The organism is Acinetobacter sp. ANC 4218, assembly GCF_002135245.1.
Taxonomy (GTDB): Bacteria; Pseudomonadota; Gammaproteobacteria; order Pseudomonadales; family Moraxellaceae; genus Acinetobacter.
Window position 1 is genome coordinate 1 of the sequence record NZ_NEGD01000017.1, and the last position, 57,671, is coordinate 57,671.

Annotated in this window: 50 protein-coding genes, 4 tRNA genes and 1 riboswitch (1 of these 55 running past the window's edge); of the genes, 23 read left to right on the top strand and 31 right to left on the bottom strand. The window is 41.0% G+C overall.

Features of this window, described 5'->3' with window-relative positions:
- Positions 1-684 precede the first annotated feature (684 nt).
- The 8 genes from B9T38_RS14590 to secA form a co-directional block, all read right to left on the bottom strand.
- Positions 685-761: transfer RNA gene (locus B9T38_RS14590), tRNA-Pro, on the bottom strand.
- 4 nt (positions 762-765) lie between these two features.
- Positions 766-841, bottom strand: a tRNA-His gene (locus B9T38_RS14595).
- A 38-nt stretch (positions 842-879) separates the two neighbouring features.
- Positions 880-956, bottom strand: a tRNA-Arg gene (locus B9T38_RS14600).
- Positions 957-1,000: 44 nt separating this feature from the next.
- Positions 1,001-1,077: transfer RNA gene (locus tag B9T38_RS14605), tRNA-Pro, on the bottom strand.
- Between the two features lie 152 nt (positions 1,078-1,229).
- The gene (gene nadA, locus B9T38_RS14610; RefSeq protein WP_086197493.1) at positions 1,230-2,297 is read right to left on the bottom strand and encodes a quinolinate synthase NadA; all 1,068 of its coding nucleotides are present in this window, start codon (positions 2,295-2,297) and stop codon (positions 1,230-1,232) included.
- A 152-nt stretch (positions 2,298-2,449) separates the two neighbouring features.
- Positions 2,450-3,670 carry a bifunctional glutamate N-acetyltransferase/amino-acid acetyltransferase ArgJ gene (argJ, locus tag B9T38_RS14615; RefSeq protein WP_086197494.1) on the bottom strand — a complete coding sequence of 407 codons (1,221 nt, stop codon included), beginning with the start codon at positions 3,668-3,670 and terminating at the stop codon, positions 2,450-2,452.
- Between the two features lie 157 nt (positions 3,671-3,827).
- Positions 3,828-4,148 (bottom strand): hypothetical protein, encoded by a 321-nt coding sequence (locus tag B9T38_RS14620; RefSeq protein ID WP_086197495.1) that lies wholly within the window; start codon positions 4,146-4,148, stop codon positions 3,828-3,830.
- A 182-nt stretch (positions 4,149-4,330) separates the two neighbouring features.
- Positions 4,331-7,063: a preprotein translocase subunit SecA gene (secA, locus tag B9T38_RS14625; protein WP_086197496.1), complete on the bottom strand. Its 2,733-nt coding sequence runs from the start codon at positions 7,061-7,063 to the stop codon at positions 4,331-4,333.
- A 339-nt stretch (positions 7,064-7,402) separates the two neighbouring features.
- Between secA and B9T38_RS14630 the strand changes: the two genes are divergently transcribed.
- From B9T38_RS14630 to B9T38_RS14640, 3 genes are all read left to right on the top strand, one after another.
- Positions 7,403-8,038: a peroxiredoxin gene (locus B9T38_RS14630; RefSeq protein ID WP_086197497.1), complete on the top strand. Its 636-nt coding sequence runs from the start codon at positions 7,403-7,405 to the stop codon at positions 8,036-8,038.
- Positions 8,039-8,301: 263 nt separating this feature from the next.
- On the top strand, positions 8,302-9,117 hold the full coding sequence (locus B9T38_RS14635) for an MBL fold metallo-hydrolase (RefSeq protein WP_086197498.1): 816 nt from the start codon (positions 8,302-8,304) through the stop codon (positions 9,115-9,117).
- Positions 9,114-9,695 carry a dual specificity protein phosphatase family protein gene (locus B9T38_RS14640; protein WP_086197499.1) on the top strand — a complete coding sequence of 194 codons (582 nt, stop codon included), beginning with the start codon at positions 9,114-9,116 and terminating at the stop codon, positions 9,693-9,695. The genes B9T38_RS14635 and B9T38_RS14640 overlap by 4 nt, the downstream gene beginning before the upstream one ends.
- 18 nt (positions 9,696-9,713) lie before the next feature.
- Here B9T38_RS14640 and B9T38_RS14645 read toward each other — a convergent pair whose 3' ends face one another.
- From B9T38_RS14645 to B9T38_RS14665, 5 genes are all read right to left on the bottom strand, one after another.
- The gene (locus B9T38_RS14645; RefSeq protein ID WP_086197500.1) at positions 9,714-10,724 is read right to left on the bottom strand and encodes an SPOR domain-containing protein; all 1,011 of its coding nucleotides are present in this window, start codon (positions 10,722-10,724) and stop codon (positions 9,714-9,716) included.
- A complete protein-coding gene (gene folC / locus B9T38_RS14650) occupies positions 10,721-12,004 on the bottom strand; it encodes a bifunctional tetrahydrofolate synthase/dihydrofolate synthase (protein WP_086197501.1) in 1,284 nt (427 codons plus the stop codon). The genes B9T38_RS14645 and folC overlap by 4 nt, the downstream gene beginning before the upstream one ends.
- Positions 12,001-12,897 (bottom strand): acetyl-CoA carboxylase, carboxyltransferase subunit beta, encoded by an 897-nt coding sequence (accD, locus tag B9T38_RS14655; protein ID WP_086197502.1) that lies wholly within the window; start codon positions 12,895-12,897, stop codon positions 12,001-12,003. Before accD ends, folC begins: the two co-directional genes overlap by 4 nt.
- On the bottom strand, positions 12,894-13,697 hold the full coding sequence (gene trpA, locus B9T38_RS14660; RefSeq protein ID WP_086197503.1) for a tryptophan synthase subunit alpha: 804 nt from the start codon (positions 13,695-13,697) through the stop codon (positions 12,894-12,896). Before trpA ends, accD begins: the two co-directional genes overlap by 4 nt.
- Positions 13,698-14,137: 440 nt before the next feature.
- Positions 14,138-15,178: an AraC family transcriptional regulator gene (locus B9T38_RS14665; RefSeq protein WP_086197504.1), complete on the bottom strand. Its 1,041-nt coding sequence runs from the start codon at positions 15,176-15,178 to the stop codon at positions 14,138-14,140.
- Positions 15,179-15,314: 136 nt separating this feature from the next.
- On the opposite strand from B9T38_RS14665, the gene B9T38_RS14670 reads away from it, so the two are divergent.
- A complete protein-coding gene (locus B9T38_RS14670; RefSeq protein WP_086197505.1) occupies positions 15,315-16,193 on the top strand; it encodes a metal-dependent hydrolase in 879 nt (292 codons plus the stop codon).
- A gap of 74 nt (positions 16,194-16,267) precedes the next feature.
- Here B9T38_RS14670 and B9T38_RS14675 read toward each other — a convergent pair whose 3' ends face one another.
- From B9T38_RS14675 to B9T38_RS14690, 4 genes are all read right to left on the bottom strand, one after another.
- Entirely contained in the window at positions 16,268-17,260 is a 993-nt protein-coding gene (locus B9T38_RS14675; protein WP_086197506.1) for a DUF2804 domain-containing protein, read from the bottom strand.
- 172 nt (positions 17,261-17,432) lie between these two features.
- Positions 17,433-17,951 carry a DUF1543 domain-containing protein gene (locus tag B9T38_RS14680; protein ID WP_086197507.1) on the bottom strand — a complete coding sequence of 173 codons (519 nt, stop codon included), beginning with the start codon at positions 17,949-17,951 and terminating at the stop codon, positions 17,433-17,435.
- Positions 17,952-18,549: 598 nt separating this feature from the next.
- Positions 18,550-19,779, bottom strand: coding sequence for a tryptophan synthase subunit beta (gene trpB / locus B9T38_RS14685; protein WP_086197508.1), 1,230 nt, complete (start codon positions 19,777-19,779; stop codon positions 18,550-18,552).
- Entirely contained in the window at positions 19,763-20,404 is a 642-nt protein-coding gene (locus tag B9T38_RS14690) for a phosphoribosylanthranilate isomerase (RefSeq protein ID WP_086197509.1), read from the bottom strand. The genes trpB and B9T38_RS14690 overlap by 17 nt, the downstream gene beginning before the upstream one ends.
- Before the next feature lie 156 nt (positions 20,405-20,560).
- Positions 20,561-20,770: riboswitch (cobalamin riboswitch) on the top strand.
- Between the two features lie 36 nt (positions 20,771-20,806).
- Between B9T38_RS14690 and B9T38_RS14695 the strand changes: the two genes are divergently transcribed.
- The 6 genes from B9T38_RS14695 to B9T38_RS14720 all read left to right on the top strand — a co-directional run bounded on the left by B9T38_RS14695 (position 20,807) and on the right by B9T38_RS14720 (position 27,807).
- Complete coding sequence (locus B9T38_RS14695; RefSeq protein ID WP_086197510.1) at positions 20,807-22,645, top strand: TonB-dependent receptor plug domain-containing protein; 1,839 nt, start codon at positions 20,807-20,809, stop codon at positions 22,643-22,645.
- Between the two features lie 102 nt (positions 22,646-22,747).
- Positions 22,748-23,326 (top strand): cob(I)yrinic acid a,c-diamide adenosyltransferase, encoded by a 579-nt coding sequence (locus B9T38_RS14700; protein ID WP_086197511.1) that lies wholly within the window; start codon positions 22,748-22,750, stop codon positions 23,324-23,326.
- 310 nt (positions 23,327-23,636) lie between these two features.
- Positions 23,637-24,347 carry a glycerophosphodiester phosphodiesterase gene (locus B9T38_RS14705; RefSeq protein WP_086197512.1) on the top strand — a complete coding sequence of 237 codons (711 nt, stop codon included), beginning with the start codon at positions 23,637-23,639 and terminating at the stop codon, positions 24,345-24,347.
- Positions 24,348-24,628: 281 nt separating this feature from the next.
- Positions 24,629-25,795, top strand: coding sequence for an acyl-CoA desaturase (locus B9T38_RS14710; RefSeq protein WP_086197513.1), 1,167 nt, complete (start codon positions 24,629-24,631; stop codon positions 25,793-25,795).
- A 100-nt stretch (positions 25,796-25,895) separates the two neighbouring features.
- The gene (locus tag B9T38_RS14715) at positions 25,896-27,341 is read left to right on the top strand and encodes a protein adenylyltransferase SelO (RefSeq protein WP_086197514.1); all 1,446 of its coding nucleotides are present in this window, start codon (positions 25,896-25,898) and stop codon (positions 27,339-27,341) included.
- 94 nt (positions 27,342-27,435) lie between these two features.
- Complete coding sequence (locus B9T38_RS14720; RefSeq protein WP_086197515.1) at positions 27,436-27,807, top strand: MmcQ/YjbR family DNA-binding protein; 372 nt, start codon at positions 27,436-27,438, stop codon at positions 27,805-27,807.
- A 55-nt stretch (positions 27,808-27,862) separates the two neighbouring features.
- Here the strand turns inward: B9T38_RS14720 and B9T38_RS14725 are convergent, their stop codons facing one another.
- The gene (locus B9T38_RS14725) at positions 27,863-28,549 is read right to left on the bottom strand and encodes a response regulator (RefSeq protein ID WP_086175456.1); all 687 of its coding nucleotides are present in this window, start codon (positions 28,547-28,549) and stop codon (positions 27,863-27,865) included.
- Positions 28,550-28,562: 13 nt separating this feature from the next.
- Complete coding sequence (gene baeS / locus B9T38_RS14730; protein WP_086197516.1) at positions 28,563-30,224, bottom strand: sensor histidine kinase efflux regulator BaeS; 1,662 nt, start codon at positions 30,222-30,224, stop codon at positions 28,563-28,565.
- Between the two features lie 134 nt (positions 30,225-30,358).
- On the opposite strand from baeS, the gene B9T38_RS14735 reads away from it, so the two are divergent.
- From B9T38_RS14735 to B9T38_RS14745, 3 genes are all read left to right on the top strand, one after another.
- Positions 30,359-30,982: a hypothetical protein gene (locus tag B9T38_RS14735; RefSeq protein WP_086197517.1), complete on the top strand. Its 624-nt coding sequence runs from the start codon at positions 30,359-30,361 to the stop codon at positions 30,980-30,982.
- Between the two features lie 297 nt (positions 30,983-31,279).
- On the top strand, positions 31,280-33,082 hold the full coding sequence (locus B9T38_RS14740; RefSeq protein WP_086197518.1) for an acyl-CoA dehydrogenase C-terminal domain-containing protein: 1,803 nt from the start codon (positions 31,280-31,282) through the stop codon (positions 33,080-33,082).
- A gap of 168 nt (positions 33,083-33,250) precedes the next feature.
- Entirely contained in the window at positions 33,251-35,032 is a 1,782-nt protein-coding gene (locus B9T38_RS14745; RefSeq protein ID WP_086197519.1) for an acyl-CoA dehydrogenase C-terminal domain-containing protein, read from the top strand.
- A 70-nt stretch (positions 35,033-35,102) separates the two neighbouring features.
- On the opposite strand, the gene B9T38_RS14750 is transcribed toward B9T38_RS14745, so the two are convergent.
- Entirely contained in the window at positions 35,103-35,312 is a 210-nt protein-coding gene (locus tag B9T38_RS14750; RefSeq protein WP_086197520.1) for a hypothetical protein, read from the bottom strand.
- Positions 35,313-35,494: 182 nt separating this feature from the next.
- Between B9T38_RS14750 and B9T38_RS14755 the strand changes: the two genes are divergently transcribed.
- Positions 35,495-35,992 (top strand): phosphate-starvation-inducible protein PsiE, encoded by a 498-nt coding sequence (locus B9T38_RS14755; protein ID WP_086197521.1) that lies wholly within the window; start codon positions 35,495-35,497, stop codon positions 35,990-35,992.
- Positions 35,993-36,055: 63 nt separating this feature from the next.
- Here the strand turns inward: B9T38_RS14755 and B9T38_RS14760 are convergent, their stop codons facing one another.
- Entirely contained in the window at positions 36,056-36,514 is a 459-nt protein-coding gene (locus B9T38_RS14760) for an RcnB family protein (protein WP_086197522.1), read from the bottom strand.
- A gap of 184 nt (positions 36,515-36,698) precedes the next feature.
- Between B9T38_RS14760 and B9T38_RS14765 the strand changes: the two genes are divergently transcribed.
- On the top strand, positions 36,699-37,151 hold the full coding sequence (locus tag B9T38_RS14765) for a hypothetical protein (RefSeq protein WP_086197540.1): 453 nt from the start codon (positions 36,699-36,701) through the stop codon (positions 37,149-37,151).
- A 100-nt stretch (positions 37,152-37,251) separates the two neighbouring features.
- On the opposite strand, the gene B9T38_RS14770 is transcribed toward B9T38_RS14765, so the two are convergent.
- The gene (locus B9T38_RS14770) at positions 37,252-38,715 is read right to left on the bottom strand and encodes a phospholipase D family protein (protein ID WP_086197523.1); all 1,464 of its coding nucleotides are present in this window, start codon (positions 38,713-38,715) and stop codon (positions 37,252-37,254) included.
- Between the two features lie 107 nt (positions 38,716-38,822).
- Positions 38,823-40,865 carry a zinc piracy TonB-dependent receptor ZnuD gene (gene znuD / locus B9T38_RS14775; protein WP_086197524.1) on the bottom strand — a complete coding sequence of 681 codons (2,043 nt, stop codon included), beginning with the start codon at positions 40,863-40,865 and terminating at the stop codon, positions 38,823-38,825.
- A 142-nt stretch (positions 40,866-41,007) separates the two neighbouring features.
- Here znuD and B9T38_RS14780 point away from each other — a divergent pair, with 142 nt between their 5' ends.
- The 6 genes from B9T38_RS14780 (at position 41,008) to B9T38_RS14805 (ending at position 48,071) form a co-directional block, all read left to right on the top strand.
- Entirely contained in the window at positions 41,008-41,772 is a 765-nt protein-coding gene (locus B9T38_RS14780; RefSeq protein WP_086197525.1) for a DUF4184 family protein, read from the top strand.
- Between the two features lie 162 nt (positions 41,773-41,934).
- The gene (gene aspS / locus B9T38_RS14785; protein WP_086197526.1) at positions 41,935-43,725 is read left to right on the top strand and encodes an aspartate--tRNA ligase; all 1,791 of its coding nucleotides are present in this window, start codon (positions 41,935-41,937) and stop codon (positions 43,723-43,725) included.
- A 118-nt stretch (positions 43,726-43,843) separates the two neighbouring features.
- Positions 43,844-44,065 (top strand): hypothetical protein, encoded by a 222-nt coding sequence (locus B9T38_RS14790; protein WP_086197527.1) that lies wholly within the window; start codon positions 43,844-43,846, stop codon positions 44,063-44,065.
- A gap of 183 nt (positions 44,066-44,248) precedes the next feature.
- Complete coding sequence (locus B9T38_RS14795; RefSeq protein ID WP_086197528.1) at positions 44,249-45,127, top strand: lysophospholipid acyltransferase family protein; 879 nt, start codon at positions 44,249-44,251, stop codon at positions 45,125-45,127.
- A gap of 231 nt (positions 45,128-45,358) precedes the next feature.
- Positions 45,359-46,465, top strand: a complete 1,107-nt coding sequence (locus B9T38_RS14800; RefSeq protein ID WP_086197529.1) for a glycosyltransferase — start codon at positions 45,359-45,361, stop codon at positions 46,463-46,465.
- Between the two features lie 286 nt (positions 46,466-46,751).
- The gene (locus tag B9T38_RS14805) at positions 46,752-48,071 is read left to right on the top strand and encodes a glycosyltransferase (RefSeq protein ID WP_086197530.1); all 1,320 of its coding nucleotides are present in this window, start codon (positions 46,752-46,754) and stop codon (positions 48,069-48,071) included.
- Positions 48,072-48,280: 209 nt separating this feature from the next.
- Here the strand turns inward: B9T38_RS14805 and B9T38_RS14810 are convergent, their stop codons facing one another.
- Genes B9T38_RS14810 through B9T38_RS14835 form a run of 6 tightly spaced genes read right to left on the bottom strand, consistent with a single transcriptional unit; the run spans position 48,281 to position 53,906 of the window.
- On the bottom strand, positions 48,281-49,195 hold the full coding sequence (locus B9T38_RS14810; RefSeq protein WP_086197541.1) for a glycosyltransferase family 2 protein: 915 nt from the start codon (positions 49,193-49,195) through the stop codon (positions 48,281-48,283).
- A 1-nt stretch (position 49,196) separates the two neighbouring features.
- Positions 49,197-49,766 carry an acyltransferase gene (locus B9T38_RS14815; protein ID WP_086197531.1) on the bottom strand — a complete coding sequence of 190 codons (570 nt, stop codon included), beginning with the start codon at positions 49,764-49,766 and terminating at the stop codon, positions 49,197-49,199.
- 1 nt (position 49,767) lies between these two features.
- Entirely contained in the window at positions 49,768-50,865 is a 1,098-nt protein-coding gene (locus B9T38_RS14820) for a DegT/DnrJ/EryC1/StrS family aminotransferase (RefSeq protein ID WP_086197532.1), read from the bottom strand.
- Positions 50,866-50,869: 4 nt separating this feature from the next.
- Positions 50,870-51,748, bottom strand: coding sequence for a glucose-1-phosphate thymidylyltransferase RfbA (gene rfbA / locus B9T38_RS14825; RefSeq protein ID WP_086197533.1), 879 nt, complete (start codon positions 51,746-51,748; stop codon positions 50,870-50,872).
- Positions 51,748-52,806, bottom strand: coding sequence for a dTDP-glucose 4,6-dehydratase (gene rfbB / locus B9T38_RS14830; protein WP_086197534.1), 1,059 nt, complete (start codon positions 52,804-52,806; stop codon positions 51,748-51,750). Before rfbB ends, rfbA begins: the two co-directional genes overlap by 1 nt.
- Positions 52,807-52,841: 35 nt before the next feature.
- Positions 52,842-53,906 (bottom strand): glycosyltransferase family 4 protein, encoded by a 1,065-nt coding sequence (locus tag B9T38_RS14835; RefSeq protein ID WP_086197535.1) that lies wholly within the window; start codon positions 53,904-53,906, stop codon positions 52,842-52,844.
- A 182-nt stretch (positions 53,907-54,088) separates the two neighbouring features.
- Here B9T38_RS14835 and B9T38_RS14840 point away from each other — a divergent pair, with 182 nt between their 5' ends.
- Positions 54,089-55,060, top strand: coding sequence for an ELM1/GtrOC1 family putative glycosyltransferase (locus tag B9T38_RS14840; RefSeq protein WP_086197536.1), 972 nt, complete (start codon positions 54,089-54,091; stop codon positions 55,058-55,060).
- Position 55,061: 1 nt separating this feature from the next.
- Complete coding sequence (locus B9T38_RS14845) at positions 55,062-55,994, top strand: glycosyltransferase family 2 protein (protein ID WP_086197537.1); 933 nt, start codon at positions 55,062-55,064, stop codon at positions 55,992-55,994.
- Here B9T38_RS14845 and B9T38_RS14850 read toward each other — a convergent pair whose 3' ends face one another.
- Complete coding sequence (locus tag B9T38_RS14850; RefSeq protein ID WP_086197538.1) at positions 55,995-56,801, bottom strand: polysaccharide deacetylase family protein; 807 nt, start codon at positions 56,799-56,801, stop codon at positions 55,995-55,997. It abuts the gene before it with no gap.
- 13 nt (positions 56,802-56,814) lie between these two features.
- A protein-coding gene (locus B9T38_RS14855; protein ID WP_086197539.1) for an ELM1/GtrOC1 family putative glycosyltransferase crosses the window boundary here: on the bottom strand, positions 56,815-57,671 show its 3' portion. Its footprint extends 34 nt past the window's final position; the window shows 857 of its 891 coding nt (coding positions 35-891); its start codon lies off the right edge, out of view — the gene reads right to left on this strand; it ends in the stop codon at positions 56,815-56,817.

Consider the following 57,671-nt stretch of genomic DNA (forward strand, 5'->3'; position numbering starts at 1 on the left):
TTTCTTTCTAAAACCCAACTTAATTAATTTTAACTAAGTTACTGTTTTATCAGAAGTTTTAATCTTCATCACCGCCGATGGATGTGCATTCTACACCATCCCTTATCCAATGCAACTCCTTTTTTTAAATAACTCAACAAAAATATCACGACTGTTTACTTATTGCACAAAATAGAAGGTTTTTATTATTTTTAAGTTTAAATTAACAACATTTTCCACTTAAACCCCAAAAGTAAAGCAAATAATTTTTTCATCTACAGCATTTCTTAAATTATCTTAGCCCCTCTTTCATTTTTGACCGCGATTAATTTGTCTAATTGTTAAATTACAACCAGCTCTTCAATACAGCTTGTTTAGATAAGTGAATAATCAAAGTAAAAAAGTATAATCAGATTTAAAAATAGAATTACCTATCCACCAATTCCGCACAAAAGAGCATTTTAATTTGGGGGATTTCTATTTTACTGAATGCAATTCTATGCATATCTTGAATAAGCTGGCCCCACCAACTGGCGCTACCCCATTATAAGCAATCACATTACTTTTAAAATTTAGACTAGCAGCCTTAATATTATTTAAGCCCTTTTGAATGTTGAATGTTGAATGTTGAATGTTATTATCAAATTTCAGTCATAAAAAAACCGCATTTAAGCGGATCATTTACTTTTAAGTTTATACTTAAAATGGTCGGAGCAGTAGGATTCGAACCTACGACCCTCTGGTCCCAAACCAGATGCGCTACCAAGCTGCGCCATACTCCGAAATTGGGGTGAATGATGGGATTCGAACCCACGACAACCGGAATCACAATCCGGGGCTCTACCAACTGAGCTACATCCACCGTTACAACATTTTGGCTCTAAATACCAGACTACCAAATGGCGCGCCTGACAGGATTCGAACCTGTGACCATCCGCTTAGAAGGCGGATGCTCTATCCAACTGAGCTACAGGCGCATGACCGATGATATTACTATCATGCGATACTTGCCTTGAAGAATTGGTCGGAGCAGTAGGATTCGAACCTACGACCCTCTGGTCCCAAACCAGATGCGCTACCAAGCTGCGCCATACTCCGTTCATCTCAGCTTTTAGTGTATCGCACATCGTGCGGTACGGGGTGCATTTTAGGCGTGACGCCAAGAGACGTCAACACCTATATTCAAAAAAACTTAAAAAATCACTTCAACCGCTTATTTATCAAGCATTTTAGGTGTTTTTTGATCAAAATTAACGTTTTAGACTCGCACTAAAGCTTAACATACGATCAAGTGGCAATTTAGCGCGTTCTGCAAGTACAGGATCAACGTGTATTTCTTGATCACCTTTTTGTAAAACCTCTAAAATTCCATCGAGTTCATTCATAGCCATCCACGGACAATGCGCACATGAGCGACAGGTCGCCCCTTCACCCGCTGTCGGAGCTTCAATCAAAATCTTGTTTGGAACGGCTTGTTGCATTTTGTAAAAAATACCGCGGTCGGTTGCAACGATTAAACGTTCATTCGGAAGGGTTTGTGCTGCTTTAATCAGTTGAGAGGTACTTCCCACAGCATCAGCAATATCCACCACTGACTCTGGTGATTCCGGATGGACCAATACGGCTGCATCCGGATACAATGCTTTCATACTGGCAATACCGCGTGCACGAAATTCTTCATGCACAATACAAGCCCCATCCCAAAGCAGCATATCTGCACCAGTTTTCTTCTGGATATAACGCCCCAGATGCTGGTCCGGTGCCCAAATAATCTTTTCACCCAGGCTATCGAGATGCTCAATAATTTCCACAGCACAACTTGAGGTTACTACCCAGTCTGCGCGTGCTTTAACAGCAGCAGATGTATTGGCATAGACCACGACAGTGTGATCCGGATGTGCATTGCAAAACGCAGTAAATTCGTCGACTGGACAGCCCAAATCCAGCGAACAGGTCGCTTCCAGAGTTGGCATGAGTACGGTTTTTTCAGGAGAAAGAATTTTTGCTGTTTCCCCCATAAATTTGACCCCAGCGACCACCAAGGTTTTGGCAGGATGGTCACGACCAAAACGTGCCATTTCAAGGGAATCAGAAACACAACCGCCAGAAAATTCAGCAATTTCTTGCACTTCAGGATCACAATAGTAGTGAGCGACAAGGACAGCATCACGTTTTTTGAGTTCTGCCAGAATTTGTGCAAACTTCTCCTGTTTAACCTCATCACTTAAATGAATATCTTTAGGTTCGCCTAAACGATCTAAATGCGCCTGCACAATCGATTTTGCGTCATTGGCAATTAAATTGGTCGCATCATTCATAACAACGTCTTCTCTATCTTCATGCTTGCCCTAACACAAGCGTACTCAAGTCACTGATGATATGGGGGCAATTGCTCATTCACCAGCCCTTTGCCGATTGATTGAATGCTAAAAAAGCCTCACAACGGAGGCTTTGTCACTCAATTTGAATTTTACGAACGGTAATCCGCGTTAATCTTGACATAGTCATAAGACAGATCACAGGTATAAACAGTATCTTTTGCCTGGCCTCGTCCCAAATCGACCCGAATGGTCAACTCAGCCTGAGACATCACGCGTGCACCAGCTTCTTCCGTATAGTCTGCTGCCGCACCACCATCTTTACAGATTTGTACATCATCTAACCAAACTTGGATTTTTTCAACATCTAAGTTTTTAACCCCTGCATAACCAATCGCGGCCAGAATACGTCCCCAGTTCGGATCTGAGGCGAAAATTGCAGTTTTTACCAGTGGAGAATGGGCAATACTATACGCTACATCGCAACATTCTTGGGTATCTGCTCCACCTTCAACTGCAACAGTAATGAATTTGGTCGCCCCTTCTCCATCACGTACAATCAGTTGAGCCAAGCGTTTCATAACACGGGTCAAAACATCCAGAACTACTGCATAACGTGCATCATCAGTTGAGGTGATTTCAGTACCGCCTGCCTGACCTGTTGCCACAAAAATACAGGAGTCATTGGTTGAGGTATCACCATCTACGGTAATACGGTTAAATGAAACATTCACCGTGGTTTTTAATAGCTGCTGTACCAGTTCACGGCTGATGGGTGCATCGGTCGCAACATAGCTGAGCATGGTCGCCATATTTGGACGAATCATGCCGGCACCCTTAGAAATACCGGTCATGGTATAAGTCACGCCATCCATTTCAAACTGTTCTGATGCCCCTTTAGGCAGTGTGTCCGTGGTCATGATACCTGTTGCCGCATCTAACCAAGCATCTTCCTTTAAAGAGTCTAAAGCAGGCTGCAAGCCATTCATCAAGCGTTCAATAGGCAACTGCTCGCCAATCACACCAGTTGAAAAAGGTAAAATTTCGCTAGCAGCTACGCCGGCAAGTTCAGCCAGTTTGGCACAAGCCGCCTGAGCATTCGCCATACCGATTTTACCAGTCCCTGCATTGGCATTCCCAGTATTTATGACCAGATAACGTGGATTACCTACTTGCAAATGGGCTTTACACACATGTACCGGTGCTGCGCAGAATGCATTTTGAGTAAATACACCGGCCACATTTGAACCTTCAGCAAATTCAAAAATAACGAGGTCACGTCGGTTCTGATAGCGTACATATGCTTCAGCTGAACCAATTTTTACACCTTTAACCACATGCATCTGTGGCATTGTTAAGTCACCCACCGCCATTTTTAAACTTCCAAATAAGTTCGTGATAAAAAGACAGCTTAGTAGAAATTCAGCAAAAAATCGAGCAGAACACTTTGTTTGATTTATTTTTTATCAGTTTGACATTTTCAGGCACAAAAAAACCAGTCCGCAGACTGGTTTTAGCAATATATTAGATTTAGTTGGAAGCCAACTGAGCCGATTCCGACAACAGTGCCTGCTTGGCTTTTTCCTGACTTGCCGCAGATAAAGCCGGGTTTGATGCCACAATGCGGTTTGCATTAGCTGCATTTACAGGGGTGATTGCTGTAGTTTTTAGCACTACTGGACGTTGCTGCGGATTCGCAAAAGTATAGCGAATTCCGGTACGTGGACTCATAACCGTAGTGTTTTCATCTTTCACAGCATTTGCCGCTGTATTTTTTGATGACTCATTTGCAAAAGCCAAACCTGGAATAACTAAAGCTAAAATCATCAATGGTTGTAATACTTTTTTCATTATCTTTTCCGCTACTCAATATTCATCAATATGCACTAAATACCACTTAATTTAGTGCTCTGCAAACATATTCACTTCTTGCAAAAATAAACTCTTATTTTGTTGCAATAAAAAAACCACTTTATCGATTCAAATCCGGAGGGAAATAAATATATAAAGTGGCTGAATGCTTAAGATAAAAATTAAATTTTACCGTGACATTGCTTGTATTTTAAACCCGAACCGCATGGACAAGGCGAATTACGGCTTGCAGGCGGTGCAAATGTCTGCTCAGCTGGACTAAAGCCTGACTCAACTTCTACAGTTTCAGTACCGGTTAAATCGGTGGCTAACAAATTATCAAATTCTGCATGAGTCAGATTCAACTTCATTGCTTCTGCTTGAGCCTGTTGCTGTGCTTCCATTTCCGCCAGTTCTTCAGCTGTAGGAACATGAACACGTGAAAGATCTGTAATTACATCGGATTTAATGATAGCCAGCATGTTTACAAACAGGTTAAAGGCTTCTTTCTTGTATTCCTGTTCAGGGTTCTTTTGCGCATAACCACGCAAGTGAATACCCTGACGCAAGTAATCCATCGCTGCAAGATGATCTTTCCAGTGGCGATCCAAGGCACTCAACATAAAGTGACGTTCCAGCATGGCTGCTGATTCATCCCCCATTTGTTCACGGCGATTGCGATAGCGTGTAACAATTTCGTCAGAAATACGTTCTACCAATGCCTCTTCATCTAAACGACGGTCTTCTTCCAGCCATTGATTGACCGGTAAATCAATACCGAGCTCTTCACGCAATGCACGTTCCAGACCATCGATATCCCATTGGTCATGAATCGATTCAGGTGGAATGTAGTTAGCAATCACGCCCTTCACGACTTCATGATGCATTTCCTCAATGTAATCTTGTAGCGTACTTTCAGCAAGCACTTCATCACGTTGTGAATAGATGATTTTACGCTGTTCGTTATTCACGTCATCGTATTTCAACAGGTTCTTACGAATGTCGAAGTTACGTGCTTCTACCTTACGTTGTGCATTTTCAATCGAACGCGACACCATCTTATGTTCGATGGCTTCATCTTCCTGCAAGCCCATCGCACGCATCATCGCAACCACACGATCACCAGCGAAGATACGCATCAGGTCATCTTCAAGCGACAGGTAGAAACGTGAAACACCCGGGTCACCCTGACGACCGGCACGACCACGCAGCTGGTTATCGATACGGCGTGATTCATGACGTTCTGAACCAATGATATGCAAGCCGCCAGAGGCCAATACCATTTCATGGTTTTGTTCCCATTCGGCTTTTAAGCGTGCTTCATCTTCAGGGGTTGGATTTTCAATTTTGGCAAGTTTGGCTTTCCAGTTACCGCCCAGCAAGATGTCGGTACCACGACCGGCCATGTTGGTTGCAATGGTCACAGCACGCGGTGAACCCGCCTGGGCAATAATGTCTGCTTCCCGTTCATGCTGCTTCGCGTTCAACACCTCATGTGCAATACCCGCTTCTTTCAATTTTTCAGAAAGAATTTCAGAAGCTTCAATGGTTGCTGTACCAATCAGGATTGGTGCAACACCATCTTCATGCACCCGCTGAATTTCTTGAATAATGGCGTTGTATTTACCATTACGGTTTAAATAAATGAGATCGTTTTCATCTTTACGGATCATTGGTCGATGGGTCGGAATCAGTACTACATCCAGACCATAGATTTCTTTCATCTCCGCAGCTTCGGTATCGGCTGTACCGGTCATACCAGAAAGCTTCTTATAAAGGCGGAAATAGTTCTGGAAAGTGGTGGTTGCCAAAGTCTGGTTTTCAGGCTGGATTTCCAGACCTTCCTTCGCTTCAACCGCTTGATGCAAACCTTCTGACCAACGACGACCCGGCATGGTACGACCGGTATTTTCATCCACAATGATGACTTCACCATCATGAATGATGTAATGCACGTTACGCTGATAAAGGAAATGGGCACGAATTGCTGCAGCAACATGATGAACCAGGTTCAGGTTAGAGGGTGAATACAAGCTTTCACCTTCAGCGAGCAACCCCATCTGAATCAACTGGTCTTCTACAGCTTCATAACCCACTTCAGTCATTTCAACCTGACGCTGTTTTTCATCAATCCAGAAATGACCGCCATCCGGCACTTTTTCTTCTTTTTGCGCATGAAGTTTTGGCGGGATGCTGTTGATTGCAGCATAAAGCTGTGATGAGTCATCACTTTGACCCGAGATAATCAACGGTGTACGCGCTTCATCGATCAGGATCGAATCGACCTCATCGATAATGGCATAGGTTAAGCCACGTTGTTTCTTCTCGGCCAGAGAGAACACCATGTTGTCACGAAGATAGTCAAAACCGAATTCGTTATTGGTACCGTAAGTAATATCGGCACGATAGGCTTCAGCTTTCTCTGTTGGATCTTGCATGGAATAAATGATGCCAATGCTCAGACCCAGGAATTCAAATAAGGGACGGTTTAACTCGGCATCACGCTGCGCCAAATAATCATTTACGGTAATGACATGAACGCCTTCACCGCTAATCGCATTAAGATAACAGGCCAAGGTCCCCATCAGGGTTTTACCTTCACCAGTACGCATTTCTGCAATTTTACCTTCGTGAAGTGTAATACCACCAATCAGCTGAACATCGTAGTGGCGCATTCCCATGATGCGTTTAGCTGCTTCACGACAAACAGCAAATGCTTCAGGCAATAATTTATCCAGGCTTTCGCCCTTATTATATCGTTGTTTGAATTCTTCAGTTTTTGCAGATAAGTCTGCATCGCTTAGTGCAGATATCGTCGGCTCGAGCGCATTAATCTTGTCTACGATTTTACGCATGCGTTTGAGTTCGCGCTCATTTTTGGTACCGAAGATTCCTCCGATCAGACTTGCCAACATGAATAGACTCTCTAAATCTTGCTTGTCGAATGAATAAATTTTTTCTCAGTCGTTATTATGGTGCTAGAAATTTGAAGTACAAGGGGTTTGCACAAAACCAATTAAAAAATTCTGATCACTCGTTCTAGCACACGACAGCTAAGGCCAAACAATGTAACAAATTTCATACAGGCAATATAGTCATAAAATTCATCATTCATCCAGATTTTAACAATCAATCGCGGCCTCTATATTCCATATATTCATAAAGAAATACAAAAACACTATTTTCATTGCAAAAAAAAATGCGTCATATTAGATCGCATCAACATAGATAACAAAGCAGATGAGGCTATAAAAATGACATTACGTTTAGGCGATACCGCACCAAATTTTGTGCAAGACTCAAGCGAAGGCACCATTAATTTTTACGACTTTTTGGGTGATAGCTGGGGGATTTTATTTTCCCATCCTGCGGACTACACACCGGTATGTACCACTGAGCTGGGCTATACAGCAAAGCTGAAAGATGAATTTGCAAAGCGCGGCGTTAAAGCGATTGCCTTGTCAGTCGATGATGTTGAGTCACATAAAGGCTGGATTAACGATATTAACGAAACCCAAAATACCACGGTTAATTTCCCGATCATTGCCGATCAAGACCGCAAAGTATCTACTCTTTATGACTTTATTCACCCGAATGCCAGTGAAACCCTGACGGTTCGTTCTTTAGTGATCATTGATCCAAACAAAAAAGTACGTCTGATCATCACTTATCCAGCTTCAACTGGCCGTAATTTCAATGAAATTTTACGTGTGGTTGATTCGCTGCAACTAACAGATAACCATAAAGTAGCAACACCGGCTAACTGGCAGCAAGGTGAAGACGTGGTGATTGTGCCTTCTCTTAAAGATGAAGACGAAATCAAACAACGTTTCCCTAAAGGCTATAAAGCTGTAACACCATACTTACGCCTTACGCCACAGCCTGAGTGAGGATCAGCAAGGCACTGCCGCCCGAACGCAAGACGAGAAGCTATGCTTCGAGTTAAAATAAACAAATAATGTTCGCTCCGAACACAATATGAACAGCTATGCTAAAAATCAGGACTAAAATGACGAGCCATGTCCTGATCTTGTTCAAGCCTGTCTGATGACGGGCTTTTTTATGCTGCTCAAAAATTAAATTACAAAATCAGGTTGGTGTTTATTTCACAGCCCGTTTATAAATACGCCTAATCATCTTAAGAATAAATATTGTGATCTATAACATCCATCATTTGCATTGCGGCACCATGTGCCCGGTTTGTGGTCCACTCTTCGGACAAAAGGGCTTACATGCCAAAGTGGTTTGTCATTGCCTGCTGCTGGAAACCGATCAAGGCTTAGTGCTGGTGGATACCGGTTTAGGCGTACAAGATTATCTGCATAGCAAAGCCCGTTTAGGCAATCTGGTCTCACGGCTAGGCCGCATCGAAAACAATTTAGAACTCACGGCAATTGCGCAGATTCAAAAGCTCGGGTTTAGCCCTCAAGATGTGAAGCATATACTGATCTCCCATCTTGATTTTGATCATGCCGGTGGTATTTCCGATTTTCCGCATGCCACCGTGCATGTGCTTTCCAGCGAATATAATACTACTCAAAGCTTTTTTTCCCTAAAAAATAAAGCCCGTTATAAAACCCAGCAATTCAAGCAACACCAATACTGGAACTTCATCGAACCCGATCAGGGTGAAACCTGGTTTAACCTGCATCAAGTAAAAGGCTTCCGCTTATTTCAAGACGAAATTTTAATGATTCCACTTTTAGGTCATAGCCAAGGGCATTGTGGAATTGCCATTAAACAGCAGGATGGATGGCTTTTTTTCTGTGGCGATGCCTATTACTCTCACCTGCAACTTGACCCTAAAAACAGGCTGAGAACACTGGATAAACTGGAGCGTTTTTTTACTGAAAATAACCAGATGCGTATAGATAACTTGCACAACATCCAGCAACTGGCACAAAATGAAAAAAATATCGAGATTTTCTGTGCGCATGATCCGATTGAATTGGCGCGTTATCTAGCATGATCAAAAGAACAGTTGTTGCCATTTTACTGGGTAGCTCAAGCTTGATGGGATGCATGACCACACCCGCACTTCCACCTGAACAACGCCCTACGCACTGGGGAACATTAATTAATCAAACAGATAATTTTTATCAAATTAGCGAGCATGTGTTTCGTAGTGAGCAACCCACAACTGAGCTGATTCCGCAATTAAAGACACATGATATTGATGTGGTGATTAATCTAAGATCAAGAAATAAAGATCTGACCGTGCTGCCCTCCACGGATTTTAACTTGGTTCATATCCCCATCCACACCTGGGCAATGAACCGTGAAGATTTATTACAGGTCATGCGGCAGATTCAGCAAGCCAAGGCCTTAAATCACAAGATACTTATTCATTGTTATCATGGTTCGGACCGTACCGGTGCAAGTATTGCCATGTACCGGATTATTTTTGAAAACTGGCCGATTGCAGATGCACTCAATGAAATGAAACATGGTGGCTACGGTTTTCACCCCGTCTGGATTCATATTGAAAAAATATTCAGTCCTGAAAACGTAAAATGGATTCAACAGCAACTGTTGAATCCACCTTAGTTCAGCTTCAAGCCATGTTTAGCGCTTATCGAGCGGAACCCAGTCAATCACCCATGCCGACTTCATACCCAAACTTGCATCACTGGTAATTTTCTTGCGTGCAGCATCAGCGGCATCACGGTCTTTAGCCGGCCCAACCATAATGCGAACCCCTTTCGATGTTGGGCTCCTGGTCACCTTATAACCTTTGGCACGCAACCTGGAGGCCAGTGCATCTGCATTGGCTTCATTGGCCGCCAAGGCCACTTGAACCATCCATTGTTTATCGCCATTTTCCAGCAAATCTCGGGCTTTTTCAGCTTCAGCTTTTTTCTTGGCTTCCAGTTCTTGCTCAGCCTGTTCTTTTTTCTTGGCTTCCAGTGCTTTCTTTGCAGCCAGCTGTTTTTCAGTTTCTGCTTTACGTTTTAGCTCCGCATCATGCTTTGCCTTGTCCTCAGCTGCTTTTTTCTCGGCTGCTTGCTTTGCAGCTAACTGCTTTGCGGCTTCAGATTGGGCCTTACGTTTTTCTTCGGTTATTTTTTTATCAGCATCAGTTCGTTGTTGTTGAACTATCTGCTGCTGTAACTTTTTTTCAGCGAGCAACTTTTCATCAGCCAAACGCTTTTGTTTAGCTTTTTCATCTTCTACCAGTTCAGGGGGAATATTATCCGAACTCTGCTGTGCTCCACTACGCAGAGCATTTAAAGCGGCATATTCTTCAGCTGCTTTACGTGCCGCATCTGCCTCAGCCTGTTGCTGCATCGCTAGAAACTCGGCTGCACGTGCTTCCTGTTCTGCAACCGCTTTTTCACGTGCCCGGCGTTGTTCTTCAAGTAAACGTTTTTCTGTTTCAACATCAACTGTTAAAGGTTGCAGCTGAACCATTTCCCCTTCTGCTGCCGGCTTTTTTTGCTCAACTTGAGCGGCTAAATCCGGAGTTCTGAGTTGGTTCTGATATATTTCTTCTTTACCCTTTAGAAGCAATGCTGCCAATAAAACACCACCACCTAATAAAACAACGCCTCCCATCCAGCGTTGTTTGCTATTCATTGACATTCTTCCAAATACTCCCATACCGCTTCTAAGGTATGAAATGAACCACATACCAAGATCAACTGATTATTTTTTGTTTCATTTAGCGCTGATTTAAAAGCCAATTGAACACTATTGAAGTGTTGTACTGTTTCGCCCTGTAATGCTTCCTCAAGCTGCCCGATTGTGGCTGCTCGCGGAACGGTTAACGGGGAAATTTTCCATGTTAAAACAGTATCTTTCAACAAATCTACGACAGAATTGATGTCTTTGTCCGCCAACATGGAAAAAACGCTGATCACTTCTGTGTACTGTTTATTGTATTCCAAAAATTTTCGCAACTGATTTAACAAAAATTCTACGCCATGGGGATTATGTCCAGCATCAAAAATAACGGTTTTATCTTGAATATGGCGTATTTCAAAGCGACCTGGTAATTTTGCATTCTGAATGCCGTGTGCAATGGCATCCTGAGTCACATTTAAACCACTGACCAAAATCGCGGCCACAGCTGTGGAAATATTTTCCAGTGCCAGAGCACCGAGGGGAAGTTTTAAAGTGCTGCCCGATGAGGCAAACATCCAGGCTTGACCATCATCCGTATATTGATAGAAATAATCACGATTGACGGCAAACAGTTGCGCCTGACATTCATCGGCTTTATTTTGTATGGCTTGAGGAAGCTCTTGCGAACCACCAAAAATCACCGGAATATTCGGACGAATAATCCCGGCTTTCTCGAACGCAATTTTTTCAATCGTATCACCGAGCCAGTCGGTGTGATCCAGGCCAATGTTGGTAATCACGGCGACATCCGGCTCAATCACATTGACCACATCCAGACGACCACCCAGTCCGACTTCAAGCACCCAGACATCACACTGCTTGGCCTTGAAAATTACAAAAGCCGCGAGTGTGGTGGCTTCAAAGAAGGAAAGGGATAGGTCACAGTCACGACGGGCCTGATCCACCTGCACAAACGCATCCACCAGGGTTTGATCATCCACTTCAATGCCAGCCAGTTTTACCCGTTCATTGAAACGGTAAATATGCGGTGACTGGTATAACCCCACTTTATAGCCTTGCGCATTTAAAATGGCAGCCAAAGTGGTGGTGGTTGAACCTTTTCCGTTGGTTCCCGCTACAGTCAGCACTTTAGCATGCGGACGCGTTACACCGAGCTTTTCAGCCACAGGAATAACCCGTTCCAGACCTAAATCAATACCCGTAACGTGAACATGGCTCCAATAATCGAGCCATGTGTTTAAAGAGTCTGTTGCAAGTGGTGCTGTGTTCAAGACAAATTCATCAGTTTCGCTACAATACGATATACAGTATCACGTAATGCGTGACGATGAACAATTTGATCGATTACACCATGATCAAGCAAATATTCGGCGCGCTGGAACGGTTCTTCCAGTTTTTCACGTACGGTTTGCTCAATTACACGTTTACCAGCAAAACCAATCATGGCTTTAGGTTCAGCAATATGTACATCACCTAACATTGCCAATGATGCAGTTACCCCACCATAAACTGGATGAGTTAATACCACCAAATATGGTAGGCCGGCATCTTTCATGCGTTGGATTGCAGCAGAGGTACGCGCCATTTGCATAAGAGATAACATACCTTCCTGCATGCGTGCACCACCTGATGCAGCAAAGCAAATCAAAGGTTGTTTATCTGCAATCGCTTTTTCAGCTGCTTGCACAAAACGGTCACCCACCACTGTACCCATTGAACCGCCCATAAAGTCGAATTCAAATGCACATGCGATTAAAGGAATATCTTTAAGTAAACCCTGCATCACCACCAATGCTTCAGTTTCGCCGGTTTTCTTTTGCGCTTCAGACATACGGTCCGGATAGGCTTTGCTATCGACAAAATGCAGTGGATCTTTAGCAATAAATTCCTGACCCAATTCATTTTGTACCTGGTCAAAGAACCAGTTCAGACGGTCACGTGCTTTAATGCGCAAATGTTCATCGCATTGTGGACAAACATAGGCATTAAATGTCATCGCGGTACGTGTAACCAATGCGTGACATTCAGGGCACTCAATTGTTGGTTCAGTAAAGGTTGCCTTGAGTGCGGTTTGCTCATCTGGCGTGTGAATACCCGGAACATGACGTTCCGTCCACGGCTGCGCTGGGCTAAGAATTTTGCCTGGTTTCACTTCTTGATTCATACTAACTCATCGAGCGCAGCTCGAAGCTCCTTGACTTTATTGACCGTTTCAACAACGGCTTGTTCTGGCGCTAAGTTCGCAAACTGTTTTACAAATGCACTACCAACAATCACAGCATCAGCCGCTACACCCATGGCTTTTGCCGAGGCAGCATCGCTGATCCCAAAACCGACACCCACAGGAACGTCAGTCACAGCTTTAATTTTCTGGATACGGGCTGCTGCTTCAGCAATATCTAAAGTTGCAGCACCAGTTACCCCTTTCAAGGATACATAGTAGATAAAACCACTGGCTTGGTTCGCTACATGCTGGATACGCTCATCGGTCGATGTAGGCGCCAGCAAGAAAATTTGATCCATATTGAATTTCTTCAATACATCATCAAAATCTTTGGCTTCTTCAGGAGGTAAATCCACCAGAAGTACACCATCGACACCGCATTCATTGGCCATTGATACAAACTTTTCATAACCGATCACTTCTACAGGGTTGAGATACCCCATCAAAACCACCGGTGTTTCTGCATCTTTTTGACGGAACTCTTTCACCATGTTCAAAGCATCTAGGGTATTGGTTCCGCCTGCCAGTGCGCGTTCTGCTGCAAGGGCAATCACAGGACCATCCGCCATAGGGTCTGAAAATGGTAGACCAAGCTCAATCACATCTACCCCAGCCTCAACCATTTGATGTAACAATGGAACGGTTACTTGTGGATGAGGGTCGCCAGCCATCACATAGGAAACGAGCGCTTTACGCTGCTGAGATTTAAGCTGTCCGAAACGAGTGGCTAAACGTGACATAGGGTTGTACTTTCCTTGAATTATTAAAGAACTGAGGAGTTGGCTTTGTAGAAATACAAGACAACGCATTGTAACGCTATTTTTTACTCATTGAATAGAGCCTGAGCATTTCGCGCTACTTTCGACTCAGCATCTCATTTTTTCAGAACAATCCGAGAGCACCATTTACTGATATTTACGACTTTTTCTCAATGATCAAAGATGCCTAATTTTGCCATGTAAACAAATCTCCCTGATGAAGATAAAGTTATTCTTATTTATAAAAAATTGATAAAAATTAAAAAGTTGTCTTTTAAATTTAAACTTTGATGCAATAGCAAAAACCTGCACTCCAGGACACAGACTTTTTATTTTTTATTTTATAAGATTGCCGAATGCAAAGGTGAACTGCATGTCTGCGCAGTTGCGCTGCATTTCAAAGTACCTTGAATACGCCCTTTTTATCGTTCAGATTGTGCTTTCAGTTGCTGTTTTCGCTGTAATAAGGTTTGACCACTATAGGCTTTATAAGCACGTGCCAAAGCCGACTGATCTGAATAGCCCAGACACATGGCCATTTCCGTAAAATTCATGCTTTGCAACAGTAACTGTTCACAGCGTTTCATGCGCTCGGTTTCAAGCAGTTTTTTAAAGGAAGTATTTTGTTTATACAGTTGACGCTGCAAGGTCCGTACAGATACATGCAATTCATCCGCCAGCCATTCTATTTTCGGGGACTGTTCCTTAACCCGCAAATATTCAGCCAGTTTTTGCTGAATATGCAGCAATAGATTTTCATAATGGGGTTTGGCCGCAATGGCATCTTCTGCCTGCCTGAGCAGCAGCTGCATTAAAGAGGGATCAGCCAGCTCGGACTTCAGCTCTAAGTTTTCCACACTGATCTCAAAAGAATAATCCGACTGTTTAAATTCCACTTTGCAAGCAAAAAACCGTTGATAATGATCATCTGCCATTTGTGGACTATGGGCAAAATTGATCTGCAATAGCTGGAATTTTTGAGCCGGAAAAATCTGCCGGGCCAAATGCACCATACAGGCCATGGTCATCTCATTGAGCAAGGCATATTTTAAATCATGAAAAGGCCAGCTTAAACAGATCTTTTTGTCCCGTTGATGCATCTGTATCGGGCTAACATCTGCCCCGTCAATGACCAGACGGCTAAAGCGAATCACATATTGCAATGCCTCTGCCACACTGTTACTTCGAGTCGCCATATAGCCCAGTACACCAAAATGTTCAGGACGGATCAGGCAGGCCATTTCAAACACCAATTGCGGACAATCCATCTGTTTTTGAGTCAGCTGCATGACTTCTGCAAAAAATGAATAGGTCGATTGCGAATCGATAGGCAAAGATAAGACATAGCGCAGTTGTGCCTGATGTGGCTCTAGACAGGCCAGGCTAAAGATATCCATATCCTGTTGCTGCAAATACATGTGCAGCAACTGAAAATAGCCATTTGGAATTTGCAATTCTTGCACGATGTACCTTGATTATTTTTGACATTTTATATTTTTACTTTGGCGTAAAATGTATAAAAAATGGCAACAACTGTCAAAACAAAAGATAAAAATCCCGACATACTGCAATAGTCTAAGGCAATTGAAGTAAAACAACATGAATGCCATTGTCCAAGCGCAGATTATTCCCGTCGTACGTCGTAATCTGGATTTCAAGCTGAATGAGGTTCCGCGTTTCTGGTTCGGAGGTGACCCGTTTATTACCCGGATGTTTGATGCACTCAGCCTGACTTTTCCCGATGGCGAACGTTACTTCATTCAGTCAGTCCGTCTGTTTCGGGAGCAGATTACCGATCCAGATTTAAAGCAGCGTGTGGCAGAATTTATCGGTCAGGAAGCACAGCACGGCATTGCGCATGACAAAATGAATCAGGTCATGAAAGAACAAGGCATGCCGGTCGATCAGTTTATTCAGCGTTTGAATAAAATTTTTAAATTCGAGCTGGAAAAACGTTCTCCACAATACAATATTGCCATGACGGCTGCCGCTGAACAGCTGACCGCCTTAATGGCAGAAACCTTTTACAGCCATAAAGAGACGTTAAGAGATGCCCATCCTTATGTACGGGCACTATTTGCCTGGCATGCGATTGAAGAAATGGAACACCGGGATGTCGCTTTTGATGTCATGAAGCAGGTCGGCAATGTGCCTGAAAGTACCCGTAAATTTGTTCTGGTCTGGACCACGGCATTAATGTTCGGCTTTACCCTTTACCGTGCCAATGTCATGTTAAAGCATGACGGGTTTAGCTCATTACAACGTCTGCAAATGAATATTCGCGGATTACCGTGGTTCTTTGGAAGAAAGGGCACGCTCAGCAAAATGAGCAAACAATATCGCGACTGGTTTAAAAAGGATTTTCATCCCAGCCAGCATCCGGTGATTGCCCAATATGATGTCTGGGTCAAAACCCTGCAACAGACCGGTGATCCGATCCAGGCTGGAGAAGCATTTTGGCAGGCAGCTAAAGACTAGGCCTTATATGAATTGAATTAAATTGAGACCAACCAAGTCCAGACTCACCTCGACTTGGTTTTTTAGTCAGTGTGTTACCACTTGGCATAATGCTGTTCGAGCAAACCATATTCATTGATCAAGACAATTTCCTGATCATCTTGCTGAATGGTCCCGCTAATTTTAGCTTGCCATTGGCTGAACTGACTGCCCACCAGTCTTAAATTCAGATTTTCATAACGTCGCCAGCCCGTTTTGACATCCAGATTTAATTTTTCATCCAGTGAGCGAATTGTCCAGTGCCCCTCATCCTGATGCTGGAATAAAACATCACTGACAGGATACAGCACACCATTGATCCACAAGCAGTTTTCATTGCCAAAACTTTCATTGACCCCGGAAGCCAAATTCAAACCGATCCGGTTATTTTGCGCATCCCAAAAATTGCAGGATAACCAGAACCAGGCCGTTTCCGGCCGTAGAAAACCACAGGTATCATCTAGTGATGCAAAAGTTCTTTCATTAAACTGTATAGTTTCACGCTGTTTATTGATAAAAAAACCTTCACAGGCCAAAGTCGTCAGTTTTTGCGTATAAGTCCAGCCATTAATTCCCGTCGGGCTACACATACTAAGCGGGTTTGTACCAGCACAGAAAATTCGCGCACTCAGCCTGATTTCACCATATTTGGTGACATGGATATAACGCACGCCATTGGCATGCTGGATATCAATTTGAAAAGGCGACTTGGAAAAAAAGCTCTGGTTATAAAGCGGCTGTTCATCTACCACGGTATTGCGTGATAACAGGTTAATCGCATTCCACTCTAAAACCTCATGGTTTTGATGATTATAAATATAGAAAAAGGCATGCCCAGCCCATGCAATATCGGCAATCGCCAGACCGATCGTATAATGGCCATGCTGAATACAACAAAATTTAAACTTTTTATATTTTAATCGCTTGCGCCAACCGGTTAAGACATCGCCATAAGGTGTCTTGTACTGGTATTGATTCAAATCGATGGTTTTTGGGAGGGCGCTAAAACGTCCATAATGCGGTTGTCCATTTGATTGAATCAAATCCATTTATCAAATTCCATCTAGCCAAGAGATAACAATTCCTTAGCGTTATTATGCCTATATAAGCGGAACTTGAAAGTGTCAAAAAGCATATTTCATCGAAAAAATACAAAAAATTATAATATTTCACCTGGTCTAATATTTGATAAATATAATTTATTAATCAAATAGATATAAATTAACCCTCATCCAGCATTAAATAGGTATTTTCCCAGCGGTTCGCTGAAAACTGACCTTCGACCAGCTCTACATAACGGCCATGAATATGATCAATCACAATACAATCATCTACATCTAAGATTCGGTCGGTATGTTGCTTCTGCCAATGCTTGGCAAAATAAGCCTTAGCGTGTTGTTTGGCCGTCCTAGCATTTTGTGCCACAACCAGAACATAACGGTGCAGCTCTCCAAACTCCTGAGCATCGTAGCCACCCAAGTTAATTAAAAACAGATGTTCTGAAGATGAATTCGGTGCTGCATCGCTAAATTGGATTTGATAGTGTTTTCCGTCAAATTCAATCCCGTTGATTTGCGCCCAGGCATCAATATGCAACCCTTTTTGTTCGCCAAACCATGCATTTTTCAGTTGAGGATAAACTTCTTGCAAACTTTCACCAACAGCTAACACCACATCATGCACTTCTGTATTGGCACGTGCATGACGACCGCCAAGCATGACGATAAATAGGCTGGGCATCAATGAACTCCTTAGAAAAGCTATAAAAAAATAAGATAATCCTTTCATGATACGCGTAGGCGACAGGGATGTCGCCCGTTGAGCAGACATTACATGGATGTAATGTCTGCTCAACAAAAAGCCTTTGGTTACTTTGGGCTTATCCAAAGTAACATTACCAGCTCCTTACATTTGAGTTATAAGCAGCAAGACTCCGTCAAAATGTAGATAACGTTACATGACCACAAAGTTAGATTTGACTAAAATTTTTATTTGCAGATATTGGATTACTTTGCCAAGACAAAAGTAAATACAAGTTCCACAACTTGAAGCCTAAAATTACTGTTTATCAGTTGTCGATCATTAAAGTTCTTTTCCTCTATATCAAAAGTAACAAAAATCTTTTGTAAGGCTGAAGGCATGTCCCTATACCTCAGCCTTACAGCGATATCCATGTCGCTTTGCACGATTTCAATTTGGGAATGTAAAAATTTCTATAATAAAAAAAACGCGCTAAATAGCTTTAGCGCGTTTTTTTTCAATATTCACCCTCTCCCTTGCGAACTCAGAATATATTCTGAGGTTCTCATCTCCTACAAGGAGAGGGCTATAAATCAGATTACATCTCTACCATTTCCACGCCATCAATACGTGCCACAGTCATCAAGTCCTTATCACCACGACCAGAAACCGTTGCAATAATAATTTGATCTTTAGACATGGTTGGCGCAAGTTTGGTCACGTAAGCCATCGCATGTGAACTTTCCAGTGCAGGAATAATCCCTTCAATCTGGGTTAAATCACGGAAGCCCTGTAACGCTTCCTGGTCATTTATCGGCACATATTCAACACGGTGCATATCTTTCAAGAAACTATGTTCAGGACCAACACCTGGATAGTCCAGACCGGCAGAAATCGAATGGGTCTCGATAATCTGGCCTTGCTCATCAGACATCAGATAAGTGCGGTTACCATGCAACACACCGACATGACCTGCGTTTAGCGGAGCAGAGTGCTTACCGGTTTCAATCCCCAAACCTGCTGCTTCCACACCATACATTTTCACGTCCTGATCGTTCAGGAACGGATAGAACAGACCAATCGCATTCGAGCCACCACCGACACAAGCCACCAATGCATCCGGCAGACGGCCCGCCTGTTCCAGAATCTGACGGCGTGCTTCACGGCCAATTACAGACTGGAAGTCACGTACCAGCATCGGATACGGGTGAGGACCCGCCACTGTACCGATAATATAGTAAGTACTGTCTACATTGGTTACCCAGTCACGCATCGCTTCATTTAATGCATCTTTCAGGGTTTTAGAGCCGCTTTCTACTGGAACCACTTTGGCACCCAGCAAGCGCATACGGTACACGTTCATGGCCTGACGTTTTACGTCTTCGGCACCCATATACACGACACATTCCAGACCTAAACGCGCTGCAATCGTCGCTGTTGCCACACCATGCTGACCTGCACCGGTTTCCGCAATAATACGTTTTTTACCGGAAAGTTTTGCCAGCAGTGCCTGACCAATGGTGTTGTTGATTTTATGTGAGCCGGTATGGTTCAGGTCTTCACGTTTTAAGTAAATTTGTGCACCACCCAACTCTTTTGACCATCGCTCAGCATAATATAAAGGACTAGGACGACCTACATAATAGGCCAGATCACGGTCGAATTCTGCCAGAAACTGTGCGTCATTTTTCATACGGAGATACAGCTTTTCTAGGTCTTCTAGAGCTGCCATCAGGGTTTCTGACACAAAACGTCCGCCATGGATACCGAAATGCCCTTTTGCATCAGGGAATTGGGTATAGTCAATCACATTATTTTGCTGATCCACGTAGGACTCCTTGCATAAAGCGTTCGATGAGTTGTTGGTCTTTAATACCTTTTGCGGACTCGACACCGCCGCTCACATCCACAGCATAGGCTTGTGTGGTGAGAATTGCCTGCTCGATATTGTCAGGGTTTAAGCCCCCTGCCAAGATGAGCGGAATATTTAATTTTGGGAAAGTGGTCCAGTCAAAGCTATGCCCGGTGCCCCCTTTTAAATCTGGATGCCAGGCATCTAACAGCACAGCACTTGCCCCTGCATCCTGATAACTTTGAATTTCGGCTTGAATATCTAAACCTGGTTTCACCTGGATGGCTTTGTACCAGCGGCGGCCGACCTGTTTGGAAATATGCTGACACTGTTCAGGACTTTCATCACCATGAAATTGCAGCATATCCAGAGGCACATCTTTTAAAACGTGTTGAATGTCATCCGCAGATGCATTGACAAATAAACCCACTGTTTGCACATAGGCAGGTACATGCTGGATCAGTTCTTTCACTTGCTCTTTGGTCACACTACGTGGACTAGGTGGAAAAAATACAAAACCAATCGCATCTGCTCCTGCATTCACAACTGAATGTATATCTTCTATTCGTGTGATTCCGCAAATTTTGGCACGGGTTCGCATACAATTCGCTCTAATTTTTTAACCTTAACTTTGCCAATTTATAGTCATGCTATAAACATAAGGGCGAATCATTGTAATGCAATTTCTTTAGCTTGCGTAAAGTTCATCCGAATAATTCTTGTCTGACGTTGTTTATCAGCCATACTATCTTTATACTGCGCCCATCTTGCAACAAGTCAAAGCCTTAAAGCTTTAGGGAAGTTGGTGAAAATCCAACACTGCCCCCGCAACGGTAAAAAATGAAACGTCAATCAATTTAAACCTCTGGTTTACGCCACTGCATGAAAATGTGGGAAGGTGGATTGGCAGCATGGTGCCTGCCCTGCACATTTAAGTCCGGATACCTGCTTGTTGTGTTCTTTAACTCAATCATTCACGGGGAGTGAATGTATGGAGCACATTATGTCTATTCAATTTCAGCCTACAGCTTTAGTGGGCGCAATCGCTATTGCGATGGGTTTCTCTGCATCTGTCTCTGCACAAGACAATACAACGACTGTGAATGCTTCTTTAGACACTTTAGTCGTTACCGCAACACGCTCTGAAGAAAAGATTAAAGATGTGCCTGCGCGTATTTCAATTATTGAACCCCAAATTGTTGAACAATCACCAATTGCCTCTTTTCCTGATTTGCTCAAACATGATGCTACCATCAACATGGTTCAAAGTGGCGGTATGGGGCAACTTGCCGATATTTATTTACGTGGTACTGAATCAGACCATACTTTGATTTTACGTGATGGCATACGATTAAATAATGCATCTTCGGGTACAGCAAGCCTTGCTTTTATTGATACCACAGATATCAAACAAATCGAAATTCTAAAAGGCCCTGCTTCTGTTCTATATGGTACAGATGCTATTGGCGGTGTGGTTCAATTGATTTCAAAAAAACCTGAAAAAACAGGTGCATTCGTTACAGGTGAAATAGGAGAACATAAAACCTATAAATCTGTCATCGGTGCTGATTTATATGAAGACGGTTTTTATGCTCAAATTCGCGGCCAACGATTAGAATCTGATGCAACAAAAGTAACCAACCAAAAAACCAACAGCCATGAAACCGCTTCTTTTGATCAAAAAGGCTTTAGTACTAAATTTGGTGTGGAAAAAGAAAAATTTGCAACATCAATTGACTACAGTACCAATAAAGGCACCAGCCTATATGATGCTTATTCATTTAATGGTGCATTGCTGAAACAAGACTTTGAAAATGAAATTATCAATCTTCGTGGTCGTATAAACCTGACTGATCAATTTGAACTGAATGCACGTTTATCTCAATTTACGGATGAAGTCGACCAAAAAGATTCAACCGACTTTGTACATGGTAAAACTCAAGAAGCAGAACTCTATGGTAAATGGAACCTCATGCCTCAGCAGACTTTACTTACAGGTGTGACTCATCGCAATCTGGATGGCGATATTCTGTCTTATGGCACACCTTATAATGAAGATGTGGACTCAACTGGATATTATATTCAGCATCAATTTAACGGGACTAAACTCAACACCCAGATTGGTGTCCGTGTAGAAGACAATGAAAAATATGGGACTCATACTGTAGGTCAAATTGCTGCTCGCTACCAATTGCTGCCATCAACCAGCGCATATGTAAATGTAGGTACAGCATTTAAATCGCCAACCTTGAATGAACTTTATAATTCATGGAATGGCAACCCAGATCTGAACCCTGAAGAAAGTACATCTTATGAAATTGGTTTTGACCAAAATCTGGCTTATGGTTTGCAAACAGGTTTATCTGCTTACTACACAGAAGTTAAAGATTTGATCGCCTCAGGCAGCAATGGCAAACTGACAAATATTCAAAAGGCTACTTATCAAGGTGGTGAGGCTTATTTAGGCTGGCAGCAAGATGATTTATTTGCCAAAGCAACCTATAGCTACGTTAAACCTCAAAATGAAGCAACTCATCAAGATTTAAATCGTCGCCCTCGTCAAGGTTTTACCTTAACAACTGGCTTACAAAACGAAGTATATGGTATTAGTGCATCTTTGGTCGCTAAATCCAAATCTAAAGATTGGGATAAAAACTACAAGAACCCGGGCTATGCGACGGTTGATGTAAATGCTTTCTGGAATGTAAACCCAAATGTGAAACTATTTACCAATATTCAAAATATTGGGGATGTTGAATATAAGACTGCATACCAAGACCAAGGTTATTACTATGTCAACGGCGGTCGCCTCGCTTCTGCGGGTGTAACCTTCCGTTACTAAGCTCTTAACAGCAAAAAATTTTAAAACAGCGCAGTTTATGGATAATGTTATGACCGACATTATCCTTTTTTATTGTATTCATCAAAAACTCAAGGAACAGATATGGGCCACCGTTTAAGTAAAATCTATACCCGTACCGGCGACTCAGGCACAACTGGACTCGGTGATGGTTCGCGTGTCGCCAAAGATGACTTGCGCATTACGGCACTAGGCGATGTGGATGAGCTGAATGCCTGTATTGGCGTACTTCGCTCACAGATTGCCCACAGTACTATTGCAGAAAAAGCCAACTGGGATAAATCCTTAAGCCTGATTCAGCACTGGTTATTCGACCTCGGCGGTGAAGTCTGCATTCCAAACTTTAACCTGGTTCAAGCGGTTTCCATCGAGTTTTTGGAAAATGACATTGACCGTATGAACGAAGCATTGCCAATGCTGAAAGACTTTATATTACCTGCCGGAACTTTAGCTTGCAGTTATGCCCATCAGGCCCGTGCCGTCTGCCGTCGTGCCGAGCGCAGTGTAATGTCGGTACATAGCCGTGACCAGAATATTCAGGCCAACTCGCTACAGTTGCTTAATCGCCTGTCCGACTGGTTATTTGTTGCATCGCGTACCTTGCAACGTGCTGAAGGCGGATCTGAAGTGCTTTGGCAAAAAAATATTAATGAGACGATTTGAAAAAATTAAAATTTAAATCTGCTATTTGATACTCGGCCACGTCATCTGCAACTGTTCGAGGCAGGACTATATTTAAAGTCTAATGTTTTTGCGAAAAACTTAAAAAAATTACGGTTTTTGACGAGTTTTGCAGATGATAATGGTTTTGCCTACTTTTGCCGAAACAAAAGTAGGTCGAACCGAAGGTTAATTTTCAAGATATAATTCAAATGAAAAGACGCTGTAGTGACAATATTCCTTAAAGAAATTAATAAATCCATATTTAAAATTTGAAGTAAAATAACTTTCATAAATTGTCTTAGAGATACACATGCGAATCATCGGACATCGTGGTGCACGCGGAGAAGCCCCTGAAAATACCTTGGGCGGATTTCAGTATATCCATGACCTAGGCATTCGGGCAGTCGAATTTGATGTCCGTCAGCTCAAAGACGGTGAACTCATCATCATGCACGATGACAATTTCCTAAGAACCACAGGTACCAATCAGGCACTCTATGATTTAAACAGTCACCAGCTTGAAGCTTATAATCAGGCACATATCTGGATAGACTGGGAAAAACAGCTTACCCCGACACTCCGTCAAACCCTGAGCATTATTCATGACTTTGAACATATTGAAGTTGAAGTCAAAGAAGTGGCAACCATGTTCGATGCTGAAAAACTGGTTTTAGAATTACAACAACAGTTACATGGTTTTGAACAAACTGCCGTGATCACCAGTTTCGATTTAAAAATTCATCAGGCTTTAAAACGGCAATACTCCATTTTTAAACGCGGCTTACTAGTTGAAAATGACATTCAATACTTGGCTATTGAGCAGGCTTTAGAACTCGGTTGCTGTCAAATTGGCTGGATGAACCAGCTGGCAAGCGATGAGATGATTCAGGCCACACAACAGGCACATTTAGGCATTAGTGTCTGGACAGTCAATGAGGTTGAGCGTGCCAAGCATCTACAAAGCTTGGGAATAGATGGATTAATTACCGACTTTCCCAAAATGATGCTCGAACAACTTTAATAAAAGTTTCTGTCCCCACTTTTGTGACTCAATCCGCTATTTATTGAATCAAAAATGACTCACATCGCTGCTGTTCACGGAAGCAGCTTTGACCTTCGATAAAATCAATCAACCCTTCCCCGTATTCTGTTACTGTTTAGTACAATACACCTGTAGAATAATGCTAGTGAAGATTTGTTCGCTCATGCTAATATTGAAGAAGTCTTAATCCCTATAATTTGTATTGAATTAAGAATTCATTTATACCTTACCCTTATACGGTTCTAGGAGTGCTGTTGGAGATGAATGCTCCCTTACCCAAAGCCCCAATTAACTGGATTGCAGTATTTGCATTGGTTTTTTTACCAATTGTGGCTGTAATCGCTATCCCTTTATATGCTTATCATCATGATTTTAGCTTAGGCGCATGGATCAGCTTATTTGTACTGCTTGGTTTTAGCAGTTTAGGGATTACCGCGGGTTATCACCGCTTATGGGCACACCGTGCTTATGAAGCAACTCTTCCATTAAAAATTATTTTAATGATTATGGGTACTTTTGCTGTTCAGAACAGTATTTTGTTCTGGGCTTCAGGTCACCGTACTCATCATCGTCATGTTGATGATGTCGAGAAAGACCCATATTCAATTAATAATGGTTTTTGGTATGCGCATATGGGATGGATGCTTCGTAACTATCCGGCAGCAGAAGCAAACTATAAAAATGCACCTGATTTGTTAAACGACAAAGTGGTGATGTTCCAAGACAAATATTACATTCCGCTGGTGATTGCCGTACACGTAGTCATTCTGACCACTGTAGGCTGGGCTGTGGGTGACATGTGGGGCGTCGTGTTATTGGGTGGTTTACTCCGTCTGATCTTGAGCCATCATGTAACTTTCTTCATTAACTCACTGTGTCACATGTGGGGCAAACGCCCTTATACCGACGAAAACACTGCGCGTGACAATTTCATTTTAGCCATTGCCACTTGGGGTGAGGGTTATCACAACTACCACCACATTTTCCAGTACGATTACCGTAACGGCGTGAAATGGTGGCAGTATGACCCGACCAAATGGTTGATCTGGTCCTGTTCAAAACTGGGCTTAGCTAAAAACTTACGCCGCATTCCAAGCTTTAATATCAAAAAAGCAGAATTAGCAATGCGCTTTAAATATGCTGAACAGGATTTGGCAGTATATGGCCATAATGTCAATGAAGATATGGCAACGGCTAAACTTCGCATTGCTCAGGAATACGAAGCTTTTACCCAAACTTTAAATGATTGGGCAACACTGAAAGAGCAAGAGATTCAAGTCAAGAAAGCCTCTGTTGCTGAAAAAATTCATCAAATGGATAACAAACTTAAAGTTGATTTCCAATTGGTTGAACAGCGCCTTGTTCATCATCGCGACAGCTTGAAAATTTTAATGCGTAGTATTAAAAAGAATCCAGTTTCAGAATAAAATCTGGTTCAATATAAAGCCCCAACAATGGGGCTTTATTCATTTTTGTGGTTTAAATTTGCTATAGTGATCACATCTCCCCCAATTTTTAGATTGTCCCATGCAATTTAATCCGCGTTACCCTTCGCTCAATCCCAAGCTTTATCATCATCAAATGCCTGTTCCGTTAAAAGGCGCCAAAGCTGGTCATTTCAATGCAGCACTGGCTGATGAATTACAGTGGTCAGAACAGGATAAAGCTCAATGGGTGGAAATCTGTAGTGGACAAAAAACCTTTGCTGAATTCCCCCCCTTGGCCATGGTCTATGCCGGACATCAGTTCGGGCAATGGGCAGGACAATTGGGTGATGGTCGTGGTTTACTGATTGCACAAATTTTAGATAAAAGCCAACAAAACATCGACCTGCATTTAAAAGGTGCCGGCTCTACCCCCTACTCCCGTATGGGTGATGGACGTGCCGTATTACGTTCAGTGATTCGTGAATATTTAGCCGGTCATGCGCTGAATGCTTTGGGTATTGCCTCGAGTAATGCCGTCGGTTTTACCTCTTCCACCCAAGGCATACAACGGGAAGAAATGGAACCCGGTGCCATGATGCTGCGGACCTCAGACTGCCATATTCGCTTTGGACATTTTGAATGGCTCAACCAATATCAACCCGACCTTCTAGAAGAATTCGTACAGAAATGCATGGAATGGCACTATCCTGAATGTTTGCAAGCTGAACAGCCGATTTTGGCTTTTGCCACCCAAGTCATCCAGCGTACTGCAGTGATGATTGCCAAATGGCAACTGGTGGGTTTTGCCCATGGAGTCATGAATACTGACAATCTGAATATCACAGGTTCAACCCTCGACTTTGGCCCCTATGGTTTTATGGAGCGTTTCCGCCCGAACTGGATTAACAACCACTCGGATTACCAAGGTCGTTACACCTACCAGCAGCAGCCAAGTATTGGGCACTGGAATTTATGGATGTGGCTGAACAACCTGATTCAACTCAAAAAAGATCCTGCGGAAAAAGAACAGTTCAAAGAAGATTTAGCGAAATGCTTAGAACATTTTGAAACTACTTTTCTTGAACATTACACCCTTGGACTGTGTCAAAAAATGGGACTGCCAAGTTTCCACAAAGACAGTTTTGATTGTGGCATGGTGTTCTTGCGAATTTTACAGACGGAGCAACTGGACTACACCGAAAGCTTTATTCGTTTACAGAATAAGCAATATGAAAGCCTTAAAGATGACTGCCTGGACCGCCGCCAGTTTGAAAGTTTCCTGGCTCAATATGAAAACATTCGGGTGAATCAGGATACTGATGAACTGGATGCCGAAATGGCCAAAGCCAATCCGCAATATATTTTACGTAATCATATGGCTCAGAAAGCCATTGAACTGGCAGAACGGGATGATTTTTCCGAAGTCGAGCGTCTGTTTAAATTACTAAGCCAACCTTATATTAAACAGCCTGATTTAGAACGGCCTGAAGATTTAGCTCCTTTACCGAGTGATGTGCCTGAAGTGATGGTGAGCTGTTCTTCCTAAAGTTAATCCACAGCCAACTTGAGAACTGTGGATAATTTCAGCATTATCCACAGAGTCTATTTGACAATAAAAAGATTAAAGCCAGAACTTAACTATGTCCTTACATCGTCTTGCATACCAAATTGCACTTCAATTGCCTGAAGTAACCTGTACCCAGCCTTTTGGTGATGGCTGTGACGTATTTAAAGTCATGGATAAAGTCTTTATGCTGAGTTTTCATTTAGAAGGGCAAGCAGCGATTAACTTAAAAGTTATTCCTGATGATGGTGCCATGCTACGGGATATTTATCCTTATATTCGTGCCGGATGGCATATGAATAAACAGCACTGGATAACTGTTTATGAGGATGAAAACTTAGATCAATCTTTGGTTCAGGATTTGATAAGAACTTCTTATGATTTGGTGGTCAGCAAACTGAATAAAATACAGCAAAAACGTATCGCCCTATTAAAGTCAGCAATATAAGAAAAGCGAGCCATTCTCATGACTCGCCTCGTTTAGATTTAATTAAAAAATCAATTCAATCCTCAGGATATTCAAAACGATAACCCACACCATACACCGCCTGAATCCACTCATGACGGTTGCCCGTTTCCGCCGCATCGGAAATTTTACGACGCAGGTTTTTAATGTGACTGTCAATCACACGGTCTGCCACATCAAAACTGTCAGGATTAATATGGTCGAGCAATTGCGCACGTGAATAGACTTGACCGACATGTTCCAGAAACAACTCCAATAAACGGAATTCCGTTGGGGTCAGGTTCAAGGTTTTTTGCTGATACCAGATGCGTTGCTGGGCTTTGTCCATCCGGAACAGGCTGTTTTGTTCAGGCTCAACTTGACGATCCAGACGACGCAACACTGCTTGTACCCGTGCAACCAGTTCTTTCGGGCTAAAAGGCTTACAGATATAATCGTCTGCGCCCATGTTCAAACCCAGTACACGGTCAATTTCTTCAGTGCGGGCAGTCACCATAATAATCGGCAAATCGGATTGTTCACGCACTTTACGGCAAATGGTCAAACCATCCATACGTGGCACCATCAGGTCCAAAATCATCAAACTGGGCTTACGTTGCAAAAAGCTGTCATAGGCTTCTTGCCCATCATGAAACATGCTGACTTCAAAACCCGCAGCTTCCAGATAGTCCCGCACCAGTTGTGCAAGTTCAACTTCATCTTCTACCAGCATGACATGTTTCATGAATGTTATTCCTTTATTTGTTCAATTGTTTTGGGAAAGTCAGTTTGCAACGCAAACCACCTAATGGAGAATGATCAAAACTCAACTGTCCGCCCATTGCCTGCGCAATTTTACCAGATAATGCCAGTCCTAAACCTGTACCACCGGTACTGCGGGTGCGGGAATCATCCACACGATAGAAACGCTCGCCTAAACGTGCCAACTGTTCGTCACTCAAGCCAAGTGGACTGTCATCCAGGATCACACTCCAATGGGTGGCTGATTGCTCGGTATGCACACGAACCTCACCGCCTGCTTCAGTATAACGAATACTGTTACCCAGCAAGTTGACCATAATTTGTTTAAAACGATCTATATCTAATTGTAAATTCGCACCTTCACCCTGCACAGAAATGGATAGATCGGCTTGGGCAAATTTAGGCTTGAAGTTTTCAACTTCCTGCAACACTACAGTCCACGGATTGACTTCCGCCATATAGCATTTAAGCTGCTGTGCTTCAGCCTGAGCCAAATCGGCCAGATCTTGAGTGAGCTTTTTCAGGCTGGTGACCTGACGCAGCATCGATTCAAAATGTTCCGGCGTCGGTTTACGAATACCGTCCTGCATCGCTTCAATTTGTGCTTGCAGTACCGCCAAAGGTGTTTTTAATTCATGTGAAGTATCCGCCACCCACTGACGGCGTGAGGTTTCATGTTGATCCAGAATGACGGCAAGATGATTCAATTCTGTCGATAAATCACCCAGTTCATCATTGCGGTTAACCGTCACCTGATGCTGAAAATTACCTTTGGTCAGTTCACGGGTCCCTTGCAGCAAACGCTGAATTGGCGTTTTAAAATAAGTGGCCAACAATAAAGCTGCGATCAGGCTGGTCAGGAAAGTTAAACCGTACACCAATAATAAATAACGTTTTTGATTACTAAAAAAGTTAATACTTGAAGCATCATCCTGATCCAGCACCGGCTTCAAGCCTAAATAACCAACCACCTGGTTATTCACCATAATCGGACGATATGACACTGGAATATCGGATGGCTCACCCACCACAAACTGTTTTTTGGCATCATATAAAGACAAGCGAGAACTTAAGCCCAAACGGTCCGGCAAAGAGATAAACTGTTTTTTCTTAGCTTGACTGGATGTTGTATCGGCGGGTTTATCTTCAGTTTTCCGGTCAGAGCGGAAGATATTTTGATTGGCACTGAGTGGAAATTTAAGTCCTTCAAAAGGCTGATATTCGGAAGGTAAATTTAACTTGATGAGGCGCAATTCTTCTGCATCTAAAATCGGTTTGCTCTGCCCGGTTTTATTTAACCCCGGAGAAACGCTGATCAGGGTATTTTCCTGAAAATAACGCTGCTGCAAAGCAATATCATATTGACGGCGTAACCACCAGCGAGACAGACGGTCATAGTCATCCGGTGCAGCAGTGCCTTCTATTTGCAGGATTTGCGCCTGAATGGCATTACCCCAGTCATGATAAACTGCATAGACGCCTGCCAGATTACTGATTACATGATCCAGTTTCTGCATTTCGACATCGGCCACATAGCGGGCAAAGTTCTTTTGCATGGTCCAATGCAATACCCCCAGACTCACCGTCGTAATCACTAGGGTGGTGAGCAACACAGTCAGGAACAGGCGTAAGGCAATCGGAACACGGCGAATCTTCAAAAGTGAGGTCTCAATCTTTTTCCCAATGGATTATTGTAACCAACCCGGTAAAAAAAAACTCTCCATTGTTTCTTCATCATTATTGTTTAATCTTTAACTCATCAAATTTCATTTTTTCATTGGAGATAACAACAATGAATTCCATGACAAAAATAGCTTTAGTGAGCGCAAGCCTAATCAGTATGGGCGCTTTAACAGCCTGCCAATCGACCAACACGGTTCAGGATAAAGATGGCGACCACCCGCGCATGATGCGAGATCATCATCAAAAGCATGAGCGCAACATGACACCCGAACAGCGTGAGCAGTTCCAGCAAGCCCGAGCCGAACGCCAGCAAATAATGAGAAGCATGAAAACAGCCTGTGAGAGTAAAGCCGTTGGTTCGGCGGCACAAATCAAGGCGGGTGAAAAAACCATTAATGGGACTTGCGTGATGCTCTTCACTCCTGATCGTGCAGAGATGAAGAAAATGTGGCGCGAACATCGTACCATGCAGGGGGAAATGAAAGGTATGCCTATGATGCAATACCATGAACCCCTGACTGATGCAAAACGCGCAGAACTGACCAAACAATTTGATCAGCGCCTGGCAGAACATCAAGCGCATCAGCAAGCCGTGTTCAAAGCCTGTCAAGGCAAAGCCAATGGTACTGCGGTACAAGTCAAAGTCGGCACCCAGAGCATGAATGGCACATGCGAAGTTCGCTTCCAGCCTAAAGCACCTGCCGCGCCTGTAATGGCGAAACCAGCATCGTAAAAAAATCCATCCGAAGACAAAAAGGCGCAACTCTGCGCCTTTTTTATTGTTCATAAACTTTTACGTTTTTGACTATTTATTACATCGAATAAAACATAAAAGCATTTACACTCAACATACTTAGCACTTTCAAAGCAAAAATCTTTGACTTTACAGTCACTAAGAAAAGGCATGGAACCGCTTGTACCAAGTAAGAAGATGTTGCACGATTGAGCCATACAAATACGTGTCATAGAAGGCACGTTCCAATGTTTATTAGGATTATAAGCTGGTTAAACCAGTATTGAGGAAACCGATATGCCACAATACAAAGCGCCCTTACGTGATATGCAATTTGTTCTACATGAATTGTTAAATGCTGAACAACATTATGCAAACCTGCCTGCATTTTCTGACACCGTAAGCCGTGAATTGGTTGATCAATATCTAGAAGCTGCGGCTGACTTCTGTGAAAATGAATTGTCTCCAATCAACCAAAGCGGTGACCGCGAAGGTTGTACCTGGAATGATGGTGTAGTTACTACACCTACTGGTTTTAAAGAAGCCTATCAAAAATATATCGAGTTGGGTTTCCCATCATTATCTGCTGAAGAGCAATACGGTGGTCAAGCCTTGCCTGTTTCTTTAGGCAACGTGATCTCTGAAATGGTGGGTACTGCAAACTGGGCATGGGGCATGTACCCTGGCCTTTCACACGGTGCTGTCCGTACCCTAGAACATCACGGCTCTCAAGAACAAAAAGATACTTACTTGCCTAAGCTGGTTTCAGGTGAGTGGACCGGTACCATGTGCTTGACAGAATCTCATGCTGGTTCAGACTTGGGGATTATCCGTACCAAAGCTGAACCGAATGCAGATGGCAGCTATGCAATTTCTGGCGAGAAAATCTTTATCTCTGCTGGTGAACACGACATGGCAGAAAACATTATTCATATCGTGTTGGCGCGTCTTCCGGGTGCACCGAAAGGTACTAAAGGGATCTCTTTATTTATCGTGCCTAAATTCAGCCTGAATGCAGACGGTTCTTTAGGCGAGCGCAATAGCGTTCGTTGCGGTTCAATCGAGCACAAAATGGGTATTCACGGTAACGCAACCTGTGTACTCAATTTTGATAACGCAAAAGGCTTCCTGATTGGTCCTGAAAACCGCGGCTTAAACTGCATGTTCACGTTCATGAACACTGCCCGTATTGGTACTGCGGTACAGGGGCTTGCAGCATCTGAAGGTGCTTTCCAAGGTGCATTGGCTTATGCCAAAGACCGTTTGGCAATGCGCTCACTTTCAGGTGTTAAAGCGCCAGAAAAAGAAGCAGATCCAATTATTGTTCACCCTGCTGTACGTAACATGCTGCTTACGCAAAAATCTTTTGCGGAAGCTGGTCGTGCATTGGTTTATTTGTTGTCTTTCTATGCAGACACAGTAGAGCAAGGTGCAACTGAAGAAGAACGTAAAGCTGCGGACAACATGTTGTCGCTACTGACTCCGATCGCAAAAGCATTCTTGACTGAAACGGGTTCTGAATCTGCGAAACACGGCGTTCAGGTATTCGGTGGTCACGGTTTCATCTCTGAACATGGCATGGAACAGATTGTTCGCGATACACGTATCGCTTGCCTGTACGAAGGTACCACTGAAATTCAGGCACTTGATTTGTTAGGCCGTAAAGTGTTGGGTACTCAAGGTGCAATGTTGAAAGACTTCACCAAGGTCATTCATAAATTCTGCGAGGCCAACAAAGACAATGCTGCAATGAAAGAATTTGTTGAACCGCTTGCTGCTCTGAATAAAGAGTGGAGTGACTTGACTATGCAGATTGGTATGCGTGCCATGCAAAACCCGGATGAAGTGGGCGCTGCTGCGGTAGATTACCTGTACTTCGCTGGTTATGTAACTTTAGCTTACCTATGGGCTCGTATGGCACTGGTTGCTCAAGAAACATTGGCTGCAGGTACAACGGATGTAGATTTCTACAATGCGAAAGTGACCACTGCCCGTTTCTACTTCAAGAAAATTCTTCCACGCGTTCGCTCACACGTTGACGTGATCGCGGGTGGTGTTGAGCCATTACTTGCTTTAGATGCTGAACACTTCGCATTCTAAGTGCATGATGCTTAAACTGATGTGAGAAAAAGGACGGTCAGGTTTTTGACAGTCCTTTTTCTTTATAACCCATGCAAAAAATTAATCTTTAGTCGTCTAACAACATGAATTTTCATGCATTAGACTGATAAAACCGAACTGAATCAAACAATAAACAGGTGACTTACTATGCCAATCTATAATGCGCCTCTTGCGGATATGAAATTCATCCTTAATGATGTTTTTAATGCAGAACAATTCTGGCAAAACAATGAAAATCTTGCTCATGTTGATGCAGCAACAGCAGAAGCTATTCTTGAAGAAATGGCGAAATTTGCGCAAAATGTAACTTTGCCTTTGAACCGTACTGGTGATGAAGAAGGTGCAACATATAGCAACGGCAATGTGACTACACCTGCTGGCTTTAAAGAAGCCTTCAAGCAATATGCAGAAGGCGGCTGGATTGGCCTGGGTGCTGACGCTGAATGGGGCGGTCAGGAAATGCCAAAAATGCTGACCGTACTTTCTGATGAAATGCTGTTTGCAACCAATCCGTCTTTCATGCTCTACCCACTTCTGTCTGTCGGTGCAGGTATGGCATTAAACAGCTATGCTTCCCAAGAGCAAAAAGAAACTTATCTACCTAAAATCTACTCTGGCGAATGGTCAGGTACCATGTGCTTAACAGAACCACATGCGGGTACTGACTTAGGCATTATCAAAACTAAGGCAGAACGTAATGAAGACGGTACTTACAACATTACTGGTACCAAAATTTTCATTACCGGTGGTGACCATGATCTGGCTGAAAACATCATTCATCTGGTGCTTGCGAAAACTCCGGATGCCCCTGCCGGTTCACGTGGTATTTCATTGTTCATCGTACCGAAATTCCTGGTCAATGAAGATGGTTCTTTGGGTGAGCGTAACCATGCAGGTCCAGGTTCAATCGAACACAAGATGGGTATTAAAGCCTCTGCAACTTGCGTGATGAACTTTGATGGTGCCAAAGGTTATCTGGTCGGTAAAGAAAATGAAGGCTTGGCTGCCATGTTCGTGATGATGAACTATGAACGTCTGTCTATGGGGATCCAAGGTCTGGGCGCTTCTGAATTTGCCTATCAGAATGCTGCGCAATATGCGACTGACCGTCTTCAAGGTCGTAGTGCTTCTGGGGTGAAATCTCCAAATAAAGTGGCGGACAGTATTTTGGTTCATGGCGACGTGCGTCGTATGTTACTGAATGCGCGTGCTAACAACGAAGCCTCTCGTGCCTTTGCGGTGTATGTCGGTCAACAGCTCGACATTACCAAGTTCTCGACCGATGCCGAAGCGGTAAAAAAAGCCAATGACCGTGTTGCACTATTAACCCCAATCGCAAAAGCTTACCTGACCGATACTGCATTTAACGCAACTTTAGATGCACAAATGGTTTTCGGTGGTCATGGCTTCATTCGTGAATGGGGTATGGAACAATGTATCCGTGACTTGCGTATCTCGCAGATTTACGAAGGGACCAACGGCGTGCAGTCTCAAGACTTGATCGGCCGTAAGACCATTAAATGTGGCGGTGCATTCATTGCAGAATACATCCAGGAAATCCGTGATTTTGCCAATGGCCTAGATGCAGATCTTAACTTCATTAAAGATGCTACTTTAGATGCAGCAGCAGAAGTTGAATCGGTAACGCAATATATTCTGCAAGCCAGCAAAGAAAATATCGACTTCTCGAATGCAGCAGCAGTGGATTATCTGCATGCGGTGGGTCTGCTTAGCTTCTCTTACATGTTTGCAAAAATTGCTAATGCAGCAAAAGCCAAAGACGGCGAGTTCTATCAAAATAAATTGTCGCTGGCGCTTTATTTTGTACAACGTATTCTGCCTGAACTTGCAATGCGCATTACTAAAGTAAAAGCCGGTGCTGAAGTGGTCATGAACTTCTCTGAAGACTACTTTACTAACCAGGCTTAATCCTGCACAAAGATAAGCAATAAAAAAACGCCTGCAAATGCAGGCGTTTTTTTATGACTCAAGATATCAATTAGATTTTTTCAACAATAATGGAATCTGAAACTTTTTTATTACTCTGTGCATCTTGATTAATTTTCAGAATTTTAATTACGCCCTCGGCTTGTAGATGTTCGCATAACGTAACCAGCTTGTGCATTTCATCCATTTTAACCCCTGAACCCAAAATAAGTTTTTTGCCATTTTGTAAATTATCAATTTTTGTTTGAATTGTTGCTAACATTTTCTTTTCCCTGATCAATGAAATAACCCTTCATACATTACATGAATTTCGTATAAAAAAAATACAATCACTTAATTTTTTATCCACTTTCATTTTTTATTCTTTAATGTGCATGAAACTTGCATACTATTTAATAATCAATTTCATACAAACAATCATTCAAGAGACAGGAGGAAAAAAAGATGTCAAAACCTGATAGCAAAGTTGAAAAAATTGAGACCCTCCTCGACCGTTTCGGAAATATTGCCGTAGAAAGTTTTCACTATATTGCCCTGTTTATTATTGGCTGTATGGTGATCTGGTCTGCCGGACATACGGTATTTGAAATTTTAACCATTAAACAGTTTGCGACCATCGATGATATTCTGCTGCTGTTTATTTATCTTGAACTGGGCGCCATGGTGGGTATTTACTTCAAAACCAATCACATGCCGGTACGTTTTTTAATTTATATTGCCATTACGGCTCTGACTCGTTTACTTATTTCAGATATCCAGCATGACCATAAAGCCGATATGGATCTGGTGATTATTACCGGTTCAATCCTGATCTTGGCATTTTCGATTTTGGTGGTGCGTTTCTCTTCCTGGACCTACCCGTCTGTGATTCGTGATAAACATTCAGAAAAGCCACTCCCTGCAGATAAAACTCCACAACCGCAAGATGATGAATTAGCTTAATATGTTAAAAGCCCCTCTTTTTAAAGAGGGGTTTGGGGAGATTGAATCATTAAAAATGAATCTTTAACGATTCGGCACCAACACATAACGACCATTTTCAAATATCCAATGGCTGCCAGTCGGTGGTGCAGGCAAACCCAAACGTTGCCAGTCGGAGATAAAGGTCGTGTTTGAACTTTCAATTCGGGCGGTTCTCGGATCACCATTCACCCAGCTATAGCTTTGAGAATTGTGTGTAATGGTCGTGGGTGCCTGATATTGAATGCTGATGCCATTCTGAATGGTCGGATAATTCTGATGATGCGGTGGACGCTGCGGATAATTCAGGTAGTGCTGTGGATAATGTTGCTGCTGATGTGGATAGTGATTTTGAGGATAACTATTTTGCGGATAATAAGGACGAGGCTGGTAGCGAGTAGTATCTACCCCACGATAATTTGACCAGCGATTTTCTGCTTGCGTTGTTGCAGAAGCCCCCAAGAGCATCATACCAATCAAAGCACAAAGAGCTGTTAATTTCATAAGAGCCTCCCACCATACATTATAAAGCTTATTGTAATTCCTAGTTTAGGATAAAAAATGAATAAAAAAACAGCAAATGCAAAGTTTTGTAAATGAAATATTTCTCGAGTTTTCTCTTGAGACACATCCCGGCTCAAATGATGAATATGCTAAAATGCAGTTTTTTATTATGGGATCAAACAGAGTGTCTGATTTAAGTTTTGACCGCCTACATCAATTCTTTTGCAAGGTTCCAAGTATTCAAGAATCTTTAATTAATGCCTATGGTTCAGATGGTCAACATGCCTGGTGGTTTAAATTTCAAATCAATGTGGAACATCCTCTGGCATGGCAAACCGTACAGGAACTGGGTCATGTATTAAATTACATTTCCAAGAATGAACGTTTACCGACACAGTTTTTGCCGGTTTCTCCGCCACCTTATATGAATGGTGAAGCCAAAGAGTTTTTGGCTTGGGTCATTCAGTGCAATCATCCCGATTTTTCACCTGATGTGGTCTGTGACTGGTTAGAAGCACGTTTACCGCAGCCGGTTGAAGATGAAAGCCAGTGGAAAATTAAAACGGATTTAAAAGAGCTGGATAAACTCTCTGACAAAGATCTGGATCAGATGGTTCCGCCTAATTCTCAACAATAAAAAATCGCTTGATTACCTCTCCCTTGCGTAGCAGTGCTACTCATCTCCTGAAAGGAGAGGGAACTCCTTCTCCCTCTGGGAGAAGGTTGGGATAAGGGACTTAAAACGTCGACAATCCGCTCCACTCCATAAAACGGTAAATTCCATATTTCAATGTCGATTCATCTGCATATTGCCTGTAATCGACACTCATGTTTTTGCCATTCAAATTGGCCCAAGCCGTATCAAAATAAGCTTGAGCATCAGTAAATACAGGTGCTTGTGATGAACCAACCACCCGAAAATTGGTTTCCAGATTATAGTTTTTGATGTTGCGCGCAGTGAAATTGGCTGAACCCAAAATCAGGTCAGACTGCTGTGCATTTGATTTAATAATCATCTTGCTATGACATTGTTCACCTTGGGTATTGCACCAGCGTACCGGCACACCCGCATTATTCAGTTCAGAAGCCACCTGGCGGTTAGGAATACCATTTTTTTTACGCCCAAACGCATCCTTATTCGGATCAAGCAGCACACGGACTTTTACCCCACGCTCATGTGCAGCAATCAGGGCTTTGACAATATGCCGTTCAGACAAATAGAACATGGCCAAATCAATCTGCTCTTTAGGCTTGGCAGTTTCAATCAGTTTGAATGTTGCATCGTAAATTGCTTTTTCAGTCAGCACCTGAACTTGAGGTAAAGACCGATCCCCTTCAAACTCGCCAATAATGACCATCGGAATATCACCTTTGGACATCCGGCCTACAGCCTGTTCGGTCTTTAATACATCAATGGCTGTATTGCCCGTTACCAGCAAAGCCACATTAGAATGACGTGAACTGCCATCATGCGGATTGGCTGAAGTCACCAAAGCTTTCCAGCCCTGAGCCGTATCCACCACCAGAGTTTTACGGTGATTGGCCTTAAAATTAAACAGATTAAAATAACTGCGCAGGGTAATTTTTTCCTGACCAAACGGATTGGCGAGCCAGCCTCTTTCAGGATTATTGCCTGCATCCTGACAACAGAGATACCAGAAGCCAGACCATACTGGATTGGATGCACGCAGCGGTCGTAAATCCGTTTCAATCACGTCAATGCCTGCGCTACGTAACTGACGATAATGCTGGGGTGCAAGACCACCATAGACTGAATTAATCGGGTCGGTAATCACCTTAATTTCAATATTGGGCTGCACACCGCGTTTTAAAATCAAGGCATCCGTAAGTTGTTGCGCCAATGCCTGATGAGATAGTGTTGACTCGCCGACTTCACTATTGAACAAGAACATGTCCAGTACAATGGTGGTTTGCGCTTCATCAATCAATTTTAACATTTCATTAAAAATATGATGGTCTTGCTGCTGTTTTCCACTTGCATCCAGATAGGTTTGATCTGCAATAAACTTCACCTCGGCATGACGTAACTTACCGGTAAAATTCAGGCCTTCAGGCAAGGGTTTATAGGTATGATAAATGGCCGATGAGAGATATCCCAATGCCAGCAAACCGATGATCACGCCGGCATAACGACGGCCTGACCAATTCAATTTCTGATGAATTCGTTGAAAAATACGCATAACAAAAAACCTAGTCCAATATCATCAGACTAGGTTTTATTGCTTGATTTATCAAGAGGATTTCTGTTTCACCTGCTTGAATCAGCAGATTTCAGGATGACTTTTGCCTAGAAACCGAATTCGAGACCAACAGTAAAGTTACGTCCCACTTGCGGAATATTCGACAGGAATGAAGCATGTGAATAAACTTGATCATCCAGCAGGTTATTGGCTTTAAAGTAGACACGATAAGTATTTTTATCAGCAAGAGTATTGGCATAACTCAAGCCCAGATTAACCATGTTATAGCCCTGAGTTTCATCCTCATAGCTGGCAATTTTATCCTGATTAAACACATGGTAATACTCAGCCAGACCCGACCAGTGATCGTCAAAGCTTGCGTCTACTTTGGTACCTAGACGACCTGCCGGAACACGAGGTGCATTTTCATTCTCGATTTTGCCACGCACATAATCCCCAAACACACCCACTTTGTAGGTATCGTTTAGAGCATAAGAGGCCGCTGCTTCGGCTCCATAGAACTTGGCTTTGTCTTGGGTATATTCAACCAGGCGGAAATCTTTAAAATTATCCAGGGTTTGGGCATAAATATAGTGATCAAACCAGTTGTGATAGACATGCACATGATAATCCAGCGGACCATTTTCATAATGCAGACCAAGCTCCAGATTATTGGATTTTTCTGCAGCCAGATTTTCATTGCCGCGTTCATAAGTGTTGGTCGCAAAATGTTTGCCATTGGCATACAGTTCTTGCGCCAAAGGCAGACGTTCTTGATGAGAACCGACCAGCGATAATTTATAGTTGGGTACAAATTCCCAGTTCAGCGCGCCTGAGTAGGAAAAACCATAATCATCAAAGTCTTTTTTATCAGAATCGATGTCAATTTTTTGCTGATCCACACGTGCACCGAGTTCAACATGTACATCATCAAACTGTTTATGTTCTAAGGCAAACAGACTCCACTTCCGGGTTTTAGTCGGATCCAGCAAAGCTTCTTCACCACTAATATCCAGCTTTTGCTGATTATATTGAGCACCGATCATCCCTTCCCAGTTTGCAATCGGATTGTGGACCAATTCTAAACGTGCATCATAGCCTTTGCTTTTAAAGGTGGTTTGCGCAGCATTCTCTTCAATTTCATCATGCTTGTAATCGGTATAGCTGGCATGGGCACGAAGCTTTTGAAAACCGGCAAAAGGATCATTGAGTTCGGTACGGAAATCATAACGTTCTGATTTTAAATCGACCCATGGTCCCGCCGCATGCTCTTCATGCGTATGCCCGGGTTGCTGGCCACAGCCAATTAAGGCATTACCGGACACCTGACAATCTTCATATTCATGACTATGCCCCGGTAAACCATACTGGTCCTGACGGTTACTGTATGAAATGCCGCTAAAGCCTCGGTCATGAATCCAGGACAATCCAACATTGACCGTTTCACCTTCAGCAAAGGTATTCCCGACACGGCGTTCTTTTTCTAATTCGCCTTCATGATCATGGAAATAATCCGGTGCAATATAGTCATTGGCTTTACGTTTTGAACCTTCAACCCGTAATGCAACCTGATCGGCTAAAGCAACCGTGACACCCGCACTAGCAAGTTTTTCATCACTACCCGTGTTGTAACGTAAGCCCAGCTGACCTTCATAACCATTGTCAGGCATTTGCGTTGGAATTTTATTATCTGTGACATTGACCAGTCCACCCACTGTGCCTGCGCTATACAACAAAGTCGATGGTCCACGAATAATCTCAACCTGTTTTGCCAGAATCGGATCAACCGTCACCGCGTGGTCAGGCGACAAGGTCGAAACATCTGCAGTTTCAGAAGCATGTTGCAGGACTTTAACACGCGCACCATCTTGCCCGCGAATCACCGGACGGCTTGAACCTGAACCATACTGATTGGAAGATACCCCAAGCTCAGCTGCCAAAGCATCACCAATAGTCGTGCTACCTTCGGCAAGCTTTTTATGATCAATGACCTGATCAGCCACTGCAAAATCTGCAGCCGACTGTACCAGGGGATGTGCCTGCAATTTGAGAGTGGCAAGTTGTTGAGTCTGAGTATCCTCATCAGCAAAAACAGCAGGTGCAATGACGGCAAAAATAGAGAGTGTAATTAAATTCTTATGAACAAGCATGGAACGGACTCAAGGCTGTAATTTCTAAATAACGTTATAATATAACATTGCATTTTTTTTGCAATCCTTTACGATAAACAGCTACATATTTTATTAGAATGTTTTTAAATACTTTTTATCGCATTAAAACATTATTTTATTTATGCCCTTTACCCTATCTCATGCTGTCCTTGCCCCACCCATTTCCTACCTGACTGGAAACCGGCTTCCGGTTGCCGCACTGGCAATTGGCTGCATGGTGCCAGACCTTTATCGTCTGTTTAGCCAAGATCATTCCAATAGCACTCATTTATGGTCCTCCCTGATTCATCCAAACTTGTGGATCGGGCTGGCTTTTTGTGCCATCTGGTATCTGATTTACCGGCCGGTGATCTACCGCTTTCTCGGTATCCGGCATGAACTGAATATCACCAGCCTCTTTGCAGCATTTAAGTTTTTTACAGGAGTCTGTCTGGCCGTGATGCTGGGTACAGCAACCCATCTGATTTGGGATGGTCTGACCCATGTGGATTTTCGTACCTTTGCCTTGCATGACCTTCTCAGTCAGCAGTTTCAGATTTTAGGACAAAGCTATCCCCTGCACCGCATTTTGCAGCTTGGGAGCTCGTTCGCAGCCCTGCCATTTATTGTATGGATGAGCCTGCATTATTATCGGTGCCATCGGCAATCCCTGGCCCTTAGCCACAAAATCAAAGTTTTTGCTTGGGGATTATTCGGCCTGTCGATCCTCACTGCCCTGTTCTCGGTCTGGGACTATATGCACTATATTCCTGATGAGGTGTGGCAATCTGAGCTGTATTATTTTACCGGCCGTTCCATCAATGAATTCAGTCAGGGCTTTTTGATGGTATTTAGCCTGGGCTGTTTACTGTTTTTATTTCTGGACCAGAATCGGCGTATGGGCTAATCAAATAGCCCACTTTCCGCTTATTCACTTTAAATTGTTGCTGTTTTTGTCTCAAGTTCTTGTGACTATATGCCCAAAGAGGCATAATTCAACATTCGAAAAAAGCGGTACGCTGTTTACGTATACGCTGACCTTAACCCATATAGTTGGATTTTTTACGCTATGATGCGAACTCATTACTGTGGCTCATTAACTGAAGCCCAAATTGACCAAACCGTAACATTATGCGGTTGGGTACACCGTCGCCGTGACCACGGTGGTGTTATCTTCCTTGACATGCGTGACCGTGACGGTCTTGTTCAAGTGGTTATCGATCCAGATACACCAGAAGCATTCTCAACTGCGGACAAGGCACGTTCTGAATTCGTATTAAAAATCACAGGTCGTGTACGTCGCCGTTATGAAGGCACAGAAAATGCCAACATGGTGAGTGGTCAAATCGAAGTTTTAGCAAAAGACATCGAAGTTCTTGCTACTTCTGAAACGCCTCCATTCCCACTGAATGATGAAAATACCAACATTTCTGAAGAAATCCGTTTGAAATATCGTTTCCTGGATATTCGCCGTCCAGAAATGTTAGATCGCCTACGTTTCCGTTCTAAATTGACCAACCTGATTCGTAACTATTTCGAAGAAAATGGTTTCTTAGACGTTGAAACTCCGATCTTGACCCGTGCTACTCCAGAAGGTGCTCGTGACTATTTAGTACCAAGTCGTGTTTCTAACGGTAGCTTCTACGCACTTCCACAATCCCCACAGCTGTTCAAACAGTTGTTGATGGTAGGCGGTATTGATCGTTACTATCAAATTGCTAAATGTTTCCGTGATGAAGACTTACGTGCTGACCGTCAGCCTGAATTCACCCAAATCGACGTTGAAACATCGTTCATGAGTGACGATGACATCATGGATTTAATGGAACGTTTAACTGTTAAGATGTTCGATGAACTTCTTGGCGTGAAATTCGACAAATTCCAGCGCATGACTTATGCAGATGCAATGCGTGACTATGCATCTGACAAACCAGACTTACGTATTCCTTTGAAACTTGTTGATGTTGCAGACATGATGCAAGACGTTGAGTTCAAAGTATTCGCAGGTCCTGCCAAAGATCCTAAAGGCCGTATCGTTGCGCTTCGCGTACCGGGTGCTGGTTCTCTTCCACGTAGCCAGATCGATGAATACACTAAATTCGTGGGTATCTACGGTGCGAAAGGTTTGGCTTACATTAAAGTCAACGAACTTGAAAAAGGCATCGAAGGCCTTCAATCTCCAATCGTTAAATTCATCGAGCCAATCGTACTTGATTTGTTGAAACGTGTTGGCGCTGAAAATGGCGACATCGTATTCTTCGGTGCAGATAAAGCCAAAGTTGTAAATGATGCAATGGGCGCTTTACGTATCAAGATCGGCCATGACATGAACATGGCGACTTGTGAGTGGGCTCCGCTTTGGGTGGTTGACTTCCCGATGTTCGAAGAAACTGACGATGGCAAATGGACTTCTGTTCACCACCCGTTCACACTACCAAAATCAAGTGTTGAAGAAGTGAAGAACAACCCAGGTCAAGCATTGTCTGTGGCTTATGATATGGTATTGAACGGTACTGAAATCGGTGGCGGTTCACTTCGTATCTATACGCTCGAGATGCAAAAAGCGATCTTTGAAGCGCTTGGCATTTCAGAAGAAGAAGCTGAAGAGAAATTCAGCTTCTTGCTGAATGCACTTAAATTCGGTGCACCTCCTCACGGTGGTTTGGCATTCGGTCTGGACCGTCTTGTCATGCTGATGACAGGTTCATCTTCAATCCGTGACGTGATTGCATTCCCGAAAACCAAAACTGCTGAATGTCCGTTGACTCAAGCACCGGCACCAGTTGAAGGTAATCAATTACGTGATTTGGGTATTCGCTTACGTGAAAAACCAAAAGCTGAAGCTCAACAAGAAGCTTAATTCTTGCCTGATTCAGTGATCAAAAACCCTGCTTGATGCAGGGTTTTTTATTGAATTGAGATTGATTCCGGGTAGTGGCATAATAATGCTGTTTTTTTATTATTGAGTTAAACAAGCTATGGCTATGCGTCCCGCTGTTCGTAATCGTGGCATTATGCTCATTGTGTTTTCTATTGTACAGTGGCTATTTATGCGTTATATCTTGGCCAATGACTTATTTAACATGGATACTAATCAACGTATTCTTTATTTTTGTGTAAGCAGCCTAGGTGGGGCCTTACTTATTTTTGTCGGTTTGATTTATATGGTTTTAAAAGGCAATGCCGACAAAGCCGAATAACTCCCTTCTTAGCCACTGACTGGTGACATTCCTCAGTGGTTTTATCTCATTTTATTTTGTGCTGAAAATATTTAACTCCTGATCTGTAATTTAGACATCGGGCAGCAGCATCCTTGCTGTAATAAAACTCTTTGCAAAATTTTCTTCTTATAACCAGTTTAGTTTTCAAAGAGTTACGCCATTATGTATTTTTTCCTCAAAGTCATTTCCCGATTTCCGTTGTCTTTTTTACAGCTTCTGGCATCCTGCATTGCAATTCTGCTGTACTCCTTCAATTCCTCACTCAAACGAATTACTGGCATCAATTTAAAGCTGGCTTATCCAGAACTGGATGAAACAGCCTACCAGGCTCTCCTCAAGAAAAGCTTAAAAAGTCAATGCATGACCTATATAGAATCAATCAAATGTTGGGGTATGCCACCTGAATACAGCTTAAATCAGATCAAAAATATTTACGGAGAACAGCATCTTACAGAAGCCTTAGCCAATAAAAAAGGCGTTATAGTTGTGGTTGCACATTTGGGCTGTTGGGAGCTTTTAAATGCATGGCTGAATTTACATGCCGCCCCGATGATCATGTACAAGCCCAATAAGCATAAAGCGGTGGATCGCTTTATGCTAGAAGCGCGCCAGCGATTGAATGCCACGCTTGTCCCCACCGATGAAAATGGCGTGCGTGCCATCTTTAAACATCTGAAGAAAGGAGGATTAACGGTCATTTTACCGGATCATCTTCCTAAAGCATCGGGAGGTATTTATTCAGAATTTTTTGGGCAAAAGACCTTATCTACTACGCTGGTGTCAAAACTGGCCAGTAAGACCCAATGCAATATAGTGGGCCTCAGTTGTATTCGTAATGAAACATCAGGTTTTAATGTGTATTGCTCACCACTATCCGATCAGATTTTGTCGAAAAATTTACAAACTTCAGTTGATAGCCTAAATCAAAACCTTGAAAGTATGATTAATGTTGCACCTGAGCAATATGTCTGGTCTTATAAGCGGTTTAGAAATGTTGAAGGGAATAAAAATCTTTATACATCTCAGGCACTAGATAAATAGCGATGCTATCTTCACCACCTGTAACCATAGAATCATGCTGATAGTGTTTTTTAGTTGAACAAACGCTATTTATACGCTATATACTTACCAATGATTGGTTTAAACACTAATAGCGAAACAGTCTATTTTTACTAAAATAGCATTTTAGGTGTACCCGTGATTTTTATCGGTTAATTTATAGAGAGTTAAAGATTAATCTAGAATAGGATTAATAAATATAGAAAGCATGAAATGAAAAAAATTTTATTTATTGTAGATGATCTAGGAAAAGGTGGAGCCGAAAAGATAACACTTGATCTGGCTTACACATTAGCAAAAAATGATAATTTAGTAACTCTTGCTGTTTTGAATTCAAGTAAAAATACCTTAGCCGTTGATTCATCTATTGAATATATTGATTTAAATATCAATCCAAAATTTGCATTTGGAAAACTCTGGAAATTTAAAGAACTTTCAAAAAAAGAGCAAGAAACCATTTCTTTACTAATTAATGAAAAAACTTTTGATCTTATTATCCTAGGTTTTCATAATGGTTATTATTTAGGTAATTACTTAACCCAGAAAAAAAATGTTTGGCATTGGATTCATGGAGATCTTTTAGAATTTAGAAAGTTCAATAATCCATTAAAGCAAATTAAAGAACATATTCGTTTTTTCAAGAATAAACGCAAATTTGCTAAATTATTTAAAAATAGAAATCTGATTACAGTAAACCGTGACCTAGAATCTAAAGCCCAAACCTATGCTCAACCAAAATCAACAGTCACCATTGCAAATGGGGTACAAGTATCAGATGACCTTATTGCTCAATCTCCATATACTGAAAAAAAATGGGATGTGATTTTTGTAGGACGTTTGGTTCCAATTAAACAAGTAGATCATGCAATTAAAGCATTTTCTATAAGTAATCTCACTGGTAAAATGGCAATTGTGGGAGATGGAACAGAGAGAGAAAAACTTGAAACTCTTACAAAAGAACTTAACATTTCTGACAGAATTGATTTCTTAGGTTGGATTGATAACCCTCATCAACTCATGCTACAGAGCAAATGCCTTGTTATGTGTTCTCTGTACGAAGGTAGCCCTGTAACATTAGCCGAAGCAATTTCCCTTGGCGTTCCCATCATCAGTTATAACTCTTCAGCTGGTATTGCAGATTTATTTACTATTGATACTGCAAAATTTGGATTAGTTCCTAAACAAAATATTAAAGCTCTTAGTTTTGCATTAGAAAAATGTGTGCAAAATCCTTATAAATATAACCAAGAATGTATAGATAAAGTGTGTATGGACAATATGCAAGAAAAAATTTTAAATTTATGTAATTTAGATTCTTAAACTAATTTAAATTCAAAGAAATTTAAATAAAGCTTTCACCCCTTATGATAAGGATATTTGATTTAATACAAGGTCTTATATAAAAAAATTAGATTATTTAGGATTTATAAGAATTAATCATGAATAATATTAAATTCCACCCCCCATCATATATAATTTATATTATCAAAATTCACAACATCAAACAAAACTCAATCAATATAATTTAAATTCCAACTAAAACATATGACAATTCATCAACAAATAGATATCATTTACTACTTAATTGTAAAAAGAAATCTCTCTTATGGTTAATAAAATTTCTTATGAAAATCAAATCAAAACATTACCCAATAATATTAATTACAAAACAAACTTGATAAAACAAGATAAGTTTGAATTATTGATTATTGATGATACCTTTCCTTCATTGAAAAGTGGTTTTAGATATGTTGAATTCACAACATACTTACATGAATTTAAGAACTCTTTCATCATCACTTCTGGAAAAAATATTGAAGCTCTTGATAAGAAATCAGCAGCTGATGTTATAAATAATTATAAGGAAAAATTTCCAGATCTTAGCCACAAAGTAACACTAAAAACTGGAAAAATTCATTTTAAAACAAGAAGTTTAGTTTACCTAACCTTTTTAAATAATATTTTCTCAATATTAACGCAAATCGAAGCTGCTAAAGTCCCATTTGTTTTTACTCTTTATCCTGGAGGAGGATTCCTTCTAAATGACCCAATATGTGATCGTAAACTTAAACGAGTTTTTAGCTCCCCTTGCTTCAAGAAAGTAATCGTAACCCAACTGGTAACATACAATTATATTATAAATAAAAGAATGTGTTCTCCTGAAAAAATTCAGATGGTCTTTGGTGTCGTAATGCCAGAAATTTCAAAAATAAATGCACTTCCTAAAAAACACCGGTGGGGCTTTGGAAAACCTAGCCTAGATATTTGTTTTATGGCGCATAAATATACCAGCCATGGTCAAGACAAAGGATATGATGTCTTTATAAAGGTAGCCACTATATTGCATCAGTATCATCAAGATATTTACTTCCATGTTGTAGGATCATTTGATTCCAAAGTCATCAATGTAGATTCATTGGGTGATCATATTAAATTTCACGGCTCATTGGATCCAGAAAATTTCGATAATCTTTTCCAAACTATTGACATAATTATATCTCCTAATATTAGTGGTAAAATTTTTCCAGGTTCATTTGATGGCTTTCCTACAGCAAGCTGTATCGAAGCAGCATTGCGAGGTAGTGCGATCTTTGCCGTTGATGAATTCAACTCTGCAGAAGGATATTTTACGGATGGAGAAGATATTGTTCTAATTCAATATAATATTAAGAATATTATTGATAAAATTAATAAATATTATACTCGACCTTATGATCTAAAAAAAATTGGCGAGAATGGAATGCATCGTGTTAGGGAGCTATATAGTTTAGAAGCACAAATGAAACCTAGAATTAACTTACTACATGAATTAACATATAATCTTAAGCCCTTAAAAAATATAAGTTGGAAAGTATTCAAATTGAACTTTCAATGGAAATTATCTTCAATATTAAATATATTTCGTAAAAAATATAAGAAAATTTAATGTAAAGTTAGAGAAACTCTAAAGTAGAAATACAATTAAAAAACCCTGTATAAATAAGATTCTACATTATTGTAAGATGTGAAAAATTTCATATCTTACAATTCTTAGTTTTAATATTAGTAAAACACTTAATCAACACTGAATAGCAACAAACAAGAAGATCACTTTTTTGATTTATGAAAGAGAATTACTTAATAACATAAATAAATTTAATCAGATTTCCATATAACACTTTTAGGTAATAAACTAATTATATAAAAAAATATCTGCCTTAATGTATAAAATTTTACAGATAAAGATTTTTTTACCAATAAGCAATAAATATCATAATCACTGCTAGTTTTATAAAATTGACGAGCATATTGAAGTGTATACTTGGCATAAGTTTTTCTTAATTTTTCAAGTTGATCTAAATCATTTTCTTCCGCCAATTTCTTATCATATACTCTCATTATACCAATCGGCAAAATTGGGTTAATTTTCTTTCCAAGCGTGCTAATCCCAACATCTACTCGATATGCACCTAATTCCTCATCTAAATGATAAATTAATCCTTTTCTAACCTGCTCAATATGTATTTCAATATCTAATGCTTTAGGATGTAAGGCATCAAAATAATCAAACATAAAATCATTTCGAAACATTTTTGATGAATGTGCAAAGAAAGGTAAATTTAGATATAAATAATCTAAATCGAATTTACCTTTTTGATGGGTCCATTCTCGCACTTTATTTCCTTCAGCATCAATATATAGCATATCATGAGTACAGATGGCGCAATCTGAATTGGATTCCATTACATCAAATTGCCGTTGCAATTTATTCGGAAGAGCCAAGTCATCCCCATCAAGATGATAAATGTATTTACCCTTAGCCTTTTTATATACTGCCTTAATATTTTCGATAGGTCCTATATTTTTTTGATGAAAAACTGGAACTATAATATCAGGATACTTTTTAAAAAAGACTTCTATTATTTTTTTAGTTGAATCAGTGGAGCAATCATCTCCAATAACAACCTCATACTGAAAACTCGTATTTTGATTCAAAATACTTTGTAAAGTTTGCTGTATAAATTTTTCTTGATTATAGGTAACAATACATACTGAAACTAATATATTCATATTAAATAGACCCATCATTTTTTAGTTCTATTTCTAATTTCAGTAAAGTTCGTTTTCGTTCCTTATTTTTTTTTGCTGGCGTGCCGATATAAATACCAAAATCTGAGCAGCTTTTATTTACTAAACTTAATGCACCAACAGCGACACCTGTTCCTAAAGTCACACCAGGCAAAATCACACTTCCAGATCCAACAATTACATGCTTTCCAATTATTACATCTGAACTCATCACATTGGTATATTGACTAGGCACCATAGGATTCGTCATAAATTCACCACTATAATCATCATTACTGCTGTAAATAGCCACTCTTGATGAAATATTGCAAAAATCATTTAACACTATTTTCCCTGCACCTATAAGCGAACTATACACTGCAATATGAATATAACTGCCTATTATTATCCCACTCTCACCTGCTGATAACACACAAAAATCATCGATACGAGTATTGTTACCAATACTAATATTTTTACAATTATAATAAGAGGCTTTGTCTGAAAGTAGGCAATTTTTACCTACGTGTCGAAAACCCATGGCTTTAATCTGTTCTTCTGTTAAAAAAGCCATCTTAATTATCCTTAATTAAATCAATAATTTTTTGCACTGACTCCATGCAAAGATTTGGATATAGCGGTAAGCAAAGCACTTGCTCTGATAAGCATTTCGCTTCAGGAGTGTCTGATTGATATTCCTTATAAACAGTCAAATCAGTCATTATCGGATAAAAATATTTTCTTGCAAAAATATTATGGCACTTCAATTTTTCAAATAACGCATCACGACTGAGTGGATATGATTCAGAAATAACTATGGGGAAATAAGAGTAATTATCTTTTTCTAAATCTGTACGTTCTATACAACGTATACCTTTTATATCTATGAATGAACTACGATAAATATGGTCTATCTTTTGACGCGCTGCTAATGTGCTATCTATATTCTTTAATTGCAATAAACCAAGTGCAGCATGTACTTCGCTCAATTTTCCATTCAAAGAAATATCATCTATTGTACTTTCATTCACAATCCCGAAATTTTTTAAACGATCTATACGCTGTTTCATTTCAGCACTATGGCAAACGATCGCCCCCCCCTCAAAAGTATTAAATACTTTTGTAGCATGAAAGCTCATTACACTTAAATCACCATATTTTAATAAGCTTTTACCCTGATGTATTACACCAAAGGCATGTGCTGCATCGTAAATTAATTTTAAATTATGCTTGGTAGCAATATTTTGTAGTGCTTCCACATCACAAGGAATACCATAACAATGTACAGGTAAAATCGCGACTGTTTTATCTGTAATTGCCATTTCAACTTTTATCGGGTCGATATTAGATGTTTGCGGATCAATATCGACAAAGACTGGCGTAAGTTTATTCCAAACTATCGAATGAGCCGTAGCAACAAAAGTATATGGTGTCGTAATCACTTCACCTTGTTCAAGTCCAAGAGCCTGTAGTGCTGTGACTAATGCAATCGTTCCATTATTAAATAATGAAATATAATCAACACCAAGATATTCACAAAGTTCTTTTTCCAACTGCTGATGCAATGGCCCGCAGTTGGTTAAAATTTTATTATTCCAAATCTGCTCTAAATAAGGAATAAATTCCTCAAGCTCAGGTAAAACAGGTTGCGTTACATAAATTGGCTGAGTCATTTTTTTAGTTTTCCACTAAAGAAATCAAATATTGCCCATAGTCATTTTTACTCATGCTTTGACCAATTTCTAAAACTTGTTCTTTACGCAGCCAACCATTATTCAAAGCAATTTCTTCTAGGCAAGCCACTTTGTAGCCTTGACGCTTTTCAATGGTTTCAACAAATTGAGCCGCTTCCAATAAACTTGAATGCGTCCCTGTATCCAGCCATGCAAAACCACGCCCAAGCAGTTCTACATTTAAATCACCACGCTCTAAATACATCTGGTTTACAGTTGTAATTTCCAGTTCACCTCTCTCAGAAGGCTTCACCTGTTTAGCAATTTGAATCACATCATTATCGTAAAAATATAGACCTGTTACAGCAAAATGTGATTTTGGATCTTTCGGTTTTTCTTCTAAAGATACCGCACGTTTTTGCTCATCAAACTCAACTACCCCAAAACGTTCTGGATCTTTCACTTGATAGCCAAATACAGTCGCACCTTTTTGACGTGACACAGCCTGACGCAACATTGGGGTAAAACCTTGACCGTAAAAAATATTGTCGCCAAGCACTAAGCAAACATTACTATCCCCAATAAAGCTTTCACCAATTATAAATGCTTGTGCTAAACCGTCTGGACTAGGTTGGACTGCATATTCAATATGAATACCAAACTGAGAACCATCACCTAATAATCGTTTAAATCCATCAATATCGTCAGGAGTACTAATGATTAATACTTCACGAATACCCGCAAGCATGAGTACCGAAAGTGGATAATACACCATCGGCTTATCATAAATTGGGAGTAGCTGTTTAGATACACCTTTAGTAATAGGGTATAAACGTGTACCCGAACCGCCTGCTAAAATAATACCCTTTGTTGTATTTGACATTATAAAGTTACACCTAATCGTTCACGTTGGTAACTGCCATCTTGCACACGACGACACCATTCCAAATTATTTAAATACCATTCAACAGTTTTACGGATACCGGTTTCAAAAGTTTCAGTTGGCGACCAACCTAACTCATTCTTGATTTTCGCTGCATCAATGGCGTAACGTAAGTCATGCCCAGGACGATCTTTAACAAAAGTAATCAATGATTCATACGATTGACCACTACTTTGTGGTTTCAATTCATCCAAGATTTTGCAAATGGTTTTCACCACTTCAATGTTCTGCTTTTCGTTATGCCCACCAATATTATAGGTTTCACCCACTACTCCCTCAGTCACCACTTTATACAAAGCACGAGCATGATCTTCTACAAATAACCAGTCCCGAATTTGCTGACCATTACCGTATACAGGTAATGGCTTTGCATCTAGCGCATTTAAAATGACTAATGGAATCAGCTTTTCTGGAAAGTGGTAAGGACCATAATTATTGGAACAATTGGTCACAAGTACAGGTAAGCCATAAGTTCTATACCATGCACGAACCAAATGATCTGAACTGGCTTTAGATGCTGAATATGGAGAACTTGGGGCGTATGAAGTTGTTTCAGTAAATAGATCGGTTGTCCCTTCTAAGTCACCATAAACTTCATCAGTTGAAATATGATGGAAACGAAAGTGCTGTTTAGTATCTGAGTCAAGACTCATCCAGTACTTTCGGGCAGCCTCAAGTAAAGTATAAGTACCAACAATATTGGTTTGAATAAAAGCTGCCGGACCATCAATTGAACGGTCCACATGTGATTCAGCTGCCAGATGCATAATTGCATCCGGTTGAAATGCTTCAATTGCTTTCGTGATTTGCTCAGTATCGCAAATATCCATTTGTTTAAACTGATATTTTGGACTTTGATCAATTTCTTTTAATGATTCTAGGTTACCAGCATAAGTCAATTTATCTATGTTTAAAACTTCATGATCTGTATGTTTTATCAGATGTCGAATTACAGCTGAACCTATAAACCCTGCACCACCTGTAACTAATATTTTCATAACAAACTCAATACACCCAGATTAGAAAGACATTATTAATTAAGTACGGAATAAAGAAAATTATTCAATTTATCCGCAACTCTGCAGAATTGATATTCATTTTCAGCATCTTGGTATCCTGATCGTGCAATTTTACAAATTTGCTCAGGATGTTCAATGAAAAAATTAAGATTATCAACCAAGTCTGTTATATCTCCACACTTTGCCATCAACCCATTTTCACCTTGTCGAATAATCTGCTGAACACTAATATGATCACTCGCAACCACGGGTTTCCCCCAGGCAAAAGCATCTAATATGGCTAAAGGTTGGGTATCATTCATGGTAGGCACGAGTGCAATATCGATATCATTGTAAAATTTTCTTTTATCTTCACCACCAATCCAGCCTAAAAACTCAACTTCATTTTCTAAATTCAAATCTTTAACCTGCTGAATTAAAGTAGCTTTCTGCTCACCTTCCCCGGCAATCAGAAGCTTCACTTTATATCCTTGTTGCTTGAGTTGCTGTACCGCAGAAATTGCTAAATGTGTACCTTTATATTCAACCAAACGCGTCATAATGCCTAAGACAACTGGTTCACCAAGTGTTTCAGAAAAAGAGGGCTGACTCTCAGGTAAGTGAATTAAATTTGAAATAATAGCCTGTGGTTTTTTAGTTAAATCTATACTTTTCTTTTTTGCCGCTACTGCAACACATTGCCCCACATAAGGGGTAATATGAATAAATCCATCTGCTCTCAGCGTTCTTTTCACATTATGACTGTGATTCATTGCAATCACAGGGCATTTGATTCGTGCAAAAAATATTGCATTTTTAAACAAATAAACTGCACGTCCACTGTGGGCAATCACAACATCTGGACGATAAGTACGCAACCACAAAGCCAGCTTTACTGCCGCTAGCAAATCATAAAACCCTGAACTGTTCAGACAAAATTTTGGATAATTTTCAGATTTTAAATTCTTATTTTCCTCACCATATACCAAGACACCCTCATGCCCTTTACTGGCTAAGGCATCAAAAGTATTGAGCATCGCTTGCCAACGACCACCCGAAGCATCGCCATATACAGTATGAATAATTTTTAATTTTTTCAAGAACAAGAGCCTATAAAGTAAATTTTACCAATTGTTTATTGGGTCAACATTCTAATATTTTCAGTCTGGAGAAACCATCGTCTCTTTAAAAATAATTCCTTGCATATTCGCTTTACTTCAAGTCTCTGACAAGATTATAGAATTTTGTTACCATACAAAGTAGATAGAGCAAACGTTCAAATATGATGAAAAGCAAACCTAGTCTCGCAGTTCTCCTTATTCACGACCAACGGGCTGGGCATTTAAACCCTAGTATTGGCGTATATGACTGCCTAGAAACAGCTTATACAACAACCTTAGATAAAGTCGAAACTCCAAGCATAAAAAAATGGCAAATAAGCCTTTTGAAAAAGCTCAGTTGGTATCCTCCTTTATTTGATTTTTGCTCAACCATTTTTTTCAAAAAATTTCACTCAAAGCAAAATATTGACTGTATTATTTGTTCAGGCATGCCAAATTTGCTCTATGGCATTTTTGTCAGTCGCAGATTAAAAGTTCCATTGTTTTACGCAGGTGATTTACGCAAAGTAAATGGACAACTAGTGAACTGTACAATTACAGCACTAGAACAAAATACTGCATCAGACCAAGTTGTGCTTGCCACTCCACCAGTTAAAAAAGACTTTATTAATCTGCAACAGGATAAACTTGATCAAACCACTGCCTTGCTGATTTTAGGTGGTCCGACAGATGAGCATCCTTTTACATATGACGATTTTAAAAAAATCATCGATAAATTTATTGCATTTTGTACTCAAAATCAGCTGAAGGGGCTCATCACCAATTCACGCCGCACACCGAATTTAGATCGCTATTTTCAAAAGACCAAAATCCCTGAAAATATTCAATTGCATTTAGTTCAAACAAAAAATGCTTTATCTTTAGTTCAGCTTATTAAACAGGCCACTTATATTTTTGTCACAGAAGATAGTACATCTATGCTGGCTGAAACTATTCAAAGTGGTCGCTTCATCTGCTCAATTTATAATTCCAAGTCTATTTTAGAACCTTTAAATCAGAAATATCTTCAACATAAACTCATGCAACGACAAAATTTAGCAGCGGACTTTCAACATCCAGATTGTAAAAATACCCAAGCCTTGGATTTAACTAGACCGATTGTTCAGGCTTTTAAACGTAATTTAGGATATTAAAATGATTTCAGTCGTCCTCACTCACTACAATAAGGGTTTATTACTCAATAGAACGATCGATTCATTGCAACCCGAAGATGAAAATTTACATGAAATTATCGTGGTAGATGACTGTTCTACAGACCCAGAATGGCCGACTAATTATCAATACTTATTAGCCAATTATCCCAAAGTCAAAATTATCCAGAATACGGACAATAAGGGTCCTGCGGTTCGCCTAAATCAAGGTGCATTTGCTGCGACTGGTGATTATCTCTTTTTCATGGACTCTGACGATATCCTGGCTCCAAATCGCTTAAATATGTTTTTACATGAGATGCAAAAACAGCAGGCAGATTTATGCTATGCAGAAAAAGTAAAAATTCACGATTTAAATGAAATTCAAAAACATACTATTGGAACGTGGGAATCTAGCACGACTCCTCTAAACTATGTACTCGAAAATAATATTATGCAAATGTGTGTCATGTGTACACGTGAATTATTTTTAAAGTCTAAAGGCTGTAATGAAAATATATTTATTCAAGATGAATCGCTCGCCCTAAATTTAGCCAAATATTCTCAAAAAATTATTTCTAGCAATTTACATAGTGTTTTTGTTCTTTTAGATGAAACGGAAACCAAATCGGTTCGTGGAGAAAATCGTTTATCGCGCCACTTAGAGCAACAACACCACGATATGTTCTTTACAATTGATGACTTTATTCAAGATTATCCTGAAATAAATGAACAAGATAAAAAGTTATTAACCAAAAAAGCACTTTCAACATACTGGAAAAGTATTCGTCACACACCAAAGAGAAACTTTTCTGATTTTCTGATTTATTTAGCTGCGCGGATTAATCCTATTCAAACCTGGAATAAACATCACCAAAAGCTTACTACATATTTTAATCAATTAGATCATGTGCGTAAGATTAACAAAAGAGCGTAATTACGCTCTTTTGCCTAATTTCATTCGCAATTTCACTGCAAACAGCGAATCTTTACCGCTGATTTTAATACGCTGTAACTGCATAAAATCGGGCTGCTCTAAATCTATACCTTCTTTTGTGGTCACTGCATTGTGATAGCCTGCCTTTCGGACCAGCGCCACATCACGTGTAGAATAAATTCCAAAGGGATAAGCAAAGCTCGTCACTTCCTGCTGGATTAAGCTTTCCAATACCTGCTTGGATTGAGTTAATTCAGCCAAGCATTCTTCATCGCTTAGTTTCGCCATATTGGCATGAGTCAGCGTATGCGAACCAATTTCCACCAAACCTGAATTTGCTAAAAACTTTACTTGCTCATCATTCAGTTTTGGCTCACGCGCCAGTTCACCACTATTATGATGCGCTTTTTTATAGGTTGACCAATCTCGATCATGTCGGTCCACTACTACATAAATGGTCGCTTTAGCCTGATACTTTTCTAATATTGGGTAAGCATTTTCCAGATTATCCAGATAACCATCATCAAAGGTAATGGCCACGGTTTTTTCAGGGTGTCTACCCCAATTTTGTTGTAATTCTTGCATGGTGACAAAATGAAAGCCTTCTGCTTTCATCCATGCTACCTGCTTTTCAAATTCCGCCGGTTTTACCCGTAATTTATTAAACTTGGCACCATCAATATGGTTCCTGACCATGTGATACATCAGCACACGAGGTCGTTTCCAGTCTACGGCTGGTTTCCACCATGCATATTTATAACTAAACGCCATGACTAAGACCAACAGGAGAATAAAAATATAAATCACAAGAGCAACCTGATTATTGTGCTAAAAGATATGTTGCCACACGCTCTGCTTCTTTAAAAGCATGAGGTTCAGGTAATGCTTGAATTGAATTACTATCAGAAACCAAATGAGATTGAATGATGTGATCAATCGATTGGGTAATCCGATCTTCTTTTAATCGATCAATCCCAATCACTCCCACCTTACAACCGGCTGTTAAAGCCTCGAAAATCATGGAAACACTATCTTCCGTGACCCAAACTGCGGCTGCCTGCTGCATTTCCTCAAAGATCCAGCCTTGCGGCGTATCCTCAACCGGAAAAATCTGTAACTGGCGGGCATAGACCTGTACAGATAAATGTTGAAGAAATTCTTTGGGCGTACGACGTGAAGTAGTCAGAATAATTTTACCGTCACGATGATTTTCTACGATCTGCTGAATTGCTGACAAAACTTTTGCTTCATTCCATTGATGGCGTTTGGAAGAACCACCTAAAGCTATCAAGATCTGACTGGCTTGATGGCGCTGCTCATTGACAATCGGGTTTAAAGCCCCTTGGGTAGTGATAACATGTTTTGATTCAGGCACACCATCATGTTCAGGAATGATGGCATAATCAAACCAACTGAAAGGAAAATTCGGCTTCATTAAAATAACCGTTTTTGCCTGAGGATATACTTTACCCAGTAGCAGAACCCGTGACTGGGTATGGCTGCCCACTCCCAAAATATAATCCGGCTGCTTTTCAAACAGTGCCAATTGATGACTCAACATGCCTTTTAAAAGCGTGAAAATTGGCAATTGCTGAATGACGATTTCCTGAAAAGTTACTTCGCTATTGCTTATACGCTGCATGGCTTTATACAAACCGACTGCTTGCGAACGGTGTC

Bases quoted from the DNA above. Each gene is read 5' to 3' on its own strand.
- nadA (WP_086197493.1), bottom strand. From the start codon at position 2,297: ATGAATGATGCGACCAATTTAATTGCCAATGACGCAAAATCGATTGTG.
- argJ (WP_086197494.1), bottom strand. From the start codon at position 3,670: ATGGCGGTGGGTGACTTAACAATGCCACAGATGCATGTGGTTAAAGGT.
- B9T38_RS14620 (WP_086197495.1), bottom strand. From the start codon at position 4,148: ATGAAAAAAGTATTACAACCATTGATGATTTTAGCTTTAGTTATTCCA.
- secA (WP_086197496.1), bottom strand. From the start codon at position 7,063: ATGTTGGCAAGTCTGATCGGAGGAATCTTCGGTACCAAAAATGAGCGC.
- B9T38_RS14630 (WP_086197497.1), top strand. From the start codon at position 7,403: ATGACATTACGTTTAGGCGATACCGCACCAAATTTTGTGCAAGACTCA.
- B9T38_RS14640 (WP_086197499.1), top strand. From the start codon at position 9,114: ATGATCAAAAGAACAGTTGTTGCCATTTTACTGGGTAGCTCAAGCTTG.
- B9T38_RS14645 (WP_086197500.1), bottom strand. From the start codon at position 10,724: ATGAATAGCAAACAACGCTGGATGGGAGGCGTTGTTTTATTAGGTGGT.
- accD (WP_086197502.1), bottom strand. From the start codon at position 12,897: ATGAATCAAGAAGTGAAACCAGGCAAAATTCTTAGCCCAGCGCAGCCG.
- trpA (WP_086197503.1), bottom strand. From the start codon at position 13,697: ATGTCACGTTTAGCCACTCGTTTCGGACAGCTTAAATCTCAGCAGCGT.
- B9T38_RS14670 (WP_086197505.1), top strand. From the start codon at position 15,315: ATGAATGCCATTGTCCAAGCGCAGATTATTCCCGTCGTACGTCGTAAT.
- B9T38_RS14675 (WP_086197506.1), bottom strand. From the start codon at position 17,260: ATGGATTTGATTCAATCAAATGGACAACCGCATTATGGACGTTTTAGC.
- B9T38_RS14680 (WP_086197507.1), bottom strand. From the start codon at position 17,951: ATGCCCAGCCTATTTATCGTCATGCTTGGCGGTCGTCATGCACGTGCC.
- B9T38_RS14690 (WP_086197509.1), bottom strand. From the start codon at position 20,404: ATGCGAACCCGTGCCAAAATTTGCGGAATCACACGAATAGAAGATATA.
- B9T38_RS14695 (WP_086197510.1), top strand. From the start codon at position 20,807: ATGTCTATTCAATTTCAGCCTACAGCTTTAGTGGGCGCAATCGCTATT.
- B9T38_RS14700 (WP_086197511.1), top strand. From the start codon at position 22,748: ATGGGCCACCGTTTAAGTAAAATCTATACCCGTACCGGCGACTCAGGC.
- B9T38_RS14705 (WP_086197512.1), top strand. From the start codon at position 23,637: ATGCGAATCATCGGACATCGTGGTGCACGCGGAGAAGCCCCTGAAAAT.
- B9T38_RS14710 (WP_086197513.1), top strand. From the start codon at position 24,629: ATGAATGCTCCCTTACCCAAAGCCCCAATTAACTGGATTGCAGTATTT.
- B9T38_RS14715 (WP_086197514.1), top strand. From the start codon at position 25,896: ATGCAATTTAATCCGCGTTACCCTTCGCTCAATCCCAAGCTTTATCAT.
- B9T38_RS14720 (WP_086197515.1), top strand. From the start codon at position 27,436: ATGTCCTTACATCGTCTTGCATACCAAATTGCACTTCAATTGCCTGAA.
- B9T38_RS14725 (WP_086175456.1), bottom strand. From the start codon at position 28,549: ATGAAACATGTCATGCTGGTAGAAGATGAAGTTGAACTTGCACAACTG.
- B9T38_RS14735 (WP_086197517.1), top strand. From the start codon at position 30,359: ATGAATTCCATGACAAAAATAGCTTTAGTGAGCGCAAGCCTAATCAGT.
- B9T38_RS14740 (WP_086197518.1), top strand. From the start codon at position 31,280: ATGCCACAATACAAAGCGCCCTTACGTGATATGCAATTTGTTCTACAT.
- B9T38_RS14745 (WP_086197519.1), top strand. From the start codon at position 33,251: ATGCCAATCTATAATGCGCCTCTTGCGGATATGAAATTCATCCTTAAT.
- B9T38_RS14750 (WP_086197520.1), bottom strand. From the start codon at position 35,312: ATGTTAGCAACAATTCAAACAAAAATTGATAATTTACAAAATGGCAAA.
- B9T38_RS14755 (WP_086197521.1), top strand. From the start codon at position 35,495: ATGTCAAAACCTGATAGCAAAGTTGAAAAAATTGAGACCCTCCTCGAC.
- B9T38_RS14760 (WP_086197522.1), bottom strand. From the start codon at position 36,514: ATGAAATTAACAGCTCTTTGTGCTTTGATTGGTATGATGCTCTTGGGG.
- B9T38_RS14770 (WP_086197523.1), bottom strand. From the start codon at position 38,715: ATGCGTATTTTTCAACGAATTCATCAGAAATTGAATTGGTCAGGCCGT.
- znuD (WP_086197524.1), bottom strand. From the start codon at position 40,865: ATGCTTGTTCATAAGAATTTAATTACACTCTCTATTTTTGCCGTCATT.
- B9T38_RS14780 (WP_086197525.1), top strand. From the start codon at position 41,008: ATGCCCTTTACCCTATCTCATGCTGTCCTTGCCCCACCCATTTCCTAC.
- aspS (WP_086197526.1), top strand. From the start codon at position 41,935: ATGATGCGAACTCATTACTGTGGCTCATTAACTGAAGCCCAAATTGAC.
- B9T38_RS14790 (WP_086197527.1), top strand. From the start codon at position 43,844: ATGGCTATGCGTCCCGCTGTTCGTAATCGTGGCATTATGCTCATTGTG.
- B9T38_RS14795 (WP_086197528.1), top strand. From the start codon at position 44,249: ATGTATTTTTTCCTCAAAGTCATTTCCCGATTTCCGTTGTCTTTTTTA.
- B9T38_RS14800 (WP_086197529.1), top strand. From the start codon at position 45,359: ATGAAAAAAATTTTATTTATTGTAGATGATCTAGGAAAAGGTGGAGCC.
- B9T38_RS14805 (WP_086197530.1), top strand. From the start codon at position 46,752: ATGGTTAATAAAATTTCTTATGAAAATCAAATCAAAACATTACCCAAT.
- B9T38_RS14810 (WP_086197541.1), bottom strand. From the start codon at position 49,195: ATGAATATATTAGTTTCAGTATGTATTGTTACCTATAATCAAGAAAAA.
- B9T38_RS14815 (WP_086197531.1), bottom strand. From the start codon at position 49,766: ATGGCTTTTTTAACAGAAGAACAGATTAAAGCCATGGGTTTTCGACAC.
- B9T38_RS14820 (WP_086197532.1), bottom strand. From the start codon at position 50,865: ATGACTCAGCCAATTTATGTAACGCAACCTGTTTTACCTGAGCTTGAG.
- rfbA (WP_086197533.1), bottom strand. From the start codon at position 51,748: ATGTCAAATACAACAAAGGGTATTATTTTAGCAGGCGGTTCGGGTACA.
- rfbB (WP_086197534.1), bottom strand. From the start codon at position 52,806: ATGAAAATATTAGTTACAGGTGGTGCAGGGTTTATAGGTTCAGCTGTA.
- B9T38_RS14840 (WP_086197536.1), top strand. From the start codon at position 54,089: ATGATGAAAAGCAAACCTAGTCTCGCAGTTCTCCTTATTCACGACCAA.
- B9T38_RS14845 (WP_086197537.1), top strand. From the start codon at position 55,062: ATGATTTCAGTCGTCCTCACTCACTACAATAAGGGTTTATTACTCAAT.